This window comes from Rossellomorea sp. FS2 (assembly GCF_047915635.1).
GTDB lineage: Bacteria > Bacillota > Bacilli > Bacillales > Bacillaceae_B > Rossellomorea > Rossellomorea marisflavi_A.
In genome coordinates this window covers 62,202-119,872 of sequence record NZ_JBLRVS010000001.1, presented here as the reverse complement: position 1 = coordinate 119,872, position 57,671 = coordinate 62,202, and the positions used below count along the sequence as shown (strand labels likewise).

The following is a 57,671-nucleotide window of genomic DNA, read 5'->3' as shown; positions in this document are numbered from 1 at the left end:
CACGGCGTGCGTCATCGTTGCCGGATGCTGGATGAGGGATTCGGCATCACCGAGGCTCACGGCTATTTTGATCATCTTCAGCTCATCCATGAGCTTCTGCGCGTCTTCCTTTCCTCCCTTGATGGTAAACGAAATCATCCCACCCGGCTTTTTCATCTGCTTGGTCATGATGTGATGCTGTGGATGTTCCACCTGCCCCGGGAAGATGACCGTTTCCACCAGTGGATGGTGCTTAAGTTGCTCCGCCACTTTTGAAGCACTCTCACAGTGGCGGTCCATCCTCACAGCCAGGGTCTTCAATCCCCGCAGCAGGAGCCACGCATCGAAGGGGGAGATGATGCCGCCGATATCCTTTTGGGTGGTCATGCGGATCGTTGACATCCGTTCCTGATTCCCCACGACGATTCCTGCTATCACATCCCCATGACCCCCTATATATTTGGTGGCGCTGTGGATGACCAGATCACAGCCAAATTCAAGGGGACGCTGAAGGTACGGCGAGCAAAAGGTATTGTCCACCACCACCGGAATTCCTTTTTCCTTTGCAATTGTTGAAACAAGCTCCAAATCGATAAGCTGCATCGTTGGGTTGATCGGCGTCTCTACGTAGATGCATGTCGTCCGGTCCGTGAGCTTCGAGCGGATTTCCTCCTCCGTGTCCATCGGGGAAAAATCATGGCTTATCCCAAATTTCTCTTCCATCAGCTCCAAAAGACCGAACGTACACCCATATACCCCTTGCGAGCACACGATATGGTCGCCTGCCTTCGTCAATGAAAACAGCACAGCCGAAACCGCCGCCATCCCTGAACCGAATGCAAGCGCCGCTTCTCCTCCCTCCAAGGAAGCCATCCGCTCCTCGAGAATCGAAACCGTCGGATTCCCGAGTCTTGAATATATATATCCTTCCTCATCCCCTGCAAAGCGCCTTTCCCCCTGCTTTGCTGTTTGGAATGTATAGGTGGATGTCTGATAAAGCGGCGGAGCAAGGCTGTCCGAATGCTCCACCGAAGAATAACCTTCATGAATGACCCTGGTCTCAAATCGTTTGCGTTCTTTCATTTCTCTCTATCCCTCCTCTGTCTATACTTCTAGAATATGCGAAAACACATTAAAAAGAAAGCGTTTACATTAATGTGTTAAAGGAAGCATCTCGCCCTGATTTTGACCCCTGACCGTCCCTGCCGGAATGATCCCACCGTACCCAGGGCTTACCAAGATGTCCTTCCCCCTACTGCTCCGTCAGCGATACACCTCACACATACGAAAAAGCCCGCCGGAGTTCCGGCGGGTACTATGCATACGTGGTTCGATCTTCAAGGACCACTTGGTTCTTGCCATTATTCTTGGCAATATAAAGTGCTTCATCCGCCCGCTTCACGAGCTTCTCCACCGTGACCGCAGAACGTTTGCGATGCCACGAGGCCACTCCGCAAGAAAGGGTCACCCTGGGGGAGGTCTTTTCGGAGATCCCTTCGACAAGGGCCCTTCCGATCAAAGCACCAATCGATTGTCCGACACAAGGAAGATAGACGGCCAGTTCTTCGCCGCCCCACCGGGCAACATATCCGCTTTCACCCACCACTTCCTTCATCAGATCCGCCACCTGGACGAGCACTTCATCACCAACCTGGTGACCGAACCGGTCATTGACGGATTTGAAATCATCGATATCGACAAGAAGCAGGGTGCCGTGGTCATCCTGTTCCATGGACGCATCCATCTTTTCTCCAAGATAGGCCCTGGCATAAAGATTGGTCATCTGATCGGTGATGACCAGCTCCTCCAATTTCTCCCGAAGCCTTGCATTCGTGATGGCAAGGGTGGAATGATGGATGAAGGATTGAAACAGCTTATACATATCGAATGAGAAGCGATAGGCCTCCCGGTGAAGGACGAGGCAGAAGCCAAGGAGGCTTCCATCATGCAGCATCGGAACCGCCATCAGGGAAGAAAAGGGTTCTCCATCACTCACCTGTTCGTTCATCTCGCCGATGAAGATGGCTTCCCTGCTTTGCTTCATCCTCTCCTGCACAAATTCCACATACTGCTTTCCGGAGGGAAGCCCGAACAGATCCGAGCTCTCCTCCGCGACTGTCACGGCTCCGTCCTCGAAAAGGACAAAGCCGATATGTTCCGTCTGGAAGGATCTCTCCACCTGCTTCCTCAAAAACTGGAGGGTGTCGGACATCCTCAGGTTCAAGTTCAACTGGTGGGAGGTCTCGTTGATCAGCTGAAGATCGGAAATGACTTTCCTGGATTGTTCGTAAAGTTTGGCATTCTCGAGGGCGCTTCCCGCCGTATAAGCAAGGAGCCTTACAAATTCGATTTTATGATCGGTCAGCACCGATACAGGATTGAGCTTCACTTCGAGTACCCCATAGATCCCTTGAGTCCCTTTCAGGGGTGCATAGAGGACCTGCTCACCCCAGCATTTCATTTCCCCGCTGACAAATACATGCATGGAGGCCTCATTCGCTTTGTCCAAATCAAAATGACGGATCGAATGGGCTTCATTCCCAACGGGATCGTTCGCCAGGAGCAACGTGAATACATCCTGGGGGAAAACGCGCTTCAGGGTCTCCATCGTCACAGCAAGGAGCTTCCTTACATCCCGGGTGGAGTGGAAAATCTCCGTCACGTTGAATAGTTCCCTGTATCTGCGTTCATCTTCATGCACCGTCTGAATCGCACGGGTATGAAGCAGGAAGCGATTGCTCACCTCCCATATCTGCTTCAGCTGGGCGGGCTCCACTTCTTCACCACCGCTCCAAAAGAGCAGCGAGCTGCCGCTACCCTGATGGTCAGCAAACGCGAACCCCTCAAGGATTCCCTCATGTGCCCCTTCATAGCGAATCAAGAAAGGATCCAGATACCGGATTTCCTCTTCCCGGATCGAGGGGGGAACGTCCCCTGTCTCCCCGGAACCATATAATAGATAGGCGTCATCCGAATGGATATACAGATATACTTTCTTGCAGTCCCAGGACTCTTTCATGATTCTGAGCCATCCTTCTATATAAGTGGATGGTTCCCCATCATAGATCAAGTCGAAAAGATTCGATTTATACGTTAATATTACTTCATTGTCAGTCATTTTTCCCCTCACCCACACCAAAGGTTTGTCTTATACAACAGCTGCAACAGCCGGTAGTGGCAATGGCAACGACGCTGGCGGCCCTTGATCCCTTACTCCGCCGCCAGGCACACTTCCAGGCATCAGATAACTAAAAAATCAGAAAACAATACCCATTAGCCTCTCCGAAAACGAAGGGGCCGATCGGAAGATGCTTTACCATCTTCCCCTTTGTGGACGACGTTCGTACTTTTCTATAAACGTCATTATAGCATAGTAAGTGACTTATGGACTAGATTGATCTTCAGGTATGATGGGTTTTTGGATAGGTCCAAATCCCTCCTTGACTTCTGGCACTCCGCATCATATAATATTCTTTGTGTAAAATAATGCAGCTTCAGTGAAGTCCCTTATGACCGTATTTTGTTCCTCTTACCACGAGGTGTATCTCGTAACCCGCTGCTGCTAGGGCGAAGGTACATGAAAACAAAATGCACATATTGGCTGTTCACAGGTGTTTTTATTTTACAACAAAATAAAAACAATAAAGGAGGAGTCATTCATGGCTCGATATACTGGCCCAAGCTGGAAACTATCCCGTCGTCTTGGAATCTCTCTAAGCGGAACGGGTAAAGAACTAGAAAAGCGTCCTTACGCTCCAGGACAACATGGTCCTAACCAACGTAAAAAAATCTCTGAGTATGGTCTTCAACTTCAAGAGAAACAAAAACTTCGTCACATGTACGGAGTAACTGAGCGTCAATTCCGCAACTTGTTCGATCAAGCTGGCAAACTACAAGGTAAGCACGGTGAAAACTTCATGGCGCTACTTGAGTGCCGTCTTGATAACGTTGTGTACCGTCTTGGTCTTGCCCGTACTCGTCGTCAAGCTCGTCAGCTTGTCAACCACGGTCACGTAACAGTGAACGGTTCACGCGTAGATATCCCATCTTTCCGCGTACTACCAGGACAAGTCATCTCAGTTCGTGAAAAATCACGCAACCTTGACATCATCAAAGAAGCGATGGAAGTGAACAGCTTTGTTCCTGAATTCCTTACTTTCGATGCTGACAAGCTTGAAGGTACATTCACACGCGTTCCTGAGCGTTCTGAACTACCAGCTGAAATCAATGAAGCTCTTATCGTTGAGTTCTACTCTCGTTAATGAGCAAAAAGAGTCCCTTGGAATGTTGTTTTCAACGTTTCAGGGGATTTTTTCTGTTTGGAAAACGTCACCGGACGAGAATCCCATTGTCCCCTAGTCTAGTGTTATGCAAATAATCACCTCTTCCAGCACGCTTCCGCTATCCTATGCATCCCCACTACCGGATCCCTCTTCTCCACCATGGCTGACAGCTCATGATCAACTTCCGGTTCTTCAGCGCCTCCATTTCCGCCATCCCCTGCAACCCTGAGCCTCGCGCACATATCATCAATCTTCTTTTCCTTCTTCACAATCTTTACGATCTTTAAGTTCTTCTTTATGTTTCCATCTTCATTCCATTTCTCTTTTACATCCATTTCATAAGTCTTTCACATCCATTTCACAAGGCGTTTCAATAGGATACAGCGTTGAGATTTGTAAGGAAGAAAACAAATCCTCCTCTGACATCTTTTCCGTGCAACGCCATCGATCATCATGTCTTCATTCTTCCATATGCCCATGCCCCATCCACCTGATCTCCTATCTTATATATAGGTTCTGCCTGCAAGAAAGGGTACCCCCGTAGAAATCTTCCGGCTGGGGAAGCAGATCCTCAATGCGCTGATGACATCCCTCTCTAGTGAGAGCACATGAGAACGATCGATGCCTCACTCCATTCCCCTCCTCTCGATTGGCATGTATGCTAAAATGAAATCAGGTAATTTCAGTAAAAAACGCTGCAGGATGAGGGTAATGACTCGTCCGTATAGGAGGTGATGCAATGACCCTATGGCTTTGTTTAGGGCTTATCGCCCTTTCGACGGTGTTGGGTTCTGTCATGAACGACAAAAAACTCAACGCACGCCAGAAGAAACGCACGGCAATCTGGATGATCGGCTCGTCCGTCTCATTGGCCGCCGCACTGGCAATCGTTGAATATAGCGATACGATCGCGGCATGGCTGTCGTAACGTCGGATGACGCAAAAAGGACTTCCCATCCCGGGAAGTCCTTCTTCATATTAACTTTCGTTCATTCACACATATTGGATACGGAAGTATTTCTTCTTCCCTCTCCGGATGATGGTGAATTTGTTTTCAATTTTGTCCTCTGCCCCCATGACGTGGTGAAGGTCCGTCGTGCGTTCACCGTTGATGTAGATCGCTCCATTGCCGACATCTTCGCGTGCCTGGCGTTTAGATGGGGAGATCTTCGCATCGACGAGGAGGTCGACAAGGCCGATCTCGTCAGAAGCTGAAGCTTCGACCGTCGGTACGTCCTTGAAGCCTTCAAGGATTTCATCCGCAGATAGGGATTTGATATCTCCACTGAACAATGCCGCCGAGATCCGGATGGCCTGGGCAAGGGCCTCTTCGCCGTGGATCATCTTCGTCATTTCTTCACCGAGGGCTTTTTGGGCTTTACGCAGATGAGGCTCTGATTCAACGGACTGAGCAAGTGCATCAATCTCCTCATGGGAGAGGAAGGTGAAGTACTTCAGGTATTTCACCACATCGGCATCCGCCGTGTTGATCCAGAACTGGTAGAACTCGTACGGTGACGTCTTTTTCGGATCGAGCCAGATCGCACCGCTTTCGGTTTTACCGAATTTCGTTCCGTCTGCTTTCGTTACAAGCGGGATCGTGAATCCAAACGCCTTCGTTTCCTCTTCATGCGTTTTACGGATCATTTCAAGACCGGTCGTGATATTCCCCCACTGGTCGCTCCCTCCGATCTGAAGCTTGCAGTTGTAGTGATCGTACAGGTGATTGAAGTCCATCGCCTGAAGGATCGTGTAGGTGAATTCCGTGAACGAAATCCCGGATTCAAGACGGGATGAGATCGTGTCTTTGGCAAGCATGTAGTTGATGCCGACATTCTTCCCGAAGTCTCGAAGGAAGGTCACGACATCCATGGACCCGATCCAATCATAGTTATTCACCATCACGGCTCCGTTTTCACCTTCGAAGTCGAAGATGCTTTCAAGCTGAACCTTGATGCTCGCTACATTTCCCTGGATCGCTTCAACGGTCTGCAGCTTCCGTTCTTCGCTTTTCCCGCTCGGATCCCCGATGAGGCCCGTTGCCCCACCGACAAGCACGAGGGGACGATGACCCGCATTCTGGAAGCGGCGCAGGGTCAGGAACGGCAGAAGATGACCGATATGCATGCTGTCTGCCGTCGGATCGATCCCGCAGTAGATCGAGATGCTTTCCTTCTCCAATTGTTTCTCCAGTCCTTCTGCATCCGTCTGCTGGTACGTGATGCCCCTCCAGTCCAAATCCTTCAATAATTCCATTTTTCCATTCCTCCTTATCGTTTAGCGCATAAAAAAAGCCCCTGCACAAATATGCAGGGACGCTGTTCGCGCGGTACCACCCAAATTAAGGACAAGCTGTCCTTCACTCTTTTGAAATAACGGCTCTTACCGTTTGCTGCTACTTGGGTTCACAACAAAAGCTCCGGGAGGTAATTCGTCTGCGTGCCGTGCCGATTTTCACCACCCATCGGCTCTCTGGCTGTTACGGAAAACACAAACTACTCGTTCCCATCATTGCCTAACATTTTTCATTCACTCTATATGGTTTTTATCATATTCCGCCCGAATAGTCAACGACTCCCCCTTCAGCCGTCAGACTTTTTTCCACTTTTTCCGACCGCATTCACCCTATTATGCTATAATGGGAATGTTCTGGAGGGGATGAATAAATGAACGAAAAATGGAAATTATTTCTCGACAAAATAGATCCTATACTGAAGCCTTTCCGAAGTCCGACATTCCAAAAGCGGACCCGGATTACATATGGAGTGCTGTGGAACCTGCTGCTGATCATCATGGTCACGGCCGTCCTCGGTTTTGCCTTCGCCGGTGGAGTCGGGGCCGGCTACTTTGCCTCCCTGGTCAAAGATGAGCCTCTGCGTCCCTATGAAGAAATGAAAGATGATATCTATAACTATGAAGAAACCTCCCAGCTCTACTTTGCCGATGATGTGTATCTCGGAAAGCTCCGCACCGACCTCGAGCGTGAAGAAGTGAAGCTGAAGGATGTATCGGTGGACCTGCAGCATGCCGTCATCGCAACGGAGGATGAGTACTTCGAAGAGCATGACGGAGTGGTACCGAAAGCCATCGTGCGGGCAGTCATGCAGGAATTCACCAATTCCTCCACCCAATCAGGCGGAAGCACACTCACCCAGCAGCTCATCAAAAACCAGATCCTCACGAATGAAGTGTCCTTCGAACGGAAGGCAAAAGAAATCCTCCTTGCCATGAGGCTGGAGCGATTCTTCGACAAAGAAGAGATCTTGGAGGCCTACCTCAATATGGCCACTCTTGGCCGGAATTCATCAGGTCAGAATATTGCCGGCGTCGAGACTGCTGCCGAGGGGATCTTCGGTGTGAAAGCAAAAGATCTTTCCCTTCCGCAAGCCGCCTTCATCGCAGGGCTTCCACAAGCGCCCTTCACCTACACGCCCTATACCAATCGGGGTGAGCTGAAGGAAGACCTGGAAGCTGGATTGAAGCGAAAAAACACCGTGCTGTTCCGGATGCATCGCGAAGGGTACATTACAAAGAAGCAATATGATGAAGCGGTCGCCTACGACTTGAAGAAGGATTTCATCAAGAAGAAAAAATCTCCACAGGAAAAGTATCCTTGGCTCATGGCCGAACTGGAAGAGCGCTCCATCGAGATCTTGACAGAAGTCCTTGCCGAAAAGGACGGCTATTCTAAAGAAGACCTGGAAAATAGCGATAAGCTGACGAAGGAATACAAAATCCAGGCTGACCGCAAGATCCGCTCCGGTGGATACAAGATCCACTCGACGATCAACAAAAAGATTTACGATCAGATGCAAAAAACGAAAGACGAGTACAATATGTACGGGATCACCAAAACAAAAACCGTGACCAATGAAGAGACCGGAAAAGAAGAAACCGTGGAAGAACCCGTTCAGGTCGGTGCCATCATGATCGAGAACAAGAGCGGACGGATCATCAGTTTCGTGGGTGGAAGGGACTTCAAACTGGAGCAGACCAACCACGCCACCCATTCCCATCGTTCCAACGGTTCGACGATGAAACCTCTCCTCTCTTACGCACCTGCCCTTGAATATGGAACGATTTCGCCAGGGACACCGATCCCTGATGTGGAATTCTCCGCTGCAAGCGGTAGCGGAGCAGCCTGGTCACCGAAGAACTACTCCTTCAATGAGAAGGGGCTGTATCCGGCACGCTACGCCCTTGCCGAATCCTTGAATATCTCGGCTGCACGGAATTACATCAATATCTATGACCGCGATCCGTTCAATCAATTCCTGATGAAAATGGGCTTCGATTCCCTTACAAAACGGGATAATAACCTTGCCCTTACCCTGGGAGCAGCTTCTCAGGGAGTAACGGTGGAAGAAAACGTCAATGCCTACACCACCTTCGCAAACGGTGGAAAGTTCGTTGATGCGTATATGATTGAGAAAATCGAGGATTCCGATGGAAAAACGGTTTATGAACATAAGTCGAAACCGGTCGACGTCTTCAGCCCTCAGACCGCCTATCTGACTTTGGATATGATGAGGGATACACTGGATTACAGCCTTGGGACAGGACGCTACGCCAAGCAGTTCCTGAATTTCTCCTCCGACTGGGCAGGAAAATCGGGCACAAGTCAGGATTACCATGATTCATGGTTCGTTGCATCCAATCCGAGCATCACATTCGGTACCTGGTTTGGATATGATCAGCCTTCTCCACTGAAGACACCTGATTCCGATGCCATCTATGGCCATTATGGACAGCGTACGATCCGCCTTTGGGCCCGACTGCTGAATGACACGAGGGACCTTGATCCGAAACTGATCGATCCCGATGAGTCATTCAAGGAACCGGACGGGATCGTAAGACGTTCGTACTGCTCGATCTCAGGCATGCTTCCTTCCGAGGCATGCAGCAAAGCCGGTCTGGTGAAGACCGATCTGTTCAATGCCAAATATGTGCCGACGAAGACCGATGACAGCCTCGTGATGAGCAAGTACGTCGTCGCAGGTGGCAAGAAGTATATGGCCTTACCGGAAACGCCTGACGAGTTCGCCGAACAGGGGGTCATCCTGAATCCCGACTTCGTCAAGAGGATCTTCGGCAAGGTACCAGGGGATGCCAGCAAGCTCATCCCAGACGGAGACGCACGCTTCAAGAACGTCCTCGTCGCCGAGAATAAACTGTCTGATGATGGTCAGGCCCCTGGAGGAGTAAAAGCCTCCGCAGGCGGCAGCTCCGTTTCCTGGACATCGTCCGGAAGCAGTGATGTGGTCGGCTACCGCGTATACAGTTCATCAGGTAAGAAGGTGGCAAGCGTCAAGTCCGGGGGCTCTTTATCGGCAAGCGTAGGAAATGGTTCTTACTACGTCGTTGCTGTGGATGTGGCAGGAAAAGAGTCCAAGCCATCCAACACGGTCCAGATCGGCAGTTCGAAGCCGAAGGCAAAACCGACGAACGCAAAACCGGAAGAGAAAAAGCCGGAAAAACCGGATGAACCGAAAAAGCCGGAGGAGACAGATGATGGTCAATCAGACGATTCCTCTGATCCGCCGGCTGAAGAAAAACCAGATCCCCCTGCCGAACCCGATAAGCCGGCAGAAGAATAAAGAAAGGCCCCCTCATCCGAGATGAGGGGGCCTTTCTTCGCTATCAATCTTCCATCGTACTCAGGTCACCAGTCGGGAGATCGAGCTCCCATGCTTTCAGGACGCGCCTCATGATCTTACCGCTCCTGGTCTTCGGAAGCTTATCCCGGAACTCGATTTCACGGGGTGCTGCGTGGGCAGCGAGTCCTTTTTTGACGAAGGTGCGGATTTCTTCCTTCAGCTCATCACTGATCTCATACCCGTCGCGGAGGGCGATGAACGCCTTGATGATTTCCCCGCGGACCGGATCGGGCTTCCCGATCACGCCGGCTTCTGCGACTGCCGGATGCTCAACGAGTTTGCTCTCCACTTCAAACGGACCGACGCGCTCACCCGACGTCATGATCACATCATCGACACGGCCCTGGAACCAGAAGTATCCTTCTTCATCCATGTAGGCGGAGTCCCCCGATACATACCAGTCACCCGGCATGAAGTAGGAATCATATTTCTGCGGGTTATTCCAGATCTGGCGCATCATGGACGGCCAGCCTTTTTTGATGGCAAGATTCCCCATCCGGTTCGGCGGCAGTTCGTTCCCCTGATCATCGACGATTGCAGCCTTCACACCAGGGAACGGCTTGCCCATGGACCCCGGCTTGACTTCGATGCTCGGGTAGTTGCAGATGAGCTGCCCGCCCGTTTCCGTCATCCACCACGTGTCATGGATACGAAGATTGAACACCTTCATCCCCCAGCGCACCACTTCCGGATTCAGGGGTTCCCCGACGCTCAGGATATGACGGAGGGAGCCAAGATCGAATTGCTTCACGATCTCATCCCCTGCCCCCATGAGCATGCGGAATGCAGTCGGGGCGCTGTACCATACGGTGACACCGTAGTCTTCAATCGTTTTATACCAATGCTCGGGTTTGAAGCGGCCACCGACGATGACATTCGAGGCGCCGGCGAGCCACGGACCGAAGATTCCGTACGATGTCCCTGTCACCCACCCGGGATCTGCGGTGCACCAGTACACATCTTCCTCCTGAAGGTCGAGGACCCATTTCGATGTCTGATAGTGCTGGAGCATGGCATTATGGACATGAAGCACGCCTTTCGGTTTCCCGGTTGAACCCGACGTATAGTGAAGGATCAATCCATCCTCCCTGTCCACCCACTCGACAGATAGCTTCTTCGAGGCATCCTTGAACTTCGCCATGAAGTCGATGTGCACATCATCTTCCTTGACCCCATCCCCGATGAGGAATACATGTTTCAATTGGGGCAGTTGATCCACAGGCACCCGCTCCAGGAGCTCCGGAGTGGTGACAAGCACCTTGGCTCCGCTGTCCTCGAGACGATCCCTGACCGCTCCTTCCATGAAGGCTTCGAATAATGGACCGACAATGGCACCGAGCTTGATGGCGCCAAGGATGCTGAAATAAAGTTCAGGTGACCGTGGCATGAAGATGAACACCCGGTCCCCCTTTTCTACATCCCCGAAGTTCTTCAGTACATTCGCTGCCTGGTTGGACAGCTTTTTCATATCGGCAAACGTATATTTTTCATTCCGCTCAGGGTCCCGGTAGTACAGGGCCACCTTATTTTTACGGTGGGTCTCCGCATGACGGTCGATGGCTTCATGAGCCAAATTGACCCGGCCGGTTTCTGACCATGAAAATTCCTTCTCTACCTCTTTCCAATCAAATGATTCATATGCTTGATCATAATCTGCGAGATTATAATCCCCCTTCGTTACTGGTAGCGCTTCCACTTTCATCGACATATCCCCCTTGTGAATGAAATGACATTTCCATTATAGTATAAATATAATATATTCTCAATTTTTTAAAAAATGAGACTAGAGAAGAATGAAGGAAAGATGACGGCAAACGTTGATCTGGCGAGCTTCTTAAAATATTCCAGAATAACGATTGGTGATAGAATGATAGAAAAGTCATGAAAGCGCTATCTCTTTCATGTATACTGATACTGAGGAAATTCAATAGGTGGTGGCCACATGGAATTAAAAATGACCTATAATGCAACAGAACTTAAGACAACTAAAGGCAGGATCGTCGTCGAGGGACCCATCTCGTTCGAAGAGCTGGCCAAACTCGATTTCCATGAAGACCTGACCGCATTCAGGCCTGCTCCGCAGCAGCATAAAGCCCTGATCGAAATCGCCCAGCTCCCGGAAGGAAGGATCATCATCGCACGGGATGAGAACCAGATCGTGGGCTATGTTACATATCTCTACCCGGATCCCCTGGAGCGCTGGTCGCAGGGAAAGATGAAGAATCTCATCGAGCTCGGTGCGATTGAAGTGATCCCGAAGTTCCGCGGGGCATCCGTCGGCAAGACCCTCCTGAAGGTATCCATGATGGATGACCATATGGAGGATTTCATCATCATCACAACCGAATATTATTGGCACTGGGACCTGAAGGGGACGGGTCTCAATGTGTGGGAATACCGGAAAGTGATGGAGAAGATGATGAACGCAGGAGGATTGGAATATTTCGCGACGGATGACCCGGAGATCAGCTCCCATCCCGCGAACTGCCTCATGGCGCGTATCGGGGAGCGCGTGGACCCCGACTCCATCCAACAGTTCGATCAGCTCCGCTTCATGAATCGTTTTATGTACTAGCCAAAGGGGGAAGCGACCATGATCATTGAAGAGATCATGAAATCAAACGTAGAAACGCTCAGACCGGATGACTCAATCGAAACCGCCATCAGACTCATGAGGGAAAAGAAAATCAAGCATATCCCGATTGTGGATGATGAGATGAAGATACTCGGGATCATCAGCGACAGGGACGTCAAAGACGCTGCACCGTCGATCCTCAATGAACAATCTGCTGATTTCACATTGAAGAACCCTGTCAGGCAGATCATGCAGCAGCAGGTCATCACCGGGCATCCCCTGGATTTCGTCGAAGAAGTGGCCGCGCTCTTTTATGAGCACCGCATCAGCTGCCTCCCGATCCTGAAGGCCGACAAGCTGGTCGGGATCATTACGGAAACCGACCTGCTTTATACCCTCACCCAATTGACCGGGGCGAATCAGCCGGGGTCCCAGATCGAAGTGAAGGTACCTCACCGGGCAGGCATCCTTTACGAAGTGGCCGGGATCATCCGCAAGCATAATGCGAACATCCTGAGTGTCCTTGTGTATCCCGATAAACAGGATGAGCAGCAGAAGGTCCTTGTCTTCCGCGTCCAGACGATGAATCCCACCCGCGTCATCGAGGAGATCAAACAGGAAGGATACAGCGTGTTATGGCCGAACATGCCGGGAATGCCATCATGAAGGATTCCGTCTTCATTTACTCGGATGACCTACTCGGCTACCGCTTCTCCGATAACCATCCTTTCAACCAGATGCGCCTGACCCTCACCCTGGATCTGCTCCGGGAATCCGGTGCCATTGAAGAGGATGAAATCGTCAAGCCCCGGGCCGCCACGGTGGAAGAGCTCCAATTGAACCATGATGCGGCCTATGTCCAGGCCATCAAGAAAGCCGGTAAAGGGGAACTTCCCCCCGAGCAGGCAGAGAGCTATGGAATCGGCACCGAGGATACGCCGATCTTCCCGGGCATGCACGAGGCCAGCTCCTTCCTGGTGGGCGGTACCCTGGAAGCGGTCGATCAGGTGATGAGCGGCAAGGCCAAGCACGCCCTTCATCTCGGAGGAGGCCTTCACCACGGGTTCAAAGGAAAGGCATCGGGCTTCTGCATTTACAATGATAGCTCCGTCGCCATACGATACCTTCAGGAAAAGTACAAAGCAAGGGTCCTCTATGTGGATACGGATGCCCACCACGGAGACGGGGTTCAGTGGTCCTTTTATGATGATCCCGATGTCTGCACCCTCTCCCTGCATGAAACGGGACGCTATCTGTTCCCGGGTACGGGAAATGTGAATGAGCGGGGACACGGGAAGGGCTATGGATACTCCTTCAACATCCCCCTTGATGCGTTCACCGAGGATGAGTCATTCTTGGATGCCTATGAATCCGCGATCCGGGAGGTAGCCGAGTTCTTCAAACCGGATGTGATACTGACCCAGAACGGAGCGGATGCCCATTATTATGATCCCCTCACCCATCTTTCCACCACCATGAAGACGTACCGTGAAATCCCCAGGATCGCACACGAACTTGCCCACACGTACTGTGACGGGAGATGGATTGCCGTAGGCGGAGGTGGATACGACATATGGCGGGTGGTGCCCAGGGCATGGTCGTTCATCTGGCTTGAAATGACGGGAAGGACCGTCGGAGGCTCCCTTCCTTCCACCTGGTATGATCGCTGGAAGACGAAATCCGGTATCACGCTCCCTAGGGACTGGATGGATCCGCCGGGAATTTACACACCCATTCCCAGGAAGACAGAGATCACAGAGAAAAATAAGCAGAATGTGGATAAGGCCCTCTACCCGATCCGGCAGCAGTTGGGAAAAGGAGCGGGTCATGAAACTGGCTGAAGACATGCACGCAGCAGATCGACTGCTGCGTATTTTTGATTATAGGTCAGGATTCTTCCTTTTTGAAAGGAAACAAGGAACAACAAAAAATCCGATTCCCCTAAAAAGGAATCGGATTTTTCCATTATCGCACACTATCCCCGGTCCTGATCAGACCCTCTGTGATGGCGTTTTCCATGAAGGGACTCGGTTCCCCCATGGTGTAGACCTGCAGTTCATGCATGGCCCGTGTACAGGCGGTGTAGAAGAGCCTGCGCACATCTTCTGTCCCGTAACAGTCCTCTGATGCATCATAGATGATGACGGCGTCGAACTCGATGCCTTTGGAAAGGTACGCTGGTACGATCACGACACCCTGATCATGTTCAAGCGTCCCTTTCGTGAGAAGGGTGACATCACCAAGATCGGAAAGGGCACTGAATGCCTCCGCGCTCTCTCTCGCCGTTTTACAGATGATGGCGATGCTCTCATGGCCCGATTCACGGTAATGATCGACTTTTGAGCGGACGGCCTGATGCAGTCCGGCCCGGTTTGACACCCGATCAAGTGATGGTGTTTCTCCACTTCGATCAAACGGGATGATGGCTTCACCATCAGGAATGAGCGTGCGGGTGAATTCTATGATGGGTTTCGTCGACCGGTAGCTCCTCTTGAGGCTTATGGTGTCTGTTTCCCCTTCACCATACAGCCCTGTCAGCATGCGGAAATCCGCTTGCCCGCTGGCGTGGGAGAAGATGGCCTGATTGAAGTCACCGAGGATCGTCATCCTGGCAGCGGGGAACATGCGCTTCAAAAACTCGAACTGGAACGGTGAATAATCCTGGGCCTCATCAATGACAAGATGCCTGACCGAGCTATTGATCTGGAAGCCCAGGATCAATTCTTTCAAGAAGAGGAATGGGGTGGCATCTTCATGGTACAGGCGCCCGTCATCGATGGCTTTTGCCGTCAATGCGCCGATGCCTTTCCAATGGGTCTCTTCTTCTTGAACGAGGGTGTTAAAAAGGGCTTTGTAAATGGCCACAAAGTCAATGAATCCGAATTCCCTGACATAGGTGCGCACCGGCTTCATTTTCTGTTGGACAATCAACCGGGCCAACTGATCGGGCTCGACCTCGTAGTCCCCCACCTCTTCACGTTCATACCCCTTCCTCAGTGCGAGATGAGTCCGCGCATTGTGATAGGCGTGTTCACTCAGCATTTCCATGGCATCCTGCACCCATGGCTTCCTTCTCTCCCGGCGCGTTACCTCCTTCAGCTTCTTCAAGATCCATTCCTGCAAGGCTTCCAGTCGATTCGAAAACTTGAGATCCAGGGCTGTTTGATAAAACCGGTCGCGGATTTCCCCTGCCGTCACCACCGGTTCACCCCTGAAGACGATATCCTTGAACGTCATGCCGTCTGTATCCAATGTGCTCCGATATGCAAGGACCGACTGGATAAAGGCTTTAGAAGCCTTATGACCGATGGCAGAAAGCCTCTCAGCATAAAAGGGTTCACCTTGACCGCCAAGGACGAACTCAAGCTGATCATACGCATCCTCCACAGCAAAAGAATCACCGAGCCGGTGATCCAGGTATTCCTGGAAGGTGACCTGATGCATATTTTCCTCCCCAAGCTCCGGCAGGACATTGGAGACGTACCGGCTGAACAGGGAGTTCGGGGAGAAGAGGACGATCTGATCCGCATCGATGCGATCCCTGTACTTGTAGAGAAGATAAGCGATCCGCTGAAGGGCGGCCGACGTCTTCCCGCTACCGGCTGCCCCGTGGACGATGAGGAGCCTGCCCTGGTCATGCCGGATGATCCGGTTTTGATCCTGTTGGATGGTCGCTACGATGCTGTGCATCTTTTGATCTTTTCCTCTTCCCAAGACCTGCTGAAGGATCTCATCCCCGATGGTGAGACTGGTGTCGAAAAGGGATTCAAGTACTCCCTCACGGATGAGGTACTGCCACTTCCCGTTCAATTCTCCCTTGATGACCCCACCGGGTGTATCATAAGCAGCTGGCCCAGGCTGATCATCATAATAGACGCTTGAGATCGGCGCCCTCCAATCATAGATCAGGAAATTCTCACCGGTTTCGTCGGTGAGGGACGAGACGCCGATATAGACCTTTTCCTCTGATTCATTTCCGTCCTCTGTGAAATCGATCCGTCCGAAGTATGGAATTTTTTTCATTCTCTCGAGAGTGGACAGGCGTTTAGAGGCATGCCTGTGGCTGCTCTGACTGGAGGACAGGGCCTGAGCCTCCTGGCGAAGACCGATGATTGTCTCCAGGTAGTCATCGAAGCTGTCCGTATTCACCTTGACTTCATCCCAGAAATGTTTACGCGTGTGAATCACTTCCTGTTTGCGCCTGGAGGTTTCTTCTTTTAATTTTTCAATTTCACCGTTAATCTCCTCCAGCACATGATCGACACGACGTTGCTCTTTTCTGTACTCGGCATTCATAGCATTCACTCCTCGGAATCTTTTAGATAAGGGTTGACACGAATCGTGTTTGCACTGTATAATTATAATAAGGATAACTAATACCTAAATTAAACAACAGCGCATATCTATCTAACTTTATCACATAATCCGTTTGGTGACAATACAAAAAAAGAGTGGCGTTCATGAAAATGAACGCCACTCTTTTTTTAGTTTTCTTTGTATGCCGGGTCGGTCACGATGATCTCCACCCTGCGATTCTTCTGCATATGGGCATCGGAATCATTCGGTTCCACAGGCATGGTATCTCCGTAGCCGATGGCGATGAACCGCTCAGGATCCAGTCCATTTTCGTTCACCAGGTACCGGATGACACTGCTGGCCCTGGCCGTTGAAAGTTCCCAGTTCGATGGATAGCGGTAGGTAGAGATGGGGCGATTATCGGTATGTCCTTCCACGTCCACCTTGTTCGGCAGTTCTTCAAGGAGCCCTGCGACCATATCGAGGAACGGAAAGGCAGAGTCAAGGACTTCGGCATCCCCGGTTTCGAAAAGGGCCTGCTCTTGAAGAACGAGGACGACACCCCTGTCCGTCCGCTCAGCCTTGATGGCATCCTCCATATCATGTTCCTTCAGATAGGCCTTCACATCTTTCAGGACCACATCAAGATCACTTGTACTCCCATCCGGAATGATGGACGCACCCTGAAAAGAATCCACGATGGACTCGAACTTCCCCTTATCGATCTGCGACATGGAGAAAAGCAGGATGAAAAATACGAGGATCAGGGTGACCATATCCGAAAATGTGACCATCCAGGCAGGAGTCCGGGGGGATTCTTCTTCCTTACCCCTACGCTTCATCAACGGAATCACGATCCTTCAATCGATATGTATGCAGCTCTTCACCTGACAGGAAGACCGTCAATTTTTCTTCAAGGACCCTCGGGTTTTGCCCTGATTGAAGGCCCATCACGGCCTCGATGACGATCTGTTTCATGAACACTTCCTTTTCAGTCTTCATGGCAAGCTTCGATGCCATGGGGATGAAGACCAGGTTCGCAAGGAGCGTCCCATACAGGGTCGTCAGCAGGGCAACGGCCATATTGGGTCCGAGGGATGACGGGTCGCTGAGGTTCTGGAGCATGAGGACGAGTCCGATCAGAGTTCCGATCATCCCCCATGCAGGGGCGTATTCCCCTGCTTTATCTAGCAGTCTCTTATTCTTGCGATGACGCTCTTCAATGGCAATGATCTCGGTATTCAGGATATCCGTGATGACATCCGATTCGATTCCATCCACGGCCAGAAGGACTCCCTTCCTGATGAATGGATCACGGATTTCTTCGACCTCGGTTTCCAGGGAAAGAAGCCCTTCCCTTCTCGCTTTGTCAGAAAGGGATACAAATGTGGAAATCAAGCCTTGTGTATCATGTTCCTGCACCCTGAACGACTCTGCCATCACTCTTCCCAGCTGCTTCAGTTCATTGAAGGAAAAGCTGACCAGCATGGCTCCGATCAAGCCGCCGATGACCACCAGGATGGACGGAATGTTGATAAAGGACCCAAAACTATCGGGACCTGCATTGGTAAGGATGGCAACACCGACGAATACAATCCCCAAAACGACGCCTAAAGGTGTAAGCATATCAAGCTTCTTCATCATGACTCTCCCTGCAAAAAAAATAAAATCCTGCCTTCCGGTCAAAAGAGGACGGAAGGCAGGATCAGCCTTCCAGACCTATCTAACCAGTTTACAGCATTATTTGGTTGAATTTCTGTATTCAATGCGGTGAGGAAGTACAACGGCTGCTTCATCGACCGTTTCCTTGTTCATGTATTTCGTCAAGAGTCTCATGGCCACGGCACCGATATCATAAAGCGGCTGCACGACGGACGTGAGCTGCGGACGCACCATGAGGGCAAGCCTTGTATTATCGAACGAGATGATTTCCACTTCATCCGGAATGGAAACACCCGCATCCTGCGCTCCGTGTACGACACCGAGGGCCGTTTCATCATTGCCTACGAAAACTGCAGTCGGCTTGTCCGACAGCTCAGAGAACTTCTGCCACGCTTCAAGTCCTGAATCATACGTGTATTCCCCTTCGATGACCAGTTCATCATCGTATTCGATTCCCGCTTGTGCAAGGGCTTCACGATAGCCTTCAAGCTTGAATTTCATATTGATGGTGTCATGGAACGGACCGCTTACGAATCCGATTCGTTCATGCCCCTTATCGAGGAGATCCTTGACGGCATCGTAAGTCGCCGCTTTGTAATCGATGTTGACGGAAGGGACTTTATTCGTCTCTTCAACCGCTCCAGCAAGGACGATCGGCACTGGTGAACGCTCGAATTCCTGCACATGTTCTTCAGAAATATGTCCACCGAGGAACAGGATGCCGTCCACTTGTTTCCCGAGCATCGTATTGAGGAGATGAAGCTCCTTCTCTGCATTCTGATCAGAGTTGCTCAAGATGATGTTGTATTTGTACATGGTGGCGATGTCTTCGATCCCCCGGGCAAGCTCCGCGTAGAAGATGTTGGAGATATCAGGGATGATGACTCCGACAGTCGTCGTCTTCTTGCTCGCGAGACCACGCGCAACCGCATTCGGACGGTAGCCGAGTCGATCGATGACCTCAAGTACCTTCTTCCTTGTCGCAGGCTTAACGTTGGGATTTCCATTGACCACACGTGAAACCGTGGCCATTGATACATTTGCTTCTCTTGCTACGTCATATATTGTCACGTTCATTGCAAACACGCTCCTTTACTCATAACCATTTACCTTATTTTACACCAAATAAACCTGGAGAGCGATTACAGGACTTTGTTACATTATGCACAAGTTACCATCCACTCATAAGTTCGATTAGTGTATACAGTATATTTATCTGCAATCACGTACATAATCATACGATAGTATATTTATTCCTGCAATGACTCTGCATCAATTTGTGAAAAAAATTCCATGAAAACGGAAAAAACGGACCCTCATAAGGAGGATCCGTCCATTTCTTCCTTGATTATACTGTGATTGTTCTTCCTTTGAATACTTCATTGTAGAATGTATCGAATTGGTCGAGATCCATCTGCTGGGCAGAATCGGACAAGGCGACGGCCGGGTCCGGATGCACTTCTGCCATGACGCCGTCTGCACCGATGGCAAGGGCTGCCTTGGCTGTCGGGAGAAGGAGGTCCCTGCGTCCTGTGGAGTGGGTCACGTCTACGAATACCGGAAGATGCGTTTCCTGCTTCAGGATCGGCACCGCGGAGATATCAAGGGTGTTACGGGTTGCTTTCTCATACGTCCTGATTCCGCGCTCACATAGGATGATGTCTCCATTCCCTTGTGAAATGATGTACTCAGCCGCATTGATGAATTCCTCGATTGTTGCAGAAAGACCGCGTTTCAATAGGACCGGCTTTTTAACAGACCCGGCTGCTTTCAGGAGTTCGAAGTTCTGCATATTGCGGGCACCGATCTGGATGACGTCGATGTACTCGACAGCCTGTTCGATATCGGCCGGATTGACAATTTCGCTGATGACGGCCAAGCCGTACTCATCGGCCACCTTCTTCAAGATCTTCAAGCCTTCCATTCCAAGTCCCTGGAAGTCATAAGGGGATGTCCTCGGTTTGAATGCTCCCCCGCGGAGAAGCTTCAGGCCTTTTGCTTTGACGGCTTTCGCCACTTCCGCCACCTGCTCGTAAGATTCCACGGCACATGGACCGAATACGAAATGAGGATTTCCATCCCCGATGGCTTCCCCATTGATATTCACGATGGTATCTTCCGGTTTCTTTTTACGGGAAACGAGAAGGGCCTTCGAATGGTCATCCTTCTGAAGTTCAAGGCCAGCTTTGAATATTTCCTTGAAAATATGTTCAACAGTCGAGTCCTTCAACGGACCGTCATTGTTTTCTTTGATCAGGTTCAACATTCCACGTTCACGAACAGGATCATAGCGGTATACTCCTTGAGTCTCCTTGACACGCCCGATTTCTTGAACGAGCTTGGCCCGCTCATTGATGATGTCCAGTAGTTTCAGATTCAGTTCGTCGACTTGATTCCTTAATTGATCGAGCTCTTGATTACTCACAATACAGCACCCTTTCTTTTTTTCCTGTTCATACGTAAAACCTGTTATAGTTTTAAGGAAGTATGATACATTTTTGATGTTGAAACTTATTATAATAGAACATATCTCAAATGTCACGAAGAAATTCTTTTTTGATTAAACGCTTTTAAGCGTTAAAGTATGTAAGTATACTATGAGACTGGGCTGAAGCAGGTGAATAATTGGTGAAAAAAAATCAAAAAATCTTTGCACTGGACATCGGTACCCGCTCAGTGGTGGGCATCATCATGGAAGAAATGGAAGACCATTTTCAGGTGAGTGATATTTTAATAGAGGAGCACCGGGAGCGGGCCATGCTGGACGGACAGATCCACGATGTACCTGCAGTAGCTGCCGTCATAACCTCGATCAAGAGCCGTCTCGAAGATGTCCACGGTCCTCTGAGTAAAGTATGCGTCGCGGCTGCCGGAAGGGCCCTGAGGACCGAAACGGCCTCCATTACCTCGGCCATCAAAGGCAAACCGCTCCTCAAAAAAGACGACGTCCTCCATCTTGAACTCGGGGCTGTCCAGGAGGCACAGGCGAAAGCTGCCGGGGAAGATGCCGGTCATCACTATTATTGTGTGGGATACTCAGTGCTCTACTACCGTCTGGACGGCGAAGAGATCGGCAGCCTCATCGACCAACAGGGGGATGAAGCGAGCGTGGAGATCATCGCCACCTTCCTTCCGCGGGTGGTCGTGGATTCACTGCTTGCGGCACTTCACCGGTCGGGACTGGAATTGGAAGCCCTAACCCTTGAACCGATCGCAGCCATCAACGTCCTGATACCGCCTTCCATGCGAAGGCTGAATGTCGCTCTCGTCGATGTCGGCGCCGGAACATCGGATGTAGCCCTGACGAATCACGGGACGGTCACGGCCTATGGCATGGTGCCGACAGCCGGGGATGAAATCACGGAAGCACTCAGCCGGGACCTGCTCCTCGACTTCCCCCTTGCAGAAAAGGCGAAGCGGCAGCTCCATGATTGTCCTTCCATCGAAGTGACGGATATTCTCGGATTTGAAACCGTCATTCCAACCGAAGAGGTGCTGTCTCGCATCGGCCCTTCCATTGATCGCCTGGCAAACGAGATTTCGGAGGAAATCCTTCGTTTGAACAACATGAAGGCACCGCAGGCAGTGATGCTCGTAGGTGGTGGCAGCCTGACACCTGGACTTCCCTCCAAGCTCGCCGCTGTCCTCGGCCTGCCGGAAAACCGCGCAGCAGTCAGGGGAGTGGAAGCCATCCAGCGCGTGAAGCTTCAGGGGCATATGTTGAAAGGTCCCGAGCTGGTCACCCCCATCGGCATTGCCATCGCTGCAAAGGAGACCCCCGTCCAATATGTGACGGTGGATGTGAACGGGCATGCCGTTCGGATGTTCGAAGTGAAAAATCTGACGGTGGGAGACTGCATCCTCTCGGCAGGCGTCAAAGTTCAGGACCTTCATGGCAAGCCCGGGAAGGCAATTTCCGTCACGGTCAACGGGCAGACCCTCTCCCTCCCCGGAAGTCACGGAGAGCCCCCTTCCCTTTTCAAAAACGATCAGGCCTGTTCATTTGACGACGGAGTCGGGAATCAGGATCGCCTCCTTGTCGAAAAGGGGAGGGATGGCGACGAAGCCATTGTGACCATAGGAGAACTCATGGATGCGGGTTCAGGTAAGCGGATCTACCTTCAAGATCGGGAACTCCACCTCGAACCGGCAATCACGCTAAACGGTTACCCTGCCGGGAAAGATACCGTACTGAAAGACGGGGATACCATTGACATCACCTTTATCGAGACGGTCGCAGATGCCCTTTCGCAGCTCGGATACCATGATTGGATTTCCTCCCTGAGACCATTCCACCTCTCCTTGAATGGAAAAGAGACGTATTTCCCTGCTTTTAACGGGAAGCTGTTACGTAACGGACAGGAAGTAAAACCGACTGCCATGATCCACAATCTGGATCGCATCTCATTCGAAGCTCCGGCCCAACCTACCCTCGAACATCTCCTGATCAAAAAGAAGATGGTGCTGACAAAGTCGATTACCATCTCTTTCAACGGGGAAGATGTACGACTCGAAAAGGTCTTTGCCACCGTGAAAAGGAATGGGAAGGAATTATCCGGTGAAGACCTCGTATTCTCAGGGGATGAACTCATGATCCAAGAGTCGGAAACGTCTCCATTCATCTTTCAGGATGTGTTTAATTTCGTGGAAATCGACATGCCGACAAATACGCGGGGGAGCTTCCTCCTCTTGAGAAACAAACTGGAAACCACCTTCTTTGAAGAAATCAGGGACGGTGATCTATTAGAGATCGTCTGGCCTGAAATCAAAGTCCGATAGGGTCAAAATGAAACGCCGCGGATCCCTGTAATGGGGTCTGCGGCGTTTTACTCATTATAGGGCCTAGCTTATCATGAACCGATTTTCCCCGGAACAGGGCTTGGTCGATCAACCGGATGAACCGACCCTTGATCGGATGAAACAGTTGGAGTCCCTTGATCCTCCCTGATTTCTTCACCCGCTTCCTTCACCTTCATACCGATGTCCTGAAGGTCTTCTGCGGCGTCCTTAGTCGATGCGATGAGCTCTGAAGACTGTTCTTTAACCGGTTCGATAATATCATCACTGACTCTTTCGTACAGGGCTTGCGCGTCATTGATGGCGTCCTTCAGAACAGCGGAGGCTGACTTCAGGCGTCCCTGCCAATCATTCATCACCCCGGATGGATCCTCCCTTACACGATCCACCATGCCCATGGTTGAATCCTTCCATGACGTCGTCTTCGTCGCCACCCTCCGTCGGGTGCCTGAGTCCAGCATGGCAATGGCTCCGCCTACTGCCGCGCCGAGCATGATGCCTTTCATCAACTTTCCACTTCTCGAACGGGTTCTCGTTGAATTCATTGGATTGGGTTCCTCCTTGAATATTCGTTATATAAACCTTTTCCCTCTCGACAAGAAAGTAAACCCTGGCACAAGCGCGTCAGTCACCGTGAAAACAAAAAAAGCCCTTATAGGCTTTTTTGTTCGATGCAGATTATAGTTTATCAAGTTCCTTCTCTGTAATGTTCCAGTGGGAAGCATTCCATCCCGGTTTCCCGTCGATGAAAAGGAAGGCTTGAGGAGACTCATGCTTGATGCCGAATTTCTCCGCTATATGATTGGATAGTTCCTTCGCTTCCTGAACAGCCAGGTAATACCCCTCTTCTTCCCCATGCTTGTTTAAGAACGACTGGTACTCATTGAACGCATTGCCGCTGATCGGACATGTCAGACTGTGCTTCATGAAGAAGAAGCGGGATTGACTGTCTGTGAGATTTTCAAATTCTTGTACGGTTTCTATCTTTTTCATTTTTCAACTTCCTTTCAGCATAATAAAAACGGTGAAGTCATCATATCACTTCACCGTTCCTTCAATCAATGATCACGCGTTTACGAAATCAGTTATTGTATGTTTTTTCTGTTTCATCAAAGGCTTTTTTCGTTTCTTCAAGCTTTTGATTCACATCGTCCGTTTCTGCAGGGACTTCTTCCTGACCTTCTGCACTGCCAGAGCGATATGATTTGATTTTGCCAACTACCTGGTTGGACTGCTCTTGAACCGTCTTCGTCAAAGAAGAAGACTTCTCCTTGGCAGCTGCAGCCAATTCGTTGCTCTTTTCAACGGCCGTGTCTTTCCACTGGCTCGTCTTTTCTTTCCAGGCGCCTGCCTGTTCGTTGATATCGCTGCGAAGATCTTTACCGGATTTTGGAGCGAGCAGAAGAGCTGTTGCAGCTCCGACGATACCGCCGATCAACGTGCCGATGATGAAATCTTTTGAATTGATGTTGCTGTCATTCGTTTGATTTGGATTTTGCTGATTGTACTGCTGTGTCATAATGTTCATTCCCCTCTCAATTATAAGATCTAGCTCTTTTTATCATTTTTTCCCTTGCGCCGATGTCATCGGAAACAGGTACGGGAGGTTGTTCAACCGCCTTCCGCTCTTTCCACTTGCCCCTCAGTTCCATCAGCGCGTTGCCCCACTGAACCACCTGGGAAATCCTGCCTTGATTACGTTCGAGTTCAGACGAGATGTTCGTGCTGACCTTCTTCACAGACGTATTAAGGTTCTGGATCGAATGTCCGACATCCCTCACTGCATAAACGACCGTATTCAAGTCTTCGGATTTCTTTTGGATGTCCTCTGCCAGAAGATTCGTTTTATGTAGCAATTCAGTAGACTCTTTCGTGATTCCCTGCAGCTGCCCTTCCAGGCCGTTCAGGGTCGTCGACACACTGTCGAGCGTCGTCCCTAGGGACTTCAATGTCTTCATGAGGCTGATCACAAGGACGAAGAACGCCACCGCAATAACTGCGACACTAAGATAAAGAATGATTTCCATCTGCTACACCTCCGTATATAGAAATTCTTTACCCTTATATGAATTCATTAAACATTATACTAGTATTTCTTCCTTTTCTCTCTTAATTCCTCTTTTTACTTTCAAAAAAATATCTGTCTATTCAAAACGGCAGATGGCGCATGGATGAAGGATTTGGGGTAAAATAGAAAGGAATACATACCTAGGGGGAAACACAATGAAAGATCCAAGGATCCAGAAACTAGCAAAGAACCTGATCAATTACTCCGTCCAGCTCCAACCCGGCGAAAAGGTGCTGATCGAAAACTTCGGACTTGAGCGCGAACTCGTCACAGCCCTTGTGAAGGAAGCCTATGAAGCAGGCGGCTACCCGTTCGTCACACTGAAGGATGCAGCTGTCGACCGCTCCCTCCTCATGGGTGCACAGGAAGAACAGTACGACATGATGGCGGACTTCGAAGCCCGTAAGATGGAGCAGATGGATGCCTACATCGGTCTGCGCTCGGGAGAGAACATCAACGAGCAGTCCGATGTACCTGATGAGAAGATGAGGATCCACGGCAACACCATCGGCAAGAAGGTCCACAGGGAGATCCGTGTACCGAAGAAAAAATGGGTCGTGCTCCGCTATCCGACTTCATCCATGGCCCAGCTTGCCAAAATGAGCACAGAAGCGTTCGAGGATTTCTACTTCGATGTATGCAACCTCGACTACAGCAAGATGGATGCGGCCATGGACAGCCTCGCCGATCTCATGAACAGGACGGATCGCGTACGCCTGACGGGGGAAGGCACTGACCTGACGTTTTCCATCAAAGATATACCAGCGGTCAAATGCGCGGGCCGGTTGAATATTCCTGACGGGGAAGTGTACAGCGCCCCGGTGAAAGACTCCGTCAACGGCGTGATCTCCTATAACACGCCATCGCCTTATAACGGCTTCACATTCGAAAACGTCAAGCTCACGTTCAAGGATGGGAAGATCGTCGAGGCGGAAGCAAATGATTCGGACCGGATCAACAAGATCTTCGATACGGATGAAGGAGCACGCTATGTGGGTGAATTCGCCATCGGCGTCAACCCGTTCATCCAGCATCCGATGCAGGACATCCTCTTTGATGAGAAGATCGACGGCAGCTTCCATTTCACCCCTGGTGAATGCTATGAGGATGCATATAACGGCAACCATTCCAATATCCATTGGGACATGGTCATGATCCAGCGTCCTGAATATGGTGGAGGAGAAATCTATTTTGATGACGTGCTCATCAGGAAAGATGGACGGTTCGTCATCCCGGAACTTGAAGGATTGAATCCCGAAAACTTGAAATGACCAAAATAAAAGCCATCCGCGAATTCACTCGCGGATGGCTTTTTGACGTACGCAGAATTATTCTGCAATCTGTTCGTTCAATACTGTTTCATAGGACTGCTGGAATTTCTGGATATCCCCTGCGCCCATGAAGATCAATACGCTGTCTTCATGATGAAGAAGAGCGGTTGTATCACGCTCATCGATGATTTCACACCCATCGATCTTCGTTTCAAGATCATGGATGGAAAGCTTTCCGTGGTTTTCACGGGCCGAACCGAAGATTTCGCACAGATACACCTTATCAGCAAGCTGAAGGCTTTCAGCGAACTCTGAAAGGAATGTCTGCGTCCTTGTGAACGTATGCGGCTGGAAGACAGCGACAATATCCTTATTCGGATACTTTTGACGGGCCGAATCGAGAGTGGCTGTGATCTCGGTCGGATGGTGGGCATAATCGTCCACCAAAATCTGTCCGCCTACCTTCTTCTCAGAGAAACGGCGTTTGACGCCTTCGAATGTTTGCAGTCTTTCCTGCACGATCTCTGTATCAAGCTCCTCGTAGTGACAAAGGGCAATGACAGACAGGGCGTTCAGGATGTTATGATCTCCGTATGTCGGGATCTTGAATGACGCATAGAATTCATTGCGAACGAACACATCGAATGATGTACCATTCTCATTATGGGCGACATTGCGTGCCTGGAAGTCATTCTCCTCGGCAAATCCGTAAAATACGACCGGTACCCTTGCCTGGATCTTTTGGAGTTGCTCATCATCACCACAGGCGATGATCCCCTTCTTCACCTGCATGGCCATTTCCTGGAATGCAGAGAATACGTCGTCGATATTGGCGAAGTAATCTGGATGATCGAAGTCGATATTCGTCATAATGGCATAGTCAGGGAAGTATGAAAGGAAATGACGTCGATATTCACATGCTTCGAATACGAAGTAATTCGCATCCACTTCCCCTTTCCCCGTTCCGTCACCGATCAGGAATGAAGTCGGCTTAGCCCCTCGGATCACGTGTGCGAGGAGACCTGTCGTAGACGTCTTCCCATGTGCCCCCGTGACTGCTACGCTTGTGAATTCCTGCATGAAGTCACCAAGGAATTTATGATAGCGCGTTACAGGCAGGCCAAGTTCTTTGGCTGCCACGATTTCCTCATGTGTATCGGGGAATGCATTTCCGGCGATCACATGCATATCTCCGCCGATGTTTTCCTTTTGGAAAGGAAGGATTTTAATGTTGGCATCGTCCAACGCTTTTTGGGTGAAAAAGTATTTTTCTACATCGGAACCCTGGACCTGATAATCCATATCATGAAGGATCTGGGCTAATGCGCTCATGCCCGAACCTTTGATTCCTACGAAATGATATATCGTCATAATAGAACCTCCAACAATCGTCTATCTTAAAAACATTATATGAAATCATGATTTTTTTGCCATTAAGGACCAATGGTGAACACTGTCAACTTGAAACATTATACCACCTTTTAAAAACTGTGACCATGAAGAAGGAAATTTTCAGTCAGTTAGAATGAATTCCGGCGCTTCTTCTTTCAGGAACGCCCTCCATAAACCACCATTTTCTTGATACCTTTGACCGTATCGCTTCTTCATTGTGTCCACAAGATCAGGCGATCCCGCTTCAAAGACGGGACCTAGGGTCCATTCATGGGTCACCAGAGGGACTTTCCTCACAAAATAGGTCCTGTCCTTCTTGACATCCGACATTCCCCTTAGGCGGACAGGTTCCCGGTGATCGCCCAATAAAGGCATGCAGATGGGCTCACCGCCCTCATGGCCTTCAATGGAAACAGGTTCCCACGGCACCGTCATAATCACTGCACCCAGGGTCTTCTTAGAAGGCGAAAGGGACCGGGTCTGGAGAAACTGAAAGAACAGTGTCGTCCCCTTGATCGTCTTGTAATCAAATAAAAGCCATTCTGAAAATACGTTTTCAGTAAGGCTGTCTCTTGCCACCGGGGCGAACCGTTTAGTGAAGATCATCTTTGCCCTGACGATTTCCCGGATATTGGTTTCATGCCGACAGAACTCCATCGCGGAATCGTACACCGCACGTGTCTGTTCCTCTGCTATCAATTGTTTACGATGACGGTACTCCGTCAGATCCAGCAATTCTCTCTGTGCGTCCATTCTGCTCACCTATCCACTCGTTGTCCTCCACGCCGGTCCCGTTATCCTCTGGTATAGTACCCCCATGGGGATCATCTGAAACGGCCAGGAAAAAAAGAGTATCCTGCCGATGACATCTTCCAATCGATTCATCAACAGGATACCACATATTACCTTCTGCTTCCACTCAGACGAGCGTTTCCAGCTCGGTCTCGGAGATCAGCACATCCCTCGGCTTGCTTCCCCTTGCTTCTGAGATGATGCCATTGTTCTCCATCATTTCCATCAGTCTTGCTGCACGGTTGTAGCCGATCCGGAATCGCCTTTGAAGGGAAGATGCCGAGGCACCCCCCTGATCGACGACAAATTCACATGCTTCAAGAAATAATTCATCTTCTTCTTCTGTGACCTGTGCTTTCTTCAGGAGTTCATCCTGTTCAAAAAGATAATGGGGTGCACGCTGGTCCCTGACATGGGAGATGATTTCATCGATTTCGTCATCAGAAACGAACGTACCTTGAAGCCGGACCGGCTTGGATGACCCATTTTCGAGGAACAGCATATCCCCGCGCCCGAGTAACCGTTCCGCTCCGCTTCCATCTATGATGGTCCGTGAGTCGACGGCAGATGAGACGGAGAACGCAACCCTTGTCGGTACGTTCGCTTTGATCAGCCCGGTAATGACATCGACTGAAGGTCGCTGGGTCGCGATGATGAGATGGATTCCGCATGCCCTCGCTTTTTGGGCGATGCGACAGATGGCTTCTTCCACATCTGCAGGTGACATCATCATCAGGTCGGCAAGCTCGTCGATGACGATGACGAGATACGGAAGCTTATCGCTGTACTGCTTGTTCCTGGTGGCAAGTTCATTGAATCGCTTGATATCCCTTACTCCTGTATGGGCGAAGAGTTCGTACCTGCGCTCCATCTCTTCGACGGCCCACTTCAATGCGGCTGTCGCAGCCTTTACATCGGTGATGACGGGGCTGACAAGATGCGGGATGCGGTTATAAGGAGCAAGCTCCACCATCTTCGGATCGATCAGCATCATCTTCAGCTCGTCGGGAGATGATTTATACAGTAGACTGACGAGGATCGAGTTGATGCACACGCTCTTACCGGAACCGGTGGCCCCGGCAATCAGCCCGTGGGGCATCTTGCTAAGATCCGTGACGATCGGCTGCCCGGAAATATCAAGACCGAGGGCAGCTGTAAGCGGTGAGTCCGCCTCTTGGAATGCAGGGCTCGCAATGACTTCGCTGATGCAGACAGGACGGCTGTCCCGATTCGGCACCTCGATCCCGATCGTATGCTTACCCGGGATGGGCGCTTCGATCCTGATATCCTTGGCAGCGAGGCTCAGCTTGATATCATCTGAAAGGTTCGTGATTTTGTTTACTTTCACCCCTGGTTCAGGCTGTACCTCAAACCGGGTGACGGACGGTCCCTGTGTCACATTCACGACCTTCGCCCTCACGTTGAAATTCAGAAGGGTCTCATCGAGGAGTGCACTCTGGGTGTCCAGCCATTCTTCACTCATCGTTTTGGATACGGGGGGGTTCAAGTATTCAAGAGTCGGAAACTCGTACTCATTCAACGTCTTGGTGGAAGAACTGAGCTCACTGTAGCTCTTTACGGCATCCTCCCCTTGAACGATTCCCTGCTCCATTTCAGGTTCACTTTCATGATGCTCTTCCACGACTTCTGTCACCTGTGGGTTTTGAACCCTAGGTTCGGGAGAAGGACCAGGCTGCTGCCGGCGCTCGGACATACTCCGCTTATCCTGATTCAGCATGAGGACATTGAACGGAAGATGCGACCGTTTCTTCTGTTTCCGTTCTTCCTGGAACTCCTCTACAGGCATGGCGTTCTCTGCTTCTGCATCATGTTTTGAAACAGCCGCATCCCTATCCTCTCGGGATTCTGCATGCAAAGGGGCGATATGTTCTTCCGTGTTCACAACCGGCGTAACGTGTTCCACGTACTCATCGGAAGGAGCTGATTCCGCTTGATTTTCAAACCGGACATCTTCCCTTTCCCCCAGAGCCCCGATAGATGCAGGGGCATCCGTTATGTCCAATGTTCCTGTCGCATCGAAAACCTCTTCGTCAACGGCTGGGGATGACAGATCTTCTGACCTTTCTTCTGTCACTGTTTCGGTAATCGGCGCCACATCATGTTCTTCTGAAGGGCTCTTGAATTCATGTAATTCAAAATCCACCGCTTCTTCCAATCGGGCTTCGACCTCCGGTACATCATGATGGGCAGGCGGGGCGGGCAGGGGCTCCTCCCTCACATCCGGTACATTGACCGAAGCAGGTGTCTGACTATGTAAAAAGTTGCCCAGTTCGTACTCGACTTCTTGCTTTTTGATTGGCCGCTCCCTGAATCCATAGATCGGTGAAGGGATTTCCGTCGGCTTGAACGGTCTGGTCCCCTTCCCTTTCTGTACTTTTGAAGTGACCGTTTTAGACGGTGCGGACGTTGATTGGTGTAGAGGTTTGGGTTGTGCCTCCTTGCGTGGACGCTCCACCCGTTCTTTCTCACGCTTAGGGCGTTCGGGCTGCTTTTCCGTGACTTCTTTCTTATCACGGTCCCGGGTCCGTCTTTCCCGGCTCCCCCCTTCCCCATCACCGATCAAAGGAAAACGGAAATTCCCTTTCGGATATTGATAGGTCATCCGCGCCTCGACATCACGCTGATAGGGGGCCGACTGACTCCCCCCCTGCTTCGGGGCAGGGCGATGCACCTCGTCTTCCACATATTCTTCATAACTATCATCAACATCAGAAAATTTCCCGATTATCTTCTTAATCCAACTCACGTCAATCACTCTTTCCTTCATACTTACTATTATTCTATCAGTTCACCGGAAAAATTCGAGACATTTCACCATAAAATGAACATTGTTAGAAAAATGTGTCGAAACCAACATCCATGTAAATAGAATGTAACAAGAAAAGCGCAGGGGGCTTGCCCTGAGGCGACAAGCATAAGGCGAAGATCTCGGAAAGGCGTTCTGTGCCTTTTTGAGATCTTTGACTTATGACCTCGAGCCTCAAGCACCCGGAGCTAGACATGAAGAAAAGCGCAGGGGGCTTACCCTGAGGCGACAAGCATAAAGCGAAGGCACCGGAAAGGCGTTCTGTGCCTTTTTGAGATCTTTGACTTATGACCTCGAGCACAAGCACCCGGAGCTAGACACGAAGAAAAGCGGAGGCGGGTCGGGCTGACCCGACAAGCATAAGGCGAAGACACCGAAAAGGCGTTCTGTGCCTTTTTGGGGTCTTTGACTTATGACCTCGAGCCTCAAGCACCCGGAGCTGGACACGAAGAAAAGCGGAGGGGGCTCGACCTGAGGCGACAAGCATAAGGCGAAGATCTCGGAAAGGCGTTCTGTGCCTTTTTGAGATCTTTGAATTATGACCTCGAGCCTCAAGCACCCGGATCTGGACATGCAGAAGATCGAAGAGATTCATCAACCAAACAAAAAAAACCGGACCACATGAGGCCCGGGTGAACATGCACTTATCCTTTGAACGCTTGTCCTACTTCGTATTGATCGTCGAGGACGAGGATTCCTTTTTCTTGGGGAGCATCCGGTAGGTCGAGTTCTTTGGCAGAGCAGATCATGCCGGAAGAAGGCACTCCGCGAAGCTCTGCATCTTTGATGACCATCCCGCTCGGCATAACGGCGCCGACTTTTGCCACAACCACTTTTTGTCCTTGATCCACATTCGGGGCTCCGCAGACGATTTGAAGTGTTTCGTCACCGATCTCCACCTTGCAGATATTGAGCTTGTCAGCATTGGGATGCTTTTCTTTTTCTGCTACGTACCCGACGACGAACTTAGGGGTGAAATCTCCTTCAAGCACATCTTCAAAGCCGTTTTTAGCGATGGCTTCGTTGATGCTCTTCAGCTTCTCATCATCCATCTCCACTTGACCTTTCGCTTCAAGGCTTAGATAAGCGGAAGCGTTGAACAGATTGTAACCGACGGTTTCACCGGATTCTTCATTGAACAGGCGGGCTGCATCGCCTTTTCTTTCATGACCGACGCTTCCTTCGAATGTCGGATCCATTGTGATGATGAGGGTATCGCCGATGCCCTCCAGATTATAAAATACGTTCATGTATGTTACTCCCTTTCTTTTTTACGATTTTTAGCTAGTATGAAGATCGGCTCAAGCTCTCCTTCATCGTATACGAAGGACAGCGCAGTGATGGGAACATTCCCGTTGGTGAAGAAGCTCATGGTCATTTGCGCGAGGACGTCATAGCCGGTCTCATTCCGCATATCCCCGATGATCAACACATCCTGGTGGGGAACCGATACCGTCATCTCCCCTGATACTGTTTCCTTCATATCCCGTAAAAAGGATTCGTTCAGGATCCTGCTCGCGTCGTAGCCATCATTTTGATTCAGGAAATAGAATGTATTCCCTGCCACTTCATCTTTTTTCATGGTGGTCGGGAGACGCCTCACATTGAAGAGGGCGATTTCCCTGAGCTGTTCCCGTGTCCACCCTTCCGATTTCATCATCCGCTCATCGATCAGGCGATAGGTGCTTCCTGAATCGAGTGCGTAATAGATCCTTGTCTCGGCTGTATGATCATCTGTGATCAACGGGATGTCATCGGGGGATTCCGTTGCAAAGGAAGTGGACCGGATGACAGGGAAGATATTCTGTTCATGTTTGTTCGGCTTTTCTTCGCCCATGGCATTCAATGCTTCCTCTACATAGTAGACCACTTCGTCGATGATGGTTTTGTTGTTTTCCTTCCACTTGGACACGATGGGGGGAAGTGCGACTGTCATCCCCTTCTTTGTGTCCTTCCGCTCGATGCGGAGTGTTTCTTTTTCCCGGTCGTATGTAATCAGGCGTTCAGATGACTGGAGCCGGTCCTGAAGTTGTTTTTTTAATTTTTTTGTGTCCATGGTGTAACCTCCTTCCACATGCGGTCTCGCTTCTGCTATTTTACATGAAAAGCTCCGGATTTCAAAAGAAAATCACGAAATGTCCTCGCTGTACCATCCGACACCACAGGCAGAAGGCGGTCGCATCATATCTGCTTGGCTGGACTCATTCAGTGTAACCAGCAGAAAAAAAGGAATTCCTCCAATGGGGAATTCCTTTCGATCCACTTAGCCAAGCTGATTCATGAAATTCTCGATTTCTTCTTTCGTTTTGCGGTCCTTGCTGACGAAACGCCCCAGTTCCTTGCCGTCTCCGAATGCCAGGAAGCTCGGGATCCCAAAGATATCGTTTTCGATGCAGATATCGATGAATTGATCGCGATCCACGTAAATGAACGTGAATTCGCTGTACTCACTTTCGATTTCAGGAAGGATCGGTTCGATGATCCGGCAGTCCGGACACCAATCCGCCGAGAACATGAATACATGCTTCCCATTCGCCTTCAACTCGTGAAATTCCTCTTCTGATGCCAGTTTTCGCATGTTACTTACCTCCAATATCAAGCGTTAATTGATCGGGTTTGATCCACCCTAGTTTACGCATATATTCAGATAGTAACAGGCTGATGAGGGCAGGTCCAATGATATGCAACACGAGGACCTGGATCAGGACACCCGTACTGAACCCCATGGTCTGGAACGTCATGATCTGACCGACCAATCCGCTTGTCCCCATTCCGGCTCCCGCTGCATTATTCTCCATCACCCAGATCGTCGTCCCGATCGGGGCGAGGATCATACCCGCCAGTGTCGGCGGCAGGAGGATGAGGGGATTGCGCAGGATATTCGGCACCTGGAGCATCGAGGTCCCGATGCCTTGAGCAAGCAGACCACCAAACCGGTTCTCCCTATAGCTTATGACCGCGAACCCGACCATCTGAGCGGCACAGCCGATCGTTGCTGCACCTGCAGCCACTCCATTCAAATCGAGCATGAGGGCGATGGCGGCACTTGAGATCGGTGCCGTCAGGGCGAGACCCATGAGCATGGCCACGAGGATCCCCATCAAAATCGGCCGCTGCTCTGTTGCCCAGCTGATCCATCCGCCGAACATCGTCATGAATGTCGAAATACCCGGTCCGATGAAGGAAGCCGCCGCAAACCCTGTGAGAATGGTCGTAAACGGGGTGACGATGATATCAAGCTTCGTCGTTTTACTGATCAGCTTCCCGACTTCCACAGACAGGACCGCCGCCACATACGCACCGGCCGGTCCACCGAGTGCCGCACCGGCTGCCCCCGTAACGACTGCCGAGAAAAGCACGAGCGGCGGAGCCCCGAGTCCATAGGCAATGGCCGCACCGATGGCAGGACCCATCATGGAAGAAGCCACGCCTCCCATCTCGATCAAAAACTGTTGCAATCCATCTGGCAGAAACCCTGCCTGTTCCCCGATCGTCTTCATGATCAGTCCGATGATGAGGGAGCTGAACAATCCAAGAGCCATATAGCTCAAAGCATCTATTAAATAAACCCTCGCTGAGGGCTTAACCCCTTTCCGAGCAAGCCATTCCTTCATACTGGTTCCCCTTTCAACCCTTAGTCTTTTACTAGTGTAAAGACACATGTATCGTTTGTCCAGATAAAAATACACACAAAAAAAAGATCCGATCGCATGGATCAGATCTTAGGAAGTCTTCACGGAAGTCGCCATCTTCATCATCATTTTTGCATGATCAGACAGATCGCCTTCATCTGACTGGGTGGAAACCTTCGTCCCCCCCACCCCGACGATGAGCTCAAATTTTTCAGAATCGGGGATGCTCTTGATGATGTAATACCCCAACCCGTCCCTTCCTTGGAACGTTCCTTTTTTCACCACGTCGGTTTCATCTTCAAGGGACGTTTTATATAGAAGGTCGCTGTCCTTATCTTCTTGGGGATTGTTGAATAGGATGAACGTATCCGACCCTTTCTTGATGATCACATTATGAGAAGTCTCTTTATCCACTTCGGCTCCGAAGGGCAGGTAGAATTCGATGTCCCCTGCTTTCTCTTTCGCTTCTGCCTTATGATCGACCATATCTTCTACGACTTTCGCCGTTTTATCCTTCTCTTCGTCAATTGAGGTGCTGCACCCTGCTAACGTAAGGGCAAGAATGAATAAAACCGATATATAGCGCTTCATTCTCCGTCATCCTCCTTTATTCTGCTAAACCTACGCTTATGATACCCTCACAAAGTCCCAATGACAACCCGTTTTCTTACAGGTATGCTGTTTTTGCTGGGAAGAAAGGTTAATTTTGACTCGGATGGGGTAAATCGTGTAGGAAACAGTAACAGATAGGGGATGATCACAATGAATATGACGGTATACCTGGCAGGGGAGATACATAGTACCTGGAGGGATGATGTCAAAAGCGAAGCGGAGAAAAGGGGACTGAACATCCAGTTCTCAGGACCGATGGAAAATCATGACCGTTCCGATTCCATCGGGGAAGAAATCCTTGGCACTCAGCCGAACGCCATCCTGAAAGATGAGGCAGCTTCTGCCTTCAATAATTTGCGCACCAAGATCCTGATGGAAAAAGCAGATCTCGTCATCGCTTACTTCGGAGAAGAATACAAACAGTGGAATTCAGCCATGGATGCCGGCATTGCCCTCGCGAAGGACAAGCCGTTGATCCTGATCCGTCCGGAAAAGCTCCACCATCCGCTGAAAGAAATTTCCCGGCGGGCAGATGTGACGGTTTCCACGATTGAACAGGCTCTTCAAGCCATCACCTATATTTTTGAAGAATAATGATTTTATCGCCTGCCCTCTTATCCCGGGCGGGCGAATTTGTTCTCTGCCGGGTGTAAAGCGCTTACAAAATAGTTTGACAATTCAAAAACGAATAAATATTAGTAATATATAGAAATAAATGGTATAATTAAAATTTTATTAATTTCTTTTTGACTTTATAAAAATCTTAAAATATTATAGTAAAAGAATAAGGAGGTTGTAATATGTCATCATCGAATAAACAGAAAATTGTGGAAAGTGTACCTCAGACCGGGTTCTTCGGTCACCCCAAAGGGTTGTTCACATTATTCTTCACAGAATTCTGGGAGCGTTTTTCATACTACGGTATGAAAGCCATCCTTGTATATTATATGTACTATGAGGTATCAAAAGGCGGACTCGGCATCGAGGAAGGCACTGCGCTCGCCATCGTTTCCATTTACGGTTCCCTGGTGTATATGTCAGGGGTCATCGGAGGGTGGCTGGCCGACCGGGTATTCGGGACGTCGAAGGCCGTCTTCTACGGCGGGATCTTCATCATGTTCGGGCATATCGCCCTTGCATTCCCGGGGAACTTCTCCATGTTCATTGTTTCCATGGTACTGATCGTCATCGGTACTGGGTTGCTTAAACCGAACGTATCAACCGTCGTCGGTGAAATGTACAGTCAGGAAGATACACGCCGCGACTCGGCTTTCAGCATCTTCTACATGGGTATCAACCTTGGTGGATTCGTTTCACCACTTGTTGTGGGTAGCCTTCAAAAGAACTACGGCTTCCACTGGGGATTTGCGGCAGCAGCCATCGGGATGTTCCTCGGACTTGTCGTGTTCATGGTAAGCAAACGTTCTACATTGGGACTTGCCGGTACGTATGTGCCGAACCCGCTGACAGCAGCCGAGAAAAAGAAATACGGTTGGATTACGGCGGTGGTCGTGATTGTCCTGGCCGTCATCCTAGGTTGGACCATTCCAGCCGGAATCTTCACGCTGAATGTATTCATTAATATTGTCGGAATCTTCGGTGTGGTGGTACCTCTTGCGTACTTCCTAATCATGTACTACAGCCCTAAAACATCGGCACAGGAACGCTCACAGGTAATCGCCTATATCCCGCTATTCATTGCTGCGGTCATGTTCTGGTCCATCCAGGAACAGGGTGCAACCATCCTTGCAACATACGCTGATAAAAAGACACAGCTCGATCTTTTCGGGTTTGAGATCTCACCTGCGTGGTTCCAATCCCTTAACCCGTTGTTCATCCTTCTCCTTGCACCGGTATTTGCCTGGTTATGGGTGAAGCTCGGTAACCGCCAACCGATCATCCCGCGTAAATTCTCATGGGGTCTGATCTTTGCAGGTCTTTCATTCCTTGTCATCCTCATTCCAGGATACTTCACTCCTGATGGCGGACTCGTGAATCCGATCTGGCTCGTACTCAGTTATTTCATCGTTGTCATCGGGGAACTTCTCCTTTCGCCTGTCGGCCTTTCTGCGACAACGAAGCTTGCTCCTCAAGCCTTCTCTGCACAAACCATGAGCCTTTGGTTCCTGGCACCTGCTGCGGCACAGGCGTTGAATGCACAGCTCGTCAGATTCTACTCGCCGGCAACAGAAAATGTGTATTTCGGTACCATCGGTGGTGTGTCCATCGTATTGGGCCTCATCCTCTTCCTGATCGGTCCTAAGATCCAGACCTACATGAAGGGAATTAAATAAGTCAAAAAAGCAGCCTCTTCCATGAGGCTGCTTTTATTTATTCAGTGCTTACCAATCCTTATTACATCCGTGGTTCCGGTTTCCTTCATTGCGTCTGCATCCGCCATAGTTCCTGTTTCCTTCATTACGTCTGCAGCCTCCACGATCACCATCACAGCGATTGCGCCTGCAACAGCAGCGGTTACCGAATAGGAATTTGTCCCAATCACAGCAGAAGTTGAAGCCCCAACAACAGTTACGGCGACACCCGCCTTCATTGTGTCCTTTATAGCATCCCATGTGTTTTTGCCCCCCTTGTACAAGAGATTTACCGCATGCTTTCGCATCCGATCTACTCTATCCTATGAGGATGGGCTCTAATTGGTATGGGCCGAGTCATATATTCCCGCGTTTATCTCTGTTTCTTCCATCATATTCCCACTGCCCGATCAAGAGTTTAACGACATGGATGAACATCGCTTCCCTCGTCACCCGACCGTTCGTGAATACCCCTACCGCCCCTTCTCGATGACGCACACCTTCCCGTTTCGTATATGCATCCATCAGTGGCCCAAGCTCTCCGCCTCCGCGAAGTTTATAGGCAATCTCGTCAGGTAGTAGAATCCGTGCCCCTCCTGCTACAAATTCGCGGCCATCGGCGTCTACCAAGGCTCCCCAGTTACAGAGGAAAAGTCCCGATGACGTGTCGACGACCCCGCCTTCCAGACCGATGCCTGCATGAAACGCCCCGATACTGTTCCTCGCCCGGTTCACCGCCCCTCTGATCGTCTCTTCATCAGAAAACGGCTGTGCACTGACCCCGGATTCCGCCTCTATTGGATAGACTGTTCCACCGGGACCGATTGCCTTCTGAATCGCTGAAACCTTCGCCGGATTTGTCGTCCCTACTCCGATATTCTTCATTTCCTTCCCCCCCATTTTCATAAAAGAAGACCGCCACGATTATCGGGCGGTCTCATCAATCATCCGTTATTCCGGATCGTTTCCACTGTGGAACGGTCACACTGTTTCACGAGCTTTACGATCAATTCTTTCGCTGCAGCGTAATCATCGATATGGATCATGGACGCATGCGTATGGATGTACCGCGAGCAAATACCGACGACCGCACTCGGCACCCCTTCATTGGACATGTGAACACGGCCTGCATCCGTCCCTCCTTGGGAGACGAAGTATTGATAAGGGATGGAGTTCGTTTCCGCCGTATCAAGGACGAATTCCCTCATGCCCCTGTGCGTGACCATGGAACGGTCGAGGATCCGGAGAAGGGCCCCTTTCCCGAGCTGTCCAAATTCATTTTTATCCCCTGACATATCATTGGCCGGGCTGGCATCAAGGGCAAAGAATAGATCCGGATTGATCATGTTGGCCGCCGTCTGCGCCCCCCTCAATCCTACTTCCTCCTGAACGGTGGCACCTGAGTACAGCGTGTTTGGAAGCTGCTCACCATGGAGTTCCTTCAGAAGCTCGATGGACAATCCGCAGCCGTAACGGTTATCCCATGCTTTCGCGAGGATCTTCTTCTCGTTGGCCATCGGTGTGAACGGACAGATCGGTACGATCTGCTGGCCCGGTTTGATGCCGATCCGGAGGGCATCCTCTTTGTCATCGGCCCCGATATCAATGAGCATGTTCTTGATATCCATCGGCTTCGAACGCTGAGCTTCTCCCAGGAGATGCGGGGGGATGCTTCCGATTACACCGGTGATCGGTCCGTTGTCTGTGATGATCTGGACGCGCTGGGCGAGGAGGACCTGGCTCCACCAGCCGCCGAGGGTCTGAAAGCGCAGCATCCCGTTCTCCGTGATGGAGGTCACCATGAAGCCCACTTCATCCATATGTCCGGCCACCATGACAACCGGACCATTGCCGTCCCCCTTCCTCACTCCGAATACGCCACCCAACCGATCCTGTACGAGCTCATCCGAATAGGCGGAGAGCTGTTCTTTCATGAAAGCCCTCACGGCATGTTCATTACCGGGAGCACCCGGGAGTTCTGTCAGCGTTTTGAATAGTTCCAATGTATCCTGATTCATTTCATTTACCCCATTTCGTTTTCACATCTTTATGTATACATCCATTTTACAGAACTTTCTCACCTCTTACCACCGATTGGATTCAAATATGATTCTCTTTTTTCCGTGTTCTTTGTTAGAATGGTCTTAGCAGGTTGAAAATATAGGGGAGACATCTTTGTCTTTACCGGGCTTTTGGAGGGAAGAGTGGATGAACTGGAAATCGTTTGCAATCGGAGCGGCTGTCGGAGCTGTCGGGGGGATCGTCCTCAGCAGTGCCGCAAAGGATCATAAGACCGTTTCTCCGGAGAAGGTACTGAAGGAAGTAAAAGAACGCTTTAAACTAGACGGGAAGATCGACGGCTCATGGATCAGCATGAAGCCCGAAACCTTCAAGCAGCATACATTTGAAACACAGGTGTTCAAAGGCGGCATTTCACGCAGGGTCGACGGGGAACTGGAGCAGTTCGAATTCATCGCCGATGTGAAGAATGGGACCATTCTGGATGTTTACCCCTTATGACTGAAAAGATCCAAAGCCATCCGGCTTTGGATCTTTCTCATTTCATCGTCTCTCTCGTTCCACCGATTCCGTCACTTTCCCGGCTTCGTCCCACTTCAGGGCACGATACACGGCATCATGATAAAAGAGGAACCAGTATCCCCCTTCGATCGCCTGATGGATCCACTTTTCCTTGGCTCCGATCGACGTCATCGGATAATCATCATACGCGAGTACCCATAGTGGATTTTTATGGGCGTGTGTCGGCATGAGGTCGGCCATATGAATCAGCTTTTCGCCACCTGTTTCAAGGAGGATGATGGCATGCCCGTCACTATGCCCCCCCGTATGGACCATCGTGATGCCAGGCAGTACTTCCTTCTGTCCCTCAAAGGGCACCACCTGATGTTCCACGGCCTCCCAGTTTTCTTTCCAATATGTATTCTTCGAACGGATATTGGGATTCCTCATTTCATCCCATTCCACCTGTGATGTATGGATGACAGCGTTCGGGAAGGTCGAACGATATCCCTCACCGTCTCGTTTCGTCAACCCGCATGCATGGTCAAAATGCATATGCGTCATCAGGATCACATCGATCTCTTCCGGCGATACCCCGAGCGCCTGAAGATCGGAATCAAGTGCAGATTCTTCTTCCACCCCATAATTCCGCTTTTGTTTGTCTGTCAACTTGCCTTTTCCGATGCCAGACTCGATCAATACGTTTTTGCCATTCCAACGGAAAAAGATCGGATCCGTTCTCAGCTCGATTTGATTGCGCTCATTCACAGCATACTTCTTGGACCAAAGCGGCTTTGGCACGACCCCGAACATGGCTCCCCCATCCATGAAGGTCACACCGCCGTTCAGCCAGTGAAATGTTGTATCACCAATCATCCGTTTTTCCATTTCTTCATTCCTCCCTTATTGTTCCCCATTAGTGTAGCATAAGTAGGCTGCGTGAATCCGGCAGACATGAAAAAAAGGCTGCAGAAGCCGGTAAACGGCAGACTGCAGCCTTCTGATCATGAGTGTTGGAATTGAGCTTCCACCCGGTAGATCCGGTCCCCTTTTGCAGAGAACTTTTCTTCGTATTCCGTCATGATATTCCCTTCCATCCCGCTGTTATGGAGATCGAGGCTCAAGTAGTTCAGACGGAGCCCGTACCAGGAAAAGCTTTTCAAGGAATACTCGAACAACCCCTGGTTATCGGTCTTGAAATGGATTTCCCCGTTCTCAACCAGGATATCCTCATACAGCTTGAGGAAATGTTCATATGTGAGTCTGCGCTTCTCATGACGGGCCTTTGGCCAAGGATCCGAGAAGTTCAGATACACCCGTCCTACTTCACCATCATCGAAGAATTCCTTCAGATCCCTTGCATCGACATTCAATAGCTTCACATTGCTGACATTTTCCTCAAGGATCCGGTCGAGGGCCGTCACGAGGACACTCTCGTAGAGTTCGATCCCGATATAGTTGATCTCAGGGTTTTGTTTCCCCATACCGGTGACGAATTGACCTTTTCCTGTTCCTACCTCTATATGGATGGGGTTGTCGTTCCCAAAGAACTCATTCCATTTCCCTTTCAGTTGATCGGGCTCCGCCACTACTATGCCGGAATGTTCACTGAGCTTTTCAGCTGCCCATGGTTTGTAACGCACACGCATGTAGACACCTCTTTTTTCCATTTTTCACGTCCGGTCCGGCAAGCTTCACGCTTGTCCCCCGGTACGCCATTCGAACAAAAACATACCACGACCACCATGGTTGTGCAAGATGAAATCCATTGAAGCCGCGCATAATAAAAAAAGGAATCCACACACTATCAGTGAATTCCTTCTCTTCCTGAATTCAATCCTAAAAGAAAGGGTGGCTTCCATGCCTCTCAACGCTCAAAATCAAATGCAATTATTATCCGATATCCTAAGCAACCATCAAACGGACTGCTGCGGCTCCGTATCCGAATGCGAACAGCTCGAGAGACTGGTCAAGTCCCTCATGGTCAACGCAGACATCCACGAGAACGTCAAACCCGTCCTCGAAGAGATCTACCGGTACAGCCAAAGCGGCATCTCGTCTTCCGACCTTGCCAATCACATCACCACGAACAAGGACAATCTGTCCCAGTGGGTGTCGGACATGAATCAATACTCATGATCAGATGATTTTGTGCAGATATTCGATCCAGTGATTCATTTCGTGAAAGCGCCCTTTGGCTTTATGCCATTGCATGAACAGGATCGTCTGGGCGACCACATACCATTTCATGCGCAGCTTCAGGCTGTCCGTCAATTCCGTTCCGTATTGAAGGAGCCAGTCCTCCCATTGATCTTCAGGGATATACCAATAGAGGAGCAGACCGACATCAAAGGCGGGATCTGCAATCATGGCACCGTCCCAATCAATGAGGTAAAGCTGGTTCTGTTCGGAAAGGAGCCAGTTGTTATGATTGACGTCGCCATGGCAGACGACATATTCACCTTGACGGACTTCATCCAGGCCTTCCTGAAGGAAACTCATCGCTTTCCTGACATCGGGCAATGTTAGAAGGTCGAATTCAAGACTGGTCTCAAGTTCCGTCAACATATGATCAGGCTGAAAAGGCTCTGTGCCGAGGCGCTCAAGCATCGTCAAGAGAGGTTTTGATGTATGGATTTTTTTCAGCAGACGGGCAACCCTGTCTTTCTTCATTTCTGCGGGTTTCAGTTCTCTGCCATTCAACCAGTGCTGAGCCGTGATGACATCCCCGTTTTCCAGACGCTTCGTCCAGACAAGCTTAGGCGTGATGCCTTCAGCGGACAAAACCGCCAAAAACGGTGATGAATTCCGCTTGAGGAATAGCCTCTGTTCCTGGTATTGGGCAAAGAAGGCTTCCCCCGTGGCACCGCCCGCAGGGACGATCTCCCAATCTTGGTCAAATAAGTGTTCCAATATATTCACCTTCTATTGGTCCTTTGTCATGTTTATATGATTGTTCACATTTCATCTCAATAAAATAAAAAAGATAGCTATTGGGCAATAAGATCAATAGCCATCTATGTTTAATTTTATCGTCATATTCCCTATTCGTCAAGCTTACCTGGAATCGACTGCATCACCGCAACCGAGACCGTCAGCGGGGCGACCTCCAGTTGGTCTCCTTCGATGGTGAACAGACCGTCGGCATCCGCACGATCCCCTTTTGCCAGGCACCGCCACCGCTCGCCATCTCCAAGTGCGAAAGAGGCCGGTTCCGTTCCGCCGTTGAAGGCCAGAATCATCTCACTCCACGGACCGTAGTCCCCGACTTCCGAGTAGCGGATGACCACGGATTGATGTTCAGCCGAAACGACGCTCACATGCTCCCTGATCAAATGTGCTCTCGGGAACCTGAAGGCGCCGTGAGCTTTCCGGATATCGATCAATCCCCGTACATACGCAATGGCTTTTTCATGTTCTTCCCTGCGCGTCCAATCAAGCTGATTGATCCGGACCGGGGCATTGTAGCTGTTCTCATGTCCTCCCTTTGTCCGGTAAAACTCCTGACCGGCGTGAATGAACGGGATCCCCTGTGAAAGGAGGACCATCGCGGTGCCGAGGGACTGCCGCTTGAACAGTTGCTCCTCGCTCTCATGCATGCACGCCTTCATCTTATCCCAGAGGGTGTGATTATCATGGGATTCGATGTAGTTGACGGATTGGATGGGCCCATCGAAGATCCCCTGGTCCCGGCTCTGGATGCCGACGCTTCCCGAAAGGACCTGGGCCACCTGCTTCTCAAGGCCGCTATGCCCAAGGATGAATCCTTTATCATGGAGATTGAAGGTGCTCCCCTTGACGGTATCCCTGAACCAATCATTGAACTGTCCCACATCCGGGATGGACCGTGCATTGCGGAGGTTCGCCTTTTCTTCCTGGGGGATAGGGGTATTCAGGTCCCACCCTTCCCCGATGACGATGAGACCCGAGTCCCTCGCAAGATCCGACACCTCATTCATCGTCGTCACGTCCAGGATCCCCATGAGATCGAACCGGAAGCCGTCGAACCCGTATTCATTGATCCAAAAGCGGATGGAATCCTTGATGAACTTCCTCGCCATGAGCCGCTCCGAAGCAAAATCGTTCCCTACCCCGGTTCCATTCGAAGGCAACCCATTTTCCCCATGGCGGAAAAAGTACCCCGGCACGATTTTTTCAAAAGAGGATTCTTCCCTTATGAACACATGGTTGTATACGACATCCATGATGACCCTGATTCCCTCATCATGGAGATTGTTCACCACTTCTTTCAATTCCCTTATCCGAACCAGTGGCTCACCGGGATCCGAGCTGTAGCTGCCTTCCGGGACGTTGAAGAATAATGGGTTGTATCCCCAGTTATACTCTTCATCGGATGGATCATCCGGCACGCCCCCGAAGTCATTGACAGGTAGAAGCTCCACATGCGTGATGCCGAGCTCCTTGAGATAGTCGACTCCGCTTGAGTATCCACCCGGCGTCTTTGTTCCACGCTCGGAAAAGGCACCGTAGCGCCCCCTTGCTTTCATGCCGCCTTCACTACCGGCGGAAAAGTCCCGCACATGGAGCTCATAGATGATGGCATCGACGGGGGAGGCAACTGGCGGAAGGGATGTACACGGAGGTCCGAGTTCAGTCGCGACCACACCCCAGCGGCTGTTGAAGGACACGGCAACGGCATAGGGATCGAGAGCTTCCTTCCAGACGAGATTGATGCAGGTGAGATAGGAATAAAAGGATCCTTCCACGTCTTCTTGGATCTCCAGGGTCCACACCCCTTTATCTTCCCGCGTCATGTCATGTTCTGCTTCCTCACCGTTTTTTGAGATCAGCTTGAGTTTGACCGCTGACGACGTAGGGGCCCATAGTTTAAACCGGAACCCGCCTTCCACTTTCCGTACCCCAAGGTCTTCGCCTTCGTAGTAGTAGCGCTCATCGAATGCCGCCGTCCTGATGACGGCCCCGACTTGAAGGTCGGTCCTGATCCCGTTCGCATCGACCACTTCGCAGGCCTTTTCCAGATCGAGTTCTCCAGGTAGAGACGTCACGATTTTCATTGCGTGCTCAAGCTGGATCTCTTCCTCTATCTCAAGGGGGATGGTTGTATCGCCCCTCACAACGCTGAATTCCCTCTCACCACCGGCTTGATCATGCGGGATGATGAGCGTGATGGTCTTGAATGTATCCATGAACGCTTCGTATTGACGCCTGATATTGAACACCTGCTCACCCTCTTCCATTCATCATTTTCCAACTGGACGAGAGCACCCTGATGCCCATGCGTCCATTCAATGCAAGGATCCCGCATGATTCTCCATCAGCATGGACTTCGGGATCCCCCTCCGCCTGCACGACCATTTCCTCCGTGCGGAATGTATGAACTTCTCTAAACACCGTGTGTTTTCCCACAAACACAGAAAGAAAGACCGCAATGAGCTTAAGGCGGCCGAGTCCGGCCACGACAGTCACATCCAGCATGCCGTCACCCGGATGGGCATCGGGGGCGATCTTCATGCCGCCTCCAAAATACGGATGGTTGGATACTGTCATGAACCAGACCTTATCGTACGTCATTTCCTCCCCATCGCTCCGGACCCGCAGGGAGAAGGGCTGGAACGTAAGGGCTTCCCTCACCAGAATGATGGGATAGATCAGCTTCCCGAGGGAAACCCGGTTAAGCCGTTTCTTCCATGGGGAATGATTGGCACGTCCCGCTACCCGGGCATCGAATCCTATTCCTATATTATTCACAAAGTGCCCATTCGGCTCCGCAGGGAGTTGAAATTCACCTGCATCCATCAAGGAGGCGTGGCCCGATCCGGATTTTATCCGGTTTTCAGCCTCACGTGGCTTCCGCGGCCAATTGTACCCCCTTGCAAAATCATTCCCGCTTCCTGAAGGAATATACCCGATGATCACCTGAGGGAAACCAATCGACGCGCTGATGATGGATTTCATCGTCCCGTCACCGCCCACCCCGACAAGGAGAAGGGTTTCGTCGGGATATCTCTCCACAAGATCCCGGACCACCCGCTTCACTTCAGATGGATGCCGGGTGACGAAGGACTCATGGGTGATCCCTTCTTCCATGCGGAACCGTTCCCATGCTTCTGTACTCCCCCGGTTTTTTGCCTTGGGATTGACGAGGTAGAAGGTCTTCACTGCTCTTCCCCGACGAACCGGTCCTCATCCATGCCGATCCGTTTAAAGGACGTTGAATGGCCATAGTCCAGAATGGCCTGGGCAGCCTTGAGCTGCACGCCCTTGATGGGAGAAGAAATGGAACGCTGAGATTCGAACCACCCTTCATGCTTCCGTTTGTCCAAAAGATGCACATGGTGGGGAGCCTGTGGATAATCGATGTACCCATTGCGGCAGATGACGCCTTTATGTATGGGAAGGTCCACACCGGCAAAGCGGAGGATCTGACCGATGATCGTTTCCATCCTTTGCAGGGTGATCAGGGGATTCAACACCTTCTCTTCCTGCTGTCCCCACTTCTTGAGCCAAAAATGCTCCTTGCCCCCGATGTACGCCGTGCCCTCCTCAAACTCCAGGAAAGTGAGACACCAGACGGCCGTCGGAGTGATGAAGATCGTTTCGAATTCGACGGGGGCTTTCTTGATCTTAAGAATCGGGTGATAGAGCACCAATATATTATCAGGGAACCGCTGGAGAAGATACTTCAACCGTTCATCATAGTAATAGCTGTTATCCACATACGAACGATGTGATATGGTCGAACTTGCCCACTTCAGCTGGAAATCCATGATATTCTCGAGAAACACCTGCTTCAATTCGTCTTCCGTTGAAGCTTCCACCCTTTCGGCATCAATGGCGAACTCCTCTTCATCATCACTTTCTGCATATATGGTCAAATCCTCGATCTCTTCTTGATCCCCCCTTCTTTTAAAGAAGGAAAACAAGCGATCTTTTACGGTTTCTTTCTCCTCCATCGCACTATGTGACTCCTCATGGGTGTCACCATTTTCCCAATGATCCTTCATTTTTTCCCACTGCTGTTTTTTCAGCCGGACAAATTGGGTAGGATAGCGGTAAAGATCCATTTCATATCTGGAAATGTAGTCCTGCAGTTTAATGAGCTGTGCCATGAGGTTCTCCTCTTTCTCCCGGTGTCAGCCCTTTCAATGGGAACGTCGCCACCGGCTCGTATTTTGGGATATGTTCCAGTCGTGTCCGGTACAGGACAACGTGTTCTACGGGAAATTCGGTATGAAGTGGTTCGATTTCTGGAGAACGCTCATTGAATGCATACTCTCCCCCCCATTTACGCGCCACGGTGATGTGGGGAGCAAACGGTCGGGGATCCAACTCGTATCCCACCTCAAGGCATGCCCCATAGACGGCCGCCCTCAGACGGGTGAGCTCATCGGAAGGGGCCACCCCCATCCAGAAGATGCGCGGTGCTTCCCTGCGCCCGAAAACGTCAAAGTCACTGAAGGTCAATGTGAAAGGTTCATGCACCCTTGCCACTTGCCTCACCTTGGACTTCACCAGGTCCAGGGCATCCTCCCCGGAACCCCCAAGGAATGCCAGTGTTAAATGGAAGTCCTGATGATGGACCGGCTTTTTGAATGGAAATGCTTCTGCCTGATCCGCCAAACGGAGCTTTTCTTCTTCCGGAAGGGGGAGGGCAAAGAAATAATGAGGCTGTCGCATATCATCCGTCCTTTCTTGATGTATATCCATCATAGCAAAATGTGAGAACCTAGAGAACCAGTGCATGGGGAAATACTTGGGAAATGACCCGCAAAGCTGATTTATTTGATAGAATTTATAGGATTGAGTAGGATAGAAAGTAACGATAAGACCAGATGGAAAGGATGTTCATCATGAAAGTTGTGCAAAACATCGCTGATTTGATCGGGGACACCCCCCTTGTGAAATTGAATCGATTGGCTCCTGCAGAAGGGGCGGATGTATACGTCAAGCTGGAATTCTATAATCCGAGCAAGAGTGTGAAGGACCGGGCCGCCTACCATATGATCATAGAAGCGGAAAAAGCCAGATTATTGAAGGAAGGGGCCACCATCATCGAACCGACGAGCGGCAACACCGGCATCGGCCTCGCCATGAACGCAGCCGCAAGAGGGTACAGGGCGATCCTCGTGATGCCCGATACGATGACGCAGGAACGGATCAATCTTCTCAAGGCGTACGGAGCCGAAGTGGTTCTCACCCCGGGTGATGAGAAGATGCCTGGCGCAATCGCCAAAGCCAAGGAACTGACGGAAGCCATCGAGAACAGCTTCATGCCCATGCAGTTCGAGAATCACGCCAATCCCGACGCCCACAGGCAATCGACCGCCATCGAAATCGCAGAAGCCATGAAACAAATCGGCAAGCCCCTTGCTGCATTTGTAGCAACTGCCGGTACGGGCGGTACGATCACCGGAACAGGGGAAGGCTTGAGGACGTACTACCCCGACCTCGACATCCACGTCGTGGAACCGGCAGGATCACCCGTCCTCTCAGGAGGGAAACCGGGCAAGCATAAACTCGTTGGTACAAGCCCGGGCTTCGTACCCGAAATCCTGAATACGGATATCTACAATGAAATCCACAGAATCGAAGATGAACAAGCCTATGATATTGCCAGGAGGATGGCAAGCGAAGAAGGGATCCTTGTCGGTCCATCTTCAGGCGCGGCCTGCTATGCTGCCATCGAAGTGGCGAAGAAGCTTTCCCCTGATCAGGTCGTCGTTTGCATCGCATGCGATACGGGAGAACGTTACCTTTCCAGCGATTTGTTCCGTTTTTGATTTAAGGAGACCATCAAAGGGATCATCGGCTGATCGGTGCCTGATATATAGACCCCACCTCAAACTTGCCAATAAGAAAGGACCCTCCGTCTGCAGACGGAGGGTCCTTTTTCGTGCACTCATTTCAATGAACGGTAGTGAAGGATGAAGCGCTCGGGTGAAGATTTGATGATGAACGTCCGCACACCGATGATGGTGTGGAGATACAAGAAACAGTAGCCTGCCGATAGCGACCTGCTGGTCACATCGAACACATCGCCTATGACGAATACATTCGAAGGGGTCTCGATTCGGTCCTTGTATAAATGGATGTATCCGACCGTCTCGATCGTTTTCTGCGTCTCTTCCTCAATGCGGCGTTCTGTCTGCATGAAAGGCTGCGAAAAAATGGCTTTCATCGGATTCTCCCGATCAATGGACCACAGGAGCCTCTTGCCCGATCCGCTTTTTGAAAGCCTCCTGGAGCTTTCTCGTGACGGCCCCCGGACGCCCCTCCCCTACAAGGCAATCACCGATCTTCACGACAGGCATCACCTCGGACGTGGTGCTTGCGATGAAGACTTCATCTGCAGACGACAGCTCGTCGAGGGTGAAGGCGTCTTCCTGGAATGGAATTCCTTCTTTGCCGGCAAGGTCCCGGATCACCCTTCTTGTTATACCGTTCAAAATCAGGTTTGTGGCAGGATGGGTCCTCACTACTCCGTCTTTCACGATGAAGGCATTGGAAGAAGAGCCTTCTGTCACAAGATCGCCCCTGTGCAGGATCGCCTCGAAATGACCTTCAGAAGCAGCTTCTTCCTTGGCCAGAAGGTTGCCGAGAAGATTCAGGCTCTTGATGTCACACCGCAACCAGCGAACATCTTCTATGAGCTTCACCGTAACTCCCTGATCCATCTGAGACTGTGGTACGGGCACTTCCTTCGTATAGGCGACCACACTGCCTTTGACGTCAGATGCCGGGAAGTGATGCTGACGGGAAGCGACCCCGCGTGTGGCCTGTAGGTACACAATCCCGTCATGGATCGAATTGGCTTCGATCAAACGGTGGATCAATCCGGTAAGCTCATCCATCTCGTGGGGGATATGGAGCTTGATCTTCTCTGCGCTCTGATAGAACCGTTCCATATGCTCTTTCATGGTGAACGTCTTCCCACCATAGACCCTGACAACTTCATAGATTCCATCGCCAAACTGGTATCCGCGGTCTTCGATATCGACTTTCGCTTCTTTCCGATCCATCAATACACCATTCACAAATACTGTTTCCATCCTGCACTCCCCTTTATATAGTCTGTCGTTAGATTACGCTCCTCATCGGGAGGATTGTTCACATGTCAATTCGTAGATGGCCTGGGCATAGATCGCCGTCGCTTTCAGCAAATCTTCAATATACATATATTCATCTTTTTGGTGAGCGATGTCTTCGCGTCCCGGGAACAAGGCACCGAAGGCCACGCCGGTTTCCAGGCTCCTTGCGTAGGTGCCTCCGCCGATGCTGAGGAGCTCCGCTTTCTCACCCGTTTGATCTTCATAGACCTTTTGCAGGGTCCGGACGAAGTCATCGTCTGCCGAAACATGATGAGGTTCACTGTCATCAAAGTTTTCAATGCTGTACCCTTCGACTGAATCAAGGATCTTTCGGCCTTTATCCATATCGAATGTGACAGGATAGCGCATATTGAGCCCGATGCGTCCTCCATCTTCTTCAGAGAAGCGGAGTTTGCCGACATTGATGGTCAAATCGCCGGTGATATCATCCGTGAAGCTCACCCCAAGCTGGACACCACGTGAATCCTTAAAGAAATGCTTGGACGTGAATCCAAAGAAATCAGCCTCATAAGGAGCGAGGGGCAGCTTGCTGAGGAACGCCGCCAGATAAAGGCCCGCGTTCTTGCCATTATCAGGCTCCATCCCGTGGGACGATACTCCTTCCATCGTGATGACAAGCTCCCCGTTTTCCATGAAGCAGTCACCCTTGATGCCTTCATCCTTCGTGAAGGTATCAAAGTATTGGACCCATTTCGTATGATCTTCATCCATGCGAAGTACAGCTTTTGCATGATCCGGCACCATATTGTAGCGTCGGCCGGATTCGAAGTGCTTCACGCGGATTCCTTCGGCTTCTGCATCCCGTGTTTTCTCCTGAACGAGATCATAATCTGCAATCCCTTTTTCAGCATAGATGATCGGGAAGTCGGCATCAGGCGCAAAGCCCATCGTCGGCATTTCTTCATTCTTGAAGTAGTGATCGACACATCTCCAATCGCTTTCTTCATCCGTGCCGATGATCATGCGGATCCTCTTATTGAACGGGACGCCGAGTTCCTTCACGATCTTCATGGCATAATACGCCGCCATGGTCGGTCCCTTGTCATCGATGGCCCCACGTGCAAAGATTTTCCCGTCTTTTATTTCGCCGCCGAACGGATCGACACTCCAGCCATCCCCTTCAGGAACCACATCGACGTGGCAGAGGATCCCGAGAAGGTCCTCCCCTTCCCCGAACTCAAGATGCCCGGCAAGATTGCCGACATTCTTCGGTGTAAACCCATCCTTTTCCCCAAGTGAAAGCATATAGTCCAATGCTTCCTTCACTCCTTTACCAAGGGGAGCTTCTTCCGTAGCATCTTCTTCATCCATGACGCTTTTAATTTGCAAGAATTTCTGGAGATCCTTCAGTAAATCTTCCTTCCGGTTTTCCACTTCATTCATCCAGTTAATTGTCATCCTAACACCTGCTCTATATGTAATAGTTTCGTTCCCTCCCATTTTATACTGTTTGCCTTCTAAAACCAAACAGGAACAACAAGAAAATCCTCAGCAATATACATGTTTTTTCATATACAAACATATTCTAGAACCAATCCCATCCATTTAAATGGATGGAATCGAACAATTCCCTAGATATTTTTCTGGAATAGCGTTACAATATAGTTGTCTGACATTTCAAATTTAAAAATGACCCGGAACGGCGGTCAACACAAAAGGGGTTGTCTAAAGCGCTTAGTACATAGGTAGCACGTGTGGTGCACAGTTGACACTGTAGTCTTTGCCTTTGGAATAATGATGAGGGAGTGGTTTTTTGAAACCTTCAACCAATCGTATGCTAACTAGAATCAAGGCTGTATACATGTACATCAATAAGAAAGGTACAGTAACAACTCAAGATCTTGTAGACGAATTTGGCATTACTCCACGCACCATACAAAGAGATCTCAACGTATTGGCCTACAACGACCTGGTCGAAAGCCCAAGCCGGGGGCACTGGACCACAACCACCAAAAAAGTAAAAATGACAAGTTGATTATAGAAAAGCGGAGGGGCTTCGCCCTGAGGCGACAAGCATAAGACAGAAATCCCAGGAAGGCGCCCTTTGCCTTTTCGGGATTTTTGGCTTATGACCTCGAGGGGCAACCCGCCGGAGCTGGACACATAGAAAAGCGGAGGGGCTTCGCCCTGACCCGACAAGCATAAGACGAACCCCCCGGAAAGGCGTTCCTTGCCTTTTCGGGGGTTTTGGCTTATGACCTCGAGGGGCAACCCACCGAAGCTGGACACATAGAAAAGCGGAGGGGCTTGGCCCTGAGGCGACAAGCATAAGACAGAAATCCCGGGAAGGCGCCCTTTGCCTTTTCGGGATTTTTGGCTTATATCGAGAAGTACAATCAAACACGTTATTTGCGACTTTTTATTGATACCGGCGATAATGGTGGATTGTTTGTAAACCTCCCCATTATTAAAGCAATAAGAAAGGCCGAATGGTGTCAAATTCCCCAATCGACATAAAACGACTTTCTTCGCACTCACTTTTTGAGTTTTCTCTTCCTTCCCACCAAACTCAGAGCCTGAGAACAACCTTACTTGCGAATTCAAAAGATTTATTTTCGACTTTTCTGAATTTATTTGTGAAATTTTAAATTTTATTTGCGAATGACTTTTGCCGGGCCCTTTCTATTTGCGATTAACCGCCCTTACGTACGAAACCGTTCTTTAATCTACCATTCACCTGCACGAACGTACGATACTCCGGACTCCCCTGGCCTCTCCACGCTTCGTGTTCGTGCACGACCAACACACACATTCCTGCGCCACTAATTAGCCGGGCATACTCGTTTCTCACTTCACGTTTATCAACTCCTGCGTTCTACATGTATACCAGCCATGCATCCACTCCCTCACGAAAAAAAAAGCGACCCCATCAGGAGCCGCCTTCATTCATTCCGGTTTATATTCTTTCAGCATCGTCACTTCTTCTTCCGTCAGTTCCCGGTACTCCCCGAGCTCGAGGTCCCCGAGTCCAAGCGGTCCCATGGAGATGCGCTTCAAGTAGGTCACTTTCTTCCCGACGGATTCGAACATCCTTTTCACCTGATGGAATTTGCCTTCGGTGATCACGAGTTCGATTTCCGATTGAGGAGCGGATTCAAGGATCGTCAGTTTACCGGGCTTGGTTTCATACCCATCATCGAGGGTCACGCCGGCGGCGAAGGCCTTCACGTCGGATTCCGTCACCTCGCCCTCGATGCGGGCATAGTAGGTTTTCGGTACGTGCCGCTTCGGTGAAAGAAGCTGGTGGGACAGCTGTCCATCGTTTGTAAGAAGCAGCAAGCCCTCCGTGTCCTTATCAAGCCTGCCGACTGGAAATGGTTCAAAGATCTGGTCTTCCATCTGAAGGAGATCGATGACCGTTTCGTCGTTCTGATCCTCCGTTGCGGAAATGACGCCTGGCGGCTTGTGCATGAGGAGGTAGATGAACTCCCTGTACTGCACTTCTTCTCCGTACAGGACGACGGTGTCGGTTTCGGGATTCACATGGTTCTTCCCGTCCTTGACGACTTCTCCGTTCACTTGAAGTCCGCCTTCCTTCAGCAGCTTCTTGACTTCTTTCCTGCTTCCGTAGCCCATATTGGCCAGCATTTTATCTATACGCATGATGCGTCACTCTCCTTCTAATTGAAAAGGGGATGAGTGATCATCCCCTTTGTGGTTTATCCGATTCGTAATTTGCTTCGCAAGCGGGTAATGCGCTCTCCGAATAGCTTGTCCGCGAGCCTGCTCCTCATGCTGATGTAGAAGTACACGAGTCCGCCGACACCGCCGCAGATGGCGACGATGAAGATCGACTGGAATCCGGAAGCCGGGTTCAGGAATTTCACAAGCAGCCAGTAGATGGCCAGTACGACGATTGCCATGACGATATTGATCGCGGCGATGAAAGCCGTCCTCCTGATGATGAGCCTGAACTGATACCGAGCGTATTTCTTGATCACGTAGAGATTGATCAGGATCGCCACGGCATAGCCGATGGAGGTGGCGAGGACCGCCCCTTCCGTTTCAAACAGTTTGATGAGGGGGATGTTGAGGCTGAGCTTCAATAATAACCCCACAAGCAAGCTGAAAATCGTGAATTTCTGCTCATCGATCCCCTGCAGGATCGCCGCCGTGACGGCAAACAGAGAGAATAGGATGGCGACCGGTGCATACGCCCGGAGTACGGATGTACCAAGGGCATCGCTGTGATAGAACATCGTATACGTCGGTTCGGCAAGGAGCGCAATGCCAAGTGCTGCCGGCACGGTCAGGAACAAGAGGATCTGGAATGTCTGATCGATATTCCGTCTCATCGTCTTCCGGTCACCGCTCGTATAAGATGAGGTGATCAATGGGATCAGCGTCATGGAAAAGGCCGTCGCGAGCGACACCGGTATGATGACCAATTTATGCGTGTAGAAATTCAAGACGGCGAATGCGTGGTCTGAAACCCTGGCATTTCCGATATCCGCCATGGCGGTGTTGAACGTGATCTGATCCACGAGCTGGAAGAGCGGGTTCGCCAGTCCGACGAAGATGAACGGGACGGAGTACGCGATGATCTCTTTGTACATGGAGCGCAGGGAAACCTGCACCTGCCCTTTGTCTTCGAGCATGAGCTCGTCCAGCTGCGGCTTCCGTTTGAACCAGTACCAGATGAGGACGACCAGGCTTGCGATCCCTCCGATGAAGGCGGCGAATGTGGCGACGCTGATCGCCGTCGTCACGGTGCCGTTCATGATATTCAAGACGACATAGATCCCTCCGAGGAGGAAGATGATCCGGACGATCTGTTCAACGACCTGGGAGAGCGCCGTCGGTCCCATGGATTGATACCCCTGGAAGAACCCCCGGATCAGACTCATGAACGGGATGATGATCAGGGCGAAGCTCACGGCCCTGATGACCGTTGTCACCTGAGCGACCGTGATGACCTGGTCATCGCTCTTGATGGTCATCTCGGCGAAGATCGGTGCGAAGGCATACATGATGAGGAAGGAGACGATCCCCGTGATGGTCATGAGGAAAAGGCCCGACTTGAACAGCCGCCTTCCTACCGCATACTCCTCTATGGCATTATATTTTGATACGAACTTTGACACAGCAAGCGGCACTCCGGCCGTCGCCACCGTCAAAAATATAGTGTAAGGAACATAGCCGTACTGATAAAGGGAGGCCCCTTCTTCATGTCCCCTCAATAAACGATCGAACGGTATAACATAAAAAAGACCCAAAAACTTGGAAATAAAGGTCCCGAGCGTCAAAATAAACGTTCCGCGAATTAGTTTTGATGACATAGTATCCCTCTCAATTTACCTTGTTGCACTTATTCTCAAAAAAGAGACTTGGAATAAACACTCTGAAATTTACACACTATGAGTAGTTTACTACTGTATGAAACGAATGACAATTTTTTTCGGATGGTTGTTTTTCAAAACAAGCCCATTTAAAATAAAGAGAACCTTAATGGGTCTTTTTCCATTCAAACAAACAATCTTATCAGAATAGAAGTTGGTGTAATCAATGAAAAAAACATATGATGTCATCGTCATCGGCGGGGGTCCCTCCGGTCTCATGGCAAGCATCGCCGCTGCAGAAAAGGGTTCCCGGGTCCTCCTGATCGACAAGGGGACGAAGCTCGGCCGGAAGCTCGCCATTTCAGGCGGCGGGCGATGCAATGTAACGAACCGGCTCCCCGTGGACGAAATCATCAAGCATATCCCGGGGAACGGCCGCTTCCTCTACAGCGCGTTCTCTGAATTCAGCAATGAAGATATCATTTCCTTCTTCGAGAATCTCGGGATCGCCCTTAAGGAGGAGGACCACGGCCGGATGTTCCCGGTTTCCAACCGTGCCATGGATGTCGTCGAAGCCCTCCTCGATCAGATGAAAAGGCTCGACGTCCAGATCCGTACAAGTACGACCGTGGATGAGATCCTGTATGAAGACGGCGCAACCGTCGGCGTAAGACTGAAGGACGGGGATGAACTCGGCGCTGCTGCCGTCGTCGTTGCCGTAGGCGGTAAATCCGTTCCCCATACCGGATCGACCGGGGACGGTTACCCGTGGGCAGAGAAGGCGGGCCATACCGTCACCGACCTCTTCCCGACGGAAGTCCCCCTCACTTCCGATGAACCCTTCGTCAAGCGCAAGGAGCTTCAGGGCCTATCCCTTCGCTCCGTCGCGCTCAGCGTATTGAATCCAAAAGGCAAAAAAATCATCACCCACCGCATGGATATGATCTTCACCCATCTCGGGATCTCGGGTCCGGCCGTCCTCCGGTGCAGTCAGTATGTGGTCAAGGCGATGAAGAAATGGAACCTCACCCATGTCACCATGGAAGTGGATTCCTTCCCGGATGAGCACGAAGAACAGCTGTTCCAGCGCCTCCACAAGCAGGTGAAGACCGATGGGAAAAAGTCGGCTAAAAACCTGTTCAAGGGGCTCGTGCCAGAGCGCTACCTTCATTTTCTAATGGAGAAGTCCGGGATCGACCTCGATGAGAAGGGTGATCACCTCGCAGTCGATCACCTCCGCCAATTCGCCCGGTTGCTGAAGCACTTCACATTCACCGTGAACGGGACCCTATCCATCGATAAGGCCTTCGTCACAGGCGGTGGCGTATCGATCAAGGAGATCGAACCGAAGACGATGGCATCCAAAAAGATGAATGGACTCTTCTTCTGTGGAGAGGTGCTTGATATTCACGGCTATACCGGCGGATATAATATCACCTCCGCACTCGTCACCGGCCGTCTAGCAGGGTCCAATGCAGCCCTTGCGCAGTCCTGAATGAACTGCAAAGAGGTGGGGACAAAACGAAAAAGGTGCCATGTAATGACGAATACGATCAGTCTAGGTGCCTTATGCCGCTCATGATTTCCGTGCAAGACTTCGCTTTCCACGGGTACTCCTCGGCAAGC

General features: G+C 50.5%; 52 protein-coding genes and 1 other annotated feature (1 of these 53 only partly in view). Of the genes, 15 read left to right on the top strand and 37 right to left on the bottom strand.

What is annotated here, in order from left to right; translation table 11 throughout:
- A protein-coding gene (gene megL, locus ACNA6I_RS00620) for a methionine gamma-lyase (protein ID WP_416312774.1) crosses the window boundary here: on the bottom strand, positions 1 to 1,062 show its 5' portion. Its footprint begins 126 nt before the window's first position; 1,062 of the gene's 1,188 nt are visible here — the first part of the coding sequence; it begins with the start codon at positions 1,060 to 1,062; its stop codon lies off the left edge, out of view.
- Positions 1,063 to 1,294: 232 nt separating this feature from the next.
- The gene (locus ACNA6I_RS00615; RefSeq protein ID WP_048007446.1) at positions 1,295 to 3,097 is read right to left on the bottom strand and encodes a sensor domain-containing diguanylate cyclase; all 1,803 of its coding nucleotides are present in this window, start codon (positions 3,095 to 3,097) and stop codon (positions 1,295 to 1,297) included.
- Positions 3,098 to 3,638: 541 nt separating this feature from the next.
- On the opposite strand from ACNA6I_RS00615, the gene rpsD reads away from it, so the two are divergent.
- Positions 3,639 to 4,241 (top strand): 30S ribosomal protein S4, encoded by a 603-nt coding sequence (rpsD, locus tag ACNA6I_RS00610; protein WP_048007445.1) that lies wholly within the window; start codon positions 3,639 to 3,641, stop codon positions 4,239 to 4,241.
- A gap of 116 nt (positions 4,242 to 4,357) precedes the next feature.
- On the opposite strand, the gene ACNA6I_RS00605 is transcribed toward rpsD, so the two are convergent.
- Positions 4,358 to 4,597 carry a hypothetical protein gene (locus ACNA6I_RS00605; RefSeq protein ID WP_048007444.1) on the bottom strand — a complete coding sequence of 80 codons (240 nt, stop codon included), beginning with the start codon at positions 4,595 to 4,597 and terminating at the stop codon, positions 4,358 to 4,360.
- 404 nt (positions 4,598 to 5,001) lie between these two features.
- On the opposite strand from ACNA6I_RS00605, the gene ACNA6I_RS00600 reads away from it, so the two are divergent.
- Positions 5,002 to 5,190: a hypothetical protein gene (locus ACNA6I_RS00600; protein WP_048007443.1), complete on the top strand. Its 189-nt coding sequence runs from the start codon at positions 5,002 to 5,004 to the stop codon at positions 5,188 to 5,190.
- A 65-nt stretch (positions 5,191 to 5,255) separates the two neighbouring features.
- Here the strand turns inward: ACNA6I_RS00600 and tyrS are convergent, their stop codons facing one another.
- Entirely contained in the window at positions 5,256 to 6,518 is a 1,263-nt protein-coding gene (gene tyrS, locus ACNA6I_RS00595; protein WP_416312773.1) for a tyrosine--tRNA ligase, read from the bottom strand.
- Between the two features lie 52 nt (positions 6,519 to 6,570).
- Positions 6,571 to 6,783 (bottom strand) — a binding site (T-box leader).
- Positions 6,784 to 6,928: 145 nt separating this feature from the next.
- Here tyrS and ACNA6I_RS00590 point away from each other — a divergent pair.
- Positions 6,929 to 9,859, top strand: a complete 2,931-nt coding sequence (locus tag ACNA6I_RS00590; protein ID WP_048014846.1) for a transglycosylase domain-containing protein — start codon at positions 6,929 to 6,931, stop codon at positions 9,857 to 9,859.
- A gap of 43 nt (positions 9,860 to 9,902) precedes the next feature.
- On the opposite strand, the gene acsA is transcribed toward ACNA6I_RS00590, so the two are convergent.
- Positions 9,903 to 11,621: an acetate--CoA ligase gene (gene acsA, locus ACNA6I_RS00585; RefSeq protein WP_048007440.1), complete on the bottom strand. Its 1,719-nt coding sequence runs from the start codon at positions 11,619 to 11,621 to the stop codon at positions 9,903 to 9,905.
- 240 nt (positions 11,622 to 11,861) lie between these two features.
- Here acsA and ACNA6I_RS00580 point away from each other — a divergent pair, with 240 nt between their 5' ends.
- The 3 genes from ACNA6I_RS00580 to ACNA6I_RS00570 are packed head-to-tail and all read left to right on the top strand — an operon-like array spanning position 11,862 to position 14,335.
- The gene (locus tag ACNA6I_RS00580) at positions 11,862 to 12,494 is read left to right on the top strand and encodes a GNAT family N-acetyltransferase (protein WP_416312772.1); all 633 of its coding nucleotides are present in this window, start codon (positions 11,862 to 11,864) and stop codon (positions 12,492 to 12,494) included.
- 18 nt (positions 12,495 to 12,512) lie between these two features.
- A complete protein-coding gene (locus ACNA6I_RS00575; protein ID WP_252264969.1) occupies positions 12,513 to 13,160 on the top strand; it encodes an acetoin utilization AcuB family protein in 648 nt (215 codons plus the stop codon).
- Positions 13,154 to 14,335 carry an acetoin utilization protein AcuC gene (locus tag ACNA6I_RS00570; protein WP_416313201.1) on the top strand — a complete coding sequence of 394 codons (1,182 nt, stop codon included), beginning with the start codon at positions 13,154 to 13,156 and terminating at the stop codon, positions 14,333 to 14,335. The genes ACNA6I_RS00575 and ACNA6I_RS00570 overlap by 7 nt, the downstream gene beginning before the upstream one ends.
- Before the next feature lie 124 nt (positions 14,336 to 14,459).
- Here ACNA6I_RS00570 and helD read toward each other — a convergent pair whose 3' ends face one another.
- The 5 genes from helD to ACNA6I_RS00545 all read right to left on the bottom strand — a co-directional run bounded on the left by helD (position 14,460) and on the right by ACNA6I_RS00545 (position 20,877).
- Positions 14,460 to 16,790 (bottom strand): RNA polymerase recycling motor HelD, encoded by a 2,331-nt coding sequence (gene helD, locus ACNA6I_RS00565; RefSeq protein ID WP_416312771.1) that lies wholly within the window; start codon positions 16,788 to 16,790, stop codon positions 14,460 to 14,462.
- A 188-nt stretch (positions 16,791 to 16,978) separates the two neighbouring features.
- A complete protein-coding gene (locus tag ACNA6I_RS00560; protein ID WP_048007478.1) occupies positions 16,979 to 17,584 on the bottom strand; it encodes an OmpA family protein in 606 nt (201 codons plus the stop codon).
- Positions 17,585 to 17,621: 37 nt separating this feature from the next.
- Entirely contained in the window at positions 17,622 to 18,431 is an 810-nt protein-coding gene (gene motP, locus ACNA6I_RS00555; protein ID WP_063190676.1) for a flagellar motor protein MotP, read from the bottom strand.
- Between the two features lie 99 nt (positions 18,432 to 18,530).
- Entirely contained in the window at positions 18,531 to 19,529 is a 999-nt protein-coding gene (gene ccpA / locus ACNA6I_RS00550; protein ID WP_048012698.1) for a catabolite control protein A, read from the bottom strand.
- Positions 19,530 to 19,800: 271 nt separating this feature from the next.
- Positions 19,801 to 20,877, bottom strand: a complete 1,077-nt coding sequence (locus ACNA6I_RS00545) for a bifunctional 3-deoxy-7-phosphoheptulonate synthase/chorismate mutase (protein ID WP_252264971.1) — start codon at positions 20,875 to 20,877, stop codon at positions 19,801 to 19,803.
- 203 nt (positions 20,878 to 21,080) lie between these two features.
- On the opposite strand from ACNA6I_RS00545, the gene ACNA6I_RS00540 reads away from it, so the two are divergent.
- Positions 21,081 to 23,231: a cell division FtsA domain-containing protein gene (locus tag ACNA6I_RS00540; RefSeq protein WP_416312770.1), complete on the top strand. Its 2,151-nt coding sequence runs from the start codon at positions 21,081 to 21,083 to the stop codon at positions 23,229 to 23,231.
- Positions 23,232 to 23,302: 71 nt separating this feature from the next.
- On the opposite strand, the gene ACNA6I_RS00535 is transcribed toward ACNA6I_RS00540, so the two are convergent.
- From ACNA6I_RS00535 to ACNA6I_RS00520, 4 genes are all read right to left on the bottom strand, one after another.
- The gene (locus tag ACNA6I_RS00535) at positions 23,303 to 23,794 is read right to left on the bottom strand and encodes a YtxH domain-containing protein (RefSeq protein ID WP_048007431.1); all 492 of its coding nucleotides are present in this window, start codon (positions 23,792 to 23,794) and stop codon (positions 23,303 to 23,305) included.
- Positions 23,795 to 23,927: 133 nt separating this feature from the next.
- Positions 23,928 to 24,242, bottom strand: coding sequence for a bacillithiol system redox-active protein YtxJ (gene ytxJ / locus ACNA6I_RS00530; protein WP_416312769.1), 315 nt, complete (start codon positions 24,240 to 24,242; stop codon positions 23,928 to 23,930).
- Between the two features lie 88 nt (positions 24,243 to 24,330).
- Entirely contained in the window at positions 24,331 to 24,777 is a 447-nt protein-coding gene (locus ACNA6I_RS00525) for a YtxH domain-containing protein (protein WP_416312768.1), read from the bottom strand.
- A 7-nt stretch (positions 24,778 to 24,784) separates the two neighbouring features.
- Positions 24,785 to 25,276: a DUF948 domain-containing protein gene (locus ACNA6I_RS00520; protein ID WP_048007429.1), complete on the bottom strand. Its 492-nt coding sequence runs from the start codon at positions 25,274 to 25,276 to the stop codon at positions 24,785 to 24,787.
- 196 nt (positions 25,277 to 25,472) lie between these two features.
- On the opposite strand from ACNA6I_RS00520, the gene ACNA6I_RS00515 reads away from it, so the two are divergent.
- Positions 25,473 to 26,588, top strand: a complete 1,116-nt coding sequence (locus ACNA6I_RS00515; RefSeq protein ID WP_048007428.1) for an aminopeptidase — start codon at positions 25,473 to 25,475, stop codon at positions 26,586 to 26,588.
- 57 nt (positions 26,589 to 26,645) lie between these two features.
- On the opposite strand, the gene murC is transcribed toward ACNA6I_RS00515, so the two are convergent.
- The 8 genes from murC to ACNA6I_RS00475 all read right to left on the bottom strand — a co-directional run bounded on the left by murC (position 26,646) and on the right by ACNA6I_RS00475 (position 35,822).
- Complete coding sequence (gene murC / locus ACNA6I_RS00510) at positions 26,646 to 27,959, bottom strand: UDP-N-acetylmuramate--L-alanine ligase (protein ID WP_048007427.1); 1,314 nt, start codon at positions 27,957 to 27,959, stop codon at positions 26,646 to 26,648.
- 141 nt (positions 27,960 to 28,100) lie between these two features.
- Positions 28,101 to 28,733 (bottom strand): hypothetical protein, encoded by a 633-nt coding sequence (locus tag ACNA6I_RS00505; protein ID WP_048007426.1) that lies wholly within the window; start codon positions 28,731 to 28,733, stop codon positions 28,101 to 28,103.
- Positions 28,734 to 28,899: 166 nt separating this feature from the next.
- A complete protein-coding gene (locus ACNA6I_RS00500) occupies positions 28,900 to 31,539 on the bottom strand; it encodes a DNA translocase FtsK (RefSeq protein ID WP_416312767.1) in 2,640 nt (879 codons plus the stop codon).
- 704 nt (positions 31,540 to 32,243) lie between these two features.
- Complete coding sequence (ytpR, locus tag ACNA6I_RS00495) at positions 32,244 to 32,849, bottom strand: YtpR family tRNA-binding protein (protein ID WP_048007425.1); 606 nt, start codon at positions 32,847 to 32,849, stop codon at positions 32,244 to 32,246.
- A 5-nt stretch (positions 32,850 to 32,854) separates the two neighbouring features.
- Positions 32,855 to 33,655, bottom strand: coding sequence for a DUF1444 domain-containing protein (locus tag ACNA6I_RS00490; RefSeq protein ID WP_048013511.1), 801 nt, complete (start codon positions 33,653 to 33,655; stop codon positions 32,855 to 32,857).
- A gap of 207 nt (positions 33,656 to 33,862) precedes the next feature.
- Positions 33,863 to 34,177, bottom strand: a complete 315-nt coding sequence (locus ACNA6I_RS00485) for a thioredoxin family protein (RefSeq protein WP_048007423.1) — start codon at positions 34,175 to 34,177, stop codon at positions 33,863 to 33,865.
- Between the two features lies 1 nt (position 34,178).
- Positions 34,179 to 35,213 (bottom strand): PTS transporter subunit IIC, encoded by a 1,035-nt coding sequence (locus ACNA6I_RS00480; protein WP_048013510.1) that lies wholly within the window; start codon positions 35,211 to 35,213, stop codon positions 34,179 to 34,181.
- A gap of 108 nt (positions 35,214 to 35,321) precedes the next feature.
- Positions 35,322 to 35,822 (bottom strand): hypothetical protein, encoded by a 501-nt coding sequence (locus ACNA6I_RS00475; RefSeq protein WP_416312766.1) that lies wholly within the window; start codon positions 35,820 to 35,822, stop codon positions 35,322 to 35,324.
- A 171-nt stretch (positions 35,823 to 35,993) separates the two neighbouring features.
- On the opposite strand from ACNA6I_RS00475, the gene ACNA6I_RS00470 reads away from it, so the two are divergent.
- Both ACNA6I_RS00470 and ACNA6I_RS00465 read left to right on the top strand, forming a co-directional pair.
- Positions 35,994 to 36,437: a YtoQ family protein gene (locus ACNA6I_RS00470; protein WP_048014856.1), complete on the top strand. Its 444-nt coding sequence runs from the start codon at positions 35,994 to 35,996 to the stop codon at positions 36,435 to 36,437.
- A gap of 206 nt (positions 36,438 to 36,643) precedes the next feature.
- Entirely contained in the window at positions 36,644 to 38,137 is a 1,494-nt protein-coding gene (locus ACNA6I_RS00465) for a peptide MFS transporter (RefSeq protein WP_048007419.1), read from the top strand.
- A 41-nt stretch (positions 38,138 to 38,178) separates the two neighbouring features.
- On the opposite strand, the gene ACNA6I_RS00460 is transcribed toward ACNA6I_RS00465, so the two are convergent.
- The 3 genes from ACNA6I_RS00460 to ACNA6I_RS00450 are packed head-to-tail and all read right to left on the bottom strand — an operon-like array spanning position 38,179 to position 40,173.
- Positions 38,179 to 38,463 carry a hypothetical protein gene (locus ACNA6I_RS00460; protein WP_048007418.1) on the bottom strand — a complete coding sequence of 95 codons (285 nt, stop codon included), beginning with the start codon at positions 38,461 to 38,463 and terminating at the stop codon, positions 38,179 to 38,181.
- A 49-nt stretch (positions 38,464 to 38,512) separates the two neighbouring features.
- Complete coding sequence (locus ACNA6I_RS00455; protein WP_048007417.1) at positions 38,513 to 39,040, bottom strand: DUF84 family protein; 528 nt, start codon at positions 39,038 to 39,040, stop codon at positions 38,513 to 38,515.
- 59 nt (positions 39,041 to 39,099) lie between these two features.
- The gene (locus ACNA6I_RS00450; protein WP_048007416.1) at positions 39,100 to 40,173 is read right to left on the bottom strand and encodes a M42 family metallopeptidase; all 1,074 of its coding nucleotides are present in this window, start codon (positions 40,171 to 40,173) and stop codon (positions 39,100 to 39,102) included.
- 190 nt (positions 40,174 to 40,363) lie between these two features.
- On the opposite strand from ACNA6I_RS00450, the gene ACNA6I_RS00445 reads away from it, so the two are divergent.
- Positions 40,364 to 40,675, top strand: coding sequence for a peptidase M4 (locus ACNA6I_RS00445; protein WP_048007415.1), 312 nt, complete (start codon positions 40,364 to 40,366; stop codon positions 40,673 to 40,675).
- Positions 40,676 to 40,717: 42 nt separating this feature from the next.
- On the opposite strand, the gene ACNA6I_RS00440 is transcribed toward ACNA6I_RS00445, so the two are convergent.
- Complete coding sequence (locus ACNA6I_RS00440) at positions 40,718 to 41,563, bottom strand: YtnP family quorum-quenching lactonase (protein WP_416312765.1); 846 nt, start codon at positions 41,561 to 41,563, stop codon at positions 40,718 to 40,720.
- A gap of 116 nt (positions 41,564 to 41,679) precedes the next feature.
- Positions 41,680 to 42,324 carry a tRNA (guanosine(46)-N7)-methyltransferase TrmB gene (gene trmB, locus ACNA6I_RS00435; protein ID WP_056534828.1) on the bottom strand — a complete coding sequence of 215 codons (645 nt, stop codon included), beginning with the start codon at positions 42,322 to 42,324 and terminating at the stop codon, positions 41,680 to 41,682.
- 211 nt (positions 42,325 to 42,535) lie between these two features.
- On the opposite strand from trmB, the gene ACNA6I_RS00430 reads away from it, so the two are divergent.
- Positions 42,536 to 42,814 (top strand): YtzH-like family protein, encoded by a 279-nt coding sequence (locus ACNA6I_RS00430; RefSeq protein ID WP_048007475.1) that lies wholly within the window; start codon positions 42,536 to 42,538, stop codon positions 42,812 to 42,814.
- Here the strand turns inward: ACNA6I_RS00430 and ACNA6I_RS00425 are convergent, their stop codons facing one another.
- The 5 genes from ACNA6I_RS00425 to thpR form a co-directional block, all read right to left on the bottom strand.
- The gene (locus ACNA6I_RS00425; protein WP_048007412.1) at positions 42,815 to 43,588 is read right to left on the bottom strand and encodes a phosphotransferase family protein; all 774 of its coding nucleotides are present in this window, start codon (positions 43,586 to 43,588) and stop codon (positions 42,815 to 42,817) included.
- Between the two features lie 131 nt (positions 43,589 to 43,719).
- A complete protein-coding gene (gene pulA / locus ACNA6I_RS00420) occupies positions 43,720 to 45,894 on the bottom strand; it encodes a type I pullulanase (protein ID WP_416312764.1) in 2,175 nt (724 codons plus the stop codon).
- On the bottom strand, positions 45,881 to 46,816 hold the full coding sequence (locus ACNA6I_RS00415) for a diacylglycerol/lipid kinase family protein (protein ID WP_416312763.1): 936 nt from the start codon (positions 46,814 to 46,816) through the stop codon (positions 45,881 to 45,883). The genes pulA and ACNA6I_RS00415 overlap by 14 nt, the downstream gene beginning before the upstream one ends.
- Positions 46,813 to 47,766, bottom strand: a complete 954-nt coding sequence (locus tag ACNA6I_RS00410) for an NERD domain-containing protein (RefSeq protein WP_148795665.1) — start codon at positions 47,764 to 47,766, stop codon at positions 46,813 to 46,815. Before ACNA6I_RS00410 ends, ACNA6I_RS00415 begins: the two co-directional genes overlap by 4 nt.
- Positions 47,750 to 48,334 (bottom strand): RNA 2',3'-cyclic phosphodiesterase, encoded by a 585-nt coding sequence (gene thpR / locus ACNA6I_RS00405; RefSeq protein WP_416312762.1) that lies wholly within the window; start codon positions 48,332 to 48,334, stop codon positions 47,750 to 47,752. Before thpR ends, ACNA6I_RS00410 begins: the two co-directional genes overlap by 17 nt.
- A 173-nt stretch (positions 48,335 to 48,507) precedes the next feature.
- Between thpR and cysK the strand changes: the two genes are divergently transcribed.
- Complete coding sequence (cysK, locus tag ACNA6I_RS00400) at positions 48,508 to 49,437, top strand: cysteine synthase A (RefSeq protein ID WP_416312761.1); 930 nt, start codon at positions 48,508 to 48,510, stop codon at positions 49,435 to 49,437.
- 119 nt (positions 49,438 to 49,556) lie between these two features.
- Here cysK and ACNA6I_RS00395 read toward each other — a convergent pair whose 3' ends face one another.
- The 3 genes from ACNA6I_RS00395 to pepV are packed head-to-tail and all read right to left on the bottom strand — an operon-like array spanning position 49,557 to position 52,164.
- The gene (locus ACNA6I_RS00395; RefSeq protein ID WP_048013505.1) at positions 49,557 to 49,835 is read right to left on the bottom strand and encodes a hypothetical protein; all 279 of its coding nucleotides are present in this window, start codon (positions 49,833 to 49,835) and stop codon (positions 49,557 to 49,559) included.
- 13 nt (positions 49,836 to 49,848) lie between these two features.
- Complete coding sequence (gene dat, locus ACNA6I_RS00390; RefSeq protein WP_048013504.1) at positions 49,849 to 50,706, bottom strand: D-amino-acid transaminase; 858 nt, start codon at positions 50,704 to 50,706, stop codon at positions 49,849 to 49,851.
- A 42-nt stretch (positions 50,707 to 50,748) separates the two neighbouring features.
- The gene (gene pepV, locus ACNA6I_RS00385; RefSeq protein ID WP_416312760.1) at positions 50,749 to 52,164 is read right to left on the bottom strand and encodes a dipeptidase PepV; all 1,416 of its coding nucleotides are present in this window, start codon (positions 52,162 to 52,164) and stop codon (positions 50,749 to 50,751) included.
- A 355-nt stretch (positions 52,165 to 52,519) separates the two neighbouring features.
- On the opposite strand from pepV, the gene ACNA6I_RS00380 reads away from it, so the two are divergent.
- Entirely contained in the window at positions 52,520 to 52,741 is a 222-nt protein-coding gene (locus ACNA6I_RS00380; RefSeq protein WP_048013503.1) for a DeoR family transcriptional regulator, read from the top strand.
- Positions 52,742 to 53,652: 911 nt separating this feature from the next.
- Here ACNA6I_RS00380 and ACNA6I_RS00375 read toward each other — a convergent pair.
- On the bottom strand, positions 53,653 to 54,369 hold the full coding sequence (locus tag ACNA6I_RS00375) for a pseudouridine synthase (RefSeq protein WP_252264979.1): 717 nt from the start codon (positions 54,367 to 54,369) through the stop codon (positions 53,653 to 53,655).
- Between the two features lie 56 nt (positions 54,370 to 54,425).
- Complete coding sequence (locus tag ACNA6I_RS00370) at positions 54,426 to 56,045, bottom strand: putative polysaccharide biosynthesis protein (protein ID WP_048007402.1); 1,620 nt, start codon at positions 56,043 to 56,045, stop codon at positions 54,426 to 54,428.
- Between the two features lie 226 nt (positions 56,046 to 56,271).
- Between ACNA6I_RS00370 and ACNA6I_RS00365 the strand changes: the two genes are divergently transcribed.
- Entirely contained in the window at positions 56,272 to 57,540 is a 1,269-nt protein-coding gene (locus ACNA6I_RS00365) for an NAD(P)/FAD-dependent oxidoreductase (RefSeq protein WP_416312759.1), read from the top strand.
- Positions 57,541 to 57,671: the final 131 nt, after the last annotated feature.

Coding starts and splice junctions, on each gene's coding strand:
- ACNA6I_RS00615 (WP_048007446.1), bottom strand. CDS start 3,097: ATGACTGACAATGAAGTAATATTAACGTATAAATCGAATCTTTTCGAC.
- rpsD (WP_048007445.1), top strand. CDS start 3,639: ATGGCTCGATATACTGGCCCAAGCTGGAAACTATCCCGTCGTCTTGGA.
- ACNA6I_RS00605 (WP_048007444.1), bottom strand. CDS start 4,597: ATGGATGTAAAAGAGAAATGGAATGAAGATGGAAACATAAAGAAGAAC.
- ACNA6I_RS00600 (WP_048007443.1), top strand. CDS start 5,002: ATGACCCTATGGCTTTGTTTAGGGCTTATCGCCCTTTCGACGGTGTTG.
- tyrS (WP_416312773.1), bottom strand. CDS start 6,518: ATGGAATTATTGAAGGATTTGGACTGGAGGGGCATCACGTACCAGCAG.
- ACNA6I_RS00590 (WP_048014846.1), top strand. CDS start 6,929: ATGAACGAAAAATGGAAATTATTTCTCGACAAAATAGATCCTATACTG.
- acsA (WP_048007440.1), bottom strand. CDS start 11,621: ATGAAAGTGGAAGCGCTACCAGTAACGAAGGGGGATTATAATCTCGCA.
- ACNA6I_RS00580 (WP_416312772.1), top strand. CDS start 11,862: ATGGAATTAAAAATGACCTATAATGCAACAGAACTTAAGACAACTAAA.
- ACNA6I_RS00575 (WP_252264969.1), top strand. CDS start 12,513: ATGATCATTGAAGAGATCATGAAATCAAACGTAGAAACGCTCAGACCG.
- helD (WP_416312771.1), bottom strand. CDS start 16,790: ATGAATGCCGAGTACAGAAAAGAGCAACGTCGTGTCGATCATGTGCTG.
- ACNA6I_RS00560 (WP_048007478.1), bottom strand. CDS start 17,584: ATGGTCACATTTTCGGATATGGTCACCCTGATCCTCGTATTTTTCATC.
- motP (WP_063190676.1), bottom strand. CDS start 18,431: ATGAAGAAGCTTGATATGCTTACACCTTTAGGCGTCGTTTTGGGGATT.
- ccpA (WP_048012698.1), bottom strand. CDS start 19,529: ATGAACGTGACAATATATGACGTAGCAAGAGAAGCAAATGTATCAATG.
- ACNA6I_RS00535 (WP_048007431.1), bottom strand. CDS start 23,794: ATGAATTCAACGAGAACCCGTTCGAGAAGTGGAAAGTTGATGAAAGGC.
- ytxJ (WP_416312769.1), bottom strand. CDS start 24,242: ATGAAAAAGATAGAAACCGTACAAGAATTTGAAAATCTCACAGACAGT.
- ACNA6I_RS00525 (WP_416312768.1), bottom strand. CDS start 24,777: ATGAACATTATGACACAGCAGTACAATCAGCAAAATCCAAATCAAACG.
- ACNA6I_RS00520 (WP_048007429.1), bottom strand. CDS start 25,276: ATGGAAATCATTCTTTATCTTAGTGTCGCAGTTATTGCGGTGGCGTTC.
- ACNA6I_RS00515 (WP_048007428.1), top strand. CDS start 25,473: ATGAAAGATCCAAGGATCCAGAAACTAGCAAAGAACCTGATCAATTAC.
- murC (WP_048007427.1), bottom strand. CDS start 27,959: ATGACGATATATCATTTCGTAGGAATCAAAGGTTCGGGCATGAGCGCA.
- ACNA6I_RS00505 (WP_048007426.1), bottom strand. CDS start 28,733: ATGGACGCACAGAGAGAATTGCTGGATCTGACGGAGTACCGTCATCGT.
- ytpR (WP_048007425.1), bottom strand. CDS start 32,849: ATGAACGTATTTTATAATCTGGAGGGCATCGGCGATACCCTCATCATC.
- ACNA6I_RS00490 (WP_048013511.1), bottom strand. CDS start 33,655: ATGGACACAAAAAAATTAAAAAAACAACTTCAGGACCGGCTCCAGTCA.
- ACNA6I_RS00485 (WP_048007423.1), bottom strand. CDS start 34,177: ATGCGAAAACTGGCATCAGAAGAGGAATTTCACGAGTTGAAGGCGAAT.
- ACNA6I_RS00480 (WP_048013510.1), bottom strand. CDS start 35,213: ATGAAGGAATGGCTTGCTCGGAAAGGGGTTAAGCCCTCAGCGAGGGTT.
- ACNA6I_RS00475 (WP_416312766.1), bottom strand. CDS start 35,822: ATGAAGCGCTATATATCGGTTTTATTCATTCTTGCCCTTACGTTAGCA.
- ACNA6I_RS00470 (WP_048014856.1), top strand. CDS start 35,994: ATGAATATGACGGTATACCTGGCAGGGGAGATACATAGTACCTGGAGG.
- ACNA6I_RS00465 (WP_048007419.1), top strand. CDS start 36,644: ATGTCATCATCGAATAAACAGAAAATTGTGGAAAGTGTACCTCAGACC.
- ACNA6I_RS00460 (WP_048007418.1), bottom strand. CDS start 38,463: ATGCGAAAGCATGCGGTAAATCTCTTGTACAAGGGGGGCAAAAACACA.
- ACNA6I_RS00455 (WP_048007417.1), bottom strand. CDS start 39,040: ATGAAGAATATCGGAGTAGGGACGACAAATCCGGCGAAGGTTTCAGCG.
- ACNA6I_RS00450 (WP_048007416.1), bottom strand. CDS start 40,173: ATGAATCAGGATACATTGGAACTATTCAAAACGCTGACAGAACTCCCG.
- ACNA6I_RS00445 (WP_048007415.1), top strand. CDS start 40,364: ATGAACTGGAAATCGTTTGCAATCGGAGCGGCTGTCGGAGCTGTCGGG.
- ACNA6I_RS00440 (WP_416312765.1), bottom strand. CDS start 41,563: ATGGAAAAACGGATGATTGGTGATACAACATTTCACTGGCTGAACGGC.
- trmB (WP_056534828.1), bottom strand. CDS start 42,324: ATGCGTGTGCGTTACAAACCATGGGCAGCTGAAAAGCTCAGTGAACAT.
- ACNA6I_RS00430 (WP_048007475.1), top strand. CDS start 42,536: ATGCCTCTCAACGCTCAAAATCAAATGCAATTATTATCCGATATCCTA.
- pulA (WP_416312764.1), bottom strand. CDS start 45,894: ATGGAAGAGGGTGAGCAGGTGTTCAATATCAGGCGTCAATACGAAGCG.
- ACNA6I_RS00410 (WP_148795665.1), bottom strand. CDS start 47,766: ATGGCACAGCTCATTAAACTGCAGGACTACATTTCCAGATATGAAATG.
- thpR (WP_416312762.1), bottom strand. CDS start 48,334: ATGCGACAGCCTCATTATTTCTTTGCCCTCCCCCTTCCGGAAGAAGAA.
- cysK (WP_416312761.1), top strand. CDS start 48,508: ATGAAAGTTGTGCAAAACATCGCTGATTTGATCGGGGACACCCCCCTT.
- ACNA6I_RS00395 (WP_048013505.1), bottom strand. CDS start 49,835: ATGAAAGCCATTTTTTCGCAGCCTTTCATGCAGACAGAACGCCGCATT.
- dat (WP_048013504.1), bottom strand. CDS start 50,706: ATGGAAACAGTATTTGTGAATGGTGTATTGATGGATCGGAAAGAAGCG.
- pepV (WP_416312760.1), bottom strand. CDS start 52,164: ATGACAATTAACTGGATGAATGAAGTGGAAAACCGGAAGGAAGATTTA.
- ACNA6I_RS00375 (WP_252264979.1), bottom strand. CDS start 54,369: ATGCGTATAGATAAAATGCTGGCCAATATGGGCTACGGAAGCAGGAAA.
- ACNA6I_RS00370 (WP_048007402.1), bottom strand. CDS start 56,045: ATGTCATCAAAACTAATTCGCGGAACGTTTATTTTGACGCTCGGGACC.
- ACNA6I_RS00365 (WP_416312759.1), top strand. CDS start 56,272: ATGAAAAAAACATATGATGTCATCGTCATCGGCGGGGGTCCCTCCGGT.